Below are 55,955 nucleotides of genomic sequence, written 5' to 3'. Positions count from 1 at the left end.
GAATGGACACTCAAGAGTGAATTGTGGCCTGAATTCGATGGCAGATGCCTGTTGAGGATCGTAAAAGCGAAAAAAGCGAGTTATTCAGACCTTCCATAGAGCAATCTTCTCGCCGGCGAGATACGTACAGAACGCCTCAACATCATCGTTGGCGTAGGCATTGGAAATCAGCTCACCAGGAATCAGGCCCTCATCCCATCGGGTCGCGATCATTCTGTGGATCTTGTCTTCCTCATCGCCGGGATAAATGTTCACCTCGGCGGTTGTCTGATGAATGTAAAGATCCCGAAGCGCTCTGGAACAACGAAATTGGCCAGCGTCGACATCAGTACTGCACGCATAGCCCGCTTCGGAGAAAAATGTGTTCGCAACAAAAAACAGGCGCTCTGTGCTTAAAGATTCTCCGGTCTGTGGGGAAATCGCTCTTGGAGTATCACCTGTCACATTGGTACAACCGGATAGCACCGATAAATAGAGGAGGAATAGGACTGTTCTTGTCATGTCAGAGAATTCTCTTTACTCGCCGGCATATTGGTCTGACCACTGGCGGTGGCGACTCACATTTCTTACTGGCCAGTTTCTCGTGATGCCAACCGATGGATAAGTTTGCCACGACAGATAAGGTAATAAGATGCCATGGAGAAAAGTATAAGCTGGGATATTGCCGTTATCCCCTTGGACAGTGCCGCTTTACGTAATGAGTCAGCGAAGGAGGCAATTTCAGCTGATTGGCTGGCTGCATCGGCAACATTAAGGTGGGCATAGATAGCACCAATCGCTTCAGGAATCGAAATGATGGCCAGCACCAGAAGATAGATACCAAATATTCTTATAGCAACCCAAATCCATTCGTCTTTGTTCATTTTTCGTCCTTATTGCGTAGCGCCTGCCATCATTCGCTTGTTGCATACATGGCATTGCTAAAGGATCACTAACGCGCCACATCATTAATTTTCCCGGCAACCGTCCTCGCTTTCAGCACAAGAAAAGCCCCACTTATGACCTCAAAGGCCGTAGCGAGCATGTTGGCTTTTATCTCAATAGACATCCGAGCAACACCCAACTCCTGCCCCATAATAATTACCGAAATGTAGTACAGAGCATCAACCATACCGTACCAGAAAACAAACAACCCAATCGCAGCAACAAACACAGACAACAAGGAGACAGGAGGCATCTTTTCAGGCTTAGCATCTATACCGCCCGACGCCATCAAACGACCAATACCCTGAGCGGAGAACCAAAGGATGAACACAAAAGCCCAGCTTGTTAAAGCCACGACCAAAACAGGCCATACCGAGGTATCATTGCCATAGGGACTACCCTGATAGAAAAACTGAAATACCCCAACAAACTCTCTAACGGCTTTAAAGAAAAATAAAATAGCTACAAGCCTAACCCCAATCGCCACATAGGAACTGAGCATCCTCCCCCCTTTAACGCCGTTATAACCGGTGCAGATTTTCTGCGTCCGGCGCCGCAGGCGCGTACTTTACAACCTTGTTAGTAACCATGCTTTGCATAGGACTCAATCCAAATTTTCTCAATATAGTCCTGGTTTCCGTTTTCGGTAACTTGGCGAGCCGCCTCATCAGGGGTGAGTGAATTTAGCCAATCAATGCCGTGACTAGAAATTTGATCGTATATTTCTTCTAACGTAGCCGATGGATTCACTTCACCATAATCAATATCAACGGTGTCATATTGCCCAAGATTGCAACTATGATAATGGTAATTTATTGACTTTCTGAAAATGCCAACCTTTAATTTCGATAACTTTAAGGGATTTATCTTAAATGGATACAAGGCAGGGTCCTCAACAAACCCCTGCACATCACGCCCGTCCAAATCAGGCAGGAAATTGTGCCTTACAACTGCAAGATACTTCGCCTGCTGCGTCAAATTTGACCATTTATCCTTAACTCTAAGAAGGGCTAGGCAAGCCTCATTTTGATTTATGAACAGATGATCGCCATGAGCCTTAAACCCAATAAGCTCAAGTCTGTCTAATAATTTTTCTTTAACCAGGCTACGGTATTCTTCGATTTTCATAGGCTACTAACGCCGGCGTAACGGGCCGATTTGTGGAGCGCAGCGGAACAAAGCGGTCCCGTTGACGCACTTGTTAAACGATCCCGAGTTCACGCCTCATCTCTCTGAAAATTTTCTCTTGAAGCTCCATTAATTCTTTTGCTTCGCCAGAAGCTTCCCCTTGCATGAACTCTTGAACTTTTTGTTGCGCAGCTTCTGGCTGAGCTAGAAAAGTTGTCGCGTTTTCATTCATCCAGCCCAAGAACGAAACCGTTCTCTCCTGTACCTTTTCTAGAGATGATACGTAGCGTTCAATTAGCTCAAGCAAAGGCTCTCCGGCCTCTAAACGTAGGCCATTCATCTCGTTTTTGAACATCAAGAATTTATCGGAGATGTCATTTTGGAGGCTGAGAGTCTTTTTAATGTATTCGATTGTGTTCTCTGTTGAAGGATTTTCTATGATTTTGAAGATTCCCTCCTGGAATCCTTCTGCCAACGCACGGCGCTGGTCCAATGAATACGAATCCATTAGGGCGAAGTATTTTTTATACTGGGCCAGTTTTCCTTCATACAGTCGTTTTTTCTTATCGAGTTCGAAATCTAGCTCGCTTTTCAGTTTGGCCAGATCTTGATCATATTCATGTTTAATGGACTGGCGAAGCCTCTCCTTGAGCCAAAATGCTCCGATCACATTAATCAGTACTGCTAGTAGACCGGAAGCCGTGACCGTAGCTAGATCCATTTCTCTCCCTTACGTTTAACGCCGCATTCAGCGGCTTGTCCGCTGCAATGCCTTGTTAGAAGCACTCTGGGCATCCAGTTCACCGGGGTCTTTTAAATACATTTTCATTAACTGGTGCTTTTCCAGCCCTTTATTACTCAGCCCAATATCCTCTCTGATCGCTTGGTATAGCTCATCAACCGCGAAGAGCACATTTCCGCCCGAGTTGGAAACTTTTTCAAAGTTTAGGTGGGCATTAATGACTTTTGGCGATCCCCATAGAATCACATCCGTTTTGAATCCAACGAGGAAGTTAATGAGCTCCTGCTCTTTCGGTGCTTTTAGAGAAACATGGGGATTATCTTTGGCCATGAGCCTTGCAACCATATCCAGAAAACCTTTATATATTTCCACCTTTCTTGATCGGTGCGCCTCTTCTATTTCTCTATTTTTTATTTGAGACTGCGTATACAAAACACCACTCATACCTACCAAAACCGTAGCCATTGCACCGACAACTGCAGCTGCCACAGATGGGTTTGCGCTTTCAAGAAAAACCAGCAATCTTGCTGCTACAACCCAAACAAGATAGCCAACAAAAACCATAAACCCGATAGCCAAGATAATGCTGATTGCCTGAGCAATCCTTCCCCTTTTTCTCATGGTTTCCCCTAGCTTCTAACGCCCGGCGCAACAGGCAAATTGGAGCGACGCAGGAGCGGAAATTTGATCTGACTGCCGCCGCTTGTTATGTGACTGCATACACCCCACCCAGAACGGCCAATGAAAAAGCCACAACCACTATTACCACCAACCATAATGGAACATGTGTAAATGACCCACCTTCCAGCCACAATTTACGGTAGTGATAATTAACTGTGGCTTTGAACTTATCACGCTCCTTTGGGGAGAGCGTTTTAATCCGCCCATGTTCTGACCGAGATTTCCTCACGACACAAATCAGAAAAACACCAGCAGCTACCACAGCAACAGTCTCAATCATGACTCACACATAACAGCGTATTAAGACGAACGAATCGACTTAACTCAATTCGACATAATTATTTTTGGGTTATCACATTGTTCACAAATAATTTGATATTGGTTAGTGACTTACCACCAAATTGAGAATATATCCCAACTGACAAATCGCGAACGTTCGACATAATGCCAGTACGAGCGTGCTTTTTGGCAAAGCACTTCCCCTCTGCAAACCCACTTTATATCAACCAGTTAGCATTTTCTGTAAGCCATATCCTACAAGCCAGGAAGGTCCATCTGTTGAGCACGGTTTTTTGAAGGAGGGAGCCCTGTGGATTGAGGTTCGCCATGCGAGCATAGCTCCTACGGGGCGAAGATCAGGGGCATAAAAAGCGCGGCCGTAGCCGCGTTTTTTTGGTGCTGAAATCCTGAGGATTTATCGCCCGATAATTTCCCGGGAGATGATTTCTTTCATGATTTCGCTGGTGCCGCCATAGATACGCTGGATGCGGGCATCCACGTAATCGCGGGAGATGGGGTATTCCTGCATGTAGCCGTAGCCACCGAACAGCTGCAGACATTTGTCAGCGACCACGCCTTGCAGCTCGGTGGTGGTGAGCTTGGCAATGGAAGCGTTGGTGGCGGTGAGTTCGCCACGGTCATACTGGTCGATGCACTGCTCGCCGTAGGCGCGGTTAACCACCACCTGGGCGTGCAGGTCTGCCAGCACGAAGCGAGTGTTTTGCAGGCTGGAGATCGGCTTGCCGAAAGCCTGACGCTCTTTGGTGTATTCGATGGTGCGCTCGATCATGCCTTCGCAGGCAGCGATGGCGCCCAGGGCCAGGATCAGGCGTTCGCGGGGCAGTTCGTTCATCAGGTTGGCGAAGCCTTTGCCTTCACCGCCGAGAATCTGGTCGGCGCCCACTTTCACGTCTTCGAAGAACAGCTCGGAGGTGTCCGCAGCGTGATGGCCCATTTTTTCCAGGTTACGGCCGCGGGCGAAGCCCGGCAGGGAGCAGTCCACGGTGAACAGGGTCATGCCCTTGGAGCCGGCGTTGGGGTCGGTCTTGGTGGCGAGCACGATCACATCGCAGTGCTGGCCGTTGGTGATGAAGGTTTTCTGGCCGTTGATGCTGTAGCCGTCACCGTCCTTGTCGGCGCGGGTCTTCATGCCCTGCAGGTCTGAGCCGGCACCGGGTTCGGTCATGCCGATGGCACCTACGGCTTCGCCGGTGACCATTTTCGGCAACCAGGCCTGCTTCTGCTCTTCGGTGCCCAGGTGCAGGATGTAGGGAGCAACGATATCGGAATGCACGGAGATGTTGGAGGCCAGGGCGCCGTAGCCGGCACGGGAGGCTTCTTCCACGATCACCGCAGACAGGCGGAAATTGGCGCCGAAACCGCCGTATTCTTCCGGCACGTCCACGCACAGCAGGCCATTTTCGCCCAGCTTGTTCCACAGTTCACGGGGGAACATTTCGGCTTTTTCCCACTGTTCGTAGTGGGGGGCCACTTCGTTTTCCAGGAATTTTTTGACGTTGTCGCGGAACAGTTCGATTTCGTTTTGATCAAGCATTTCACACAGTCCTGTTGGTCCAAGGCGCCACCCCCAGACGGAAGGTGACAAAACAATGGGCCACATTCTAGCGGCCCAGGGTGAAGGCAACATCATCCCAGGGTGACTGTCCGGTCCGCTGTATACCGCAGTATCAGGGCGCGAGGCAGGAGGCACGTGCACCGAAAGGCGGAACCCGGGGCGTCGAAGCTCACTTCTCGCCCCTGGAATCTGATGGCTTCAGGACTATGGGCAGAGGCAGATTCAGAGAGCCCCGTTTCGAGTAGCGAAAAGCGCCAGGGTTCCTGACTTGGTTTTCGCGACTCGAAACTCGTCCCTCGCTCCTGCCTTACTGCGGCTCGATGCGAATCTCCGCCTTGAGGGAATTGGCCACGAAACAGTTGCGGTGGGCCGTGGCATGGAGCTTGTCCAGGGCGGCGGCCTCCGGTTCCTGACCATCATCGAACACCACCCGCGGGCGCAGCACGATGCGGGTGATGGCCATGTGCCCATCCGCGGTCTTCTCCACGGTGCCAACAGGTTGATCGATGTAGCTGAGCACCTTGAGGCCCTGTTTGGCGGCAACCGACAGGAAGGTGAGCATATGACAACTGGAGGTGGCGGCAATGACCGCCTCGTCCGGGCTTACCCGGTTACCGCTGCCGAAGTAATCCGGTGAGGCCGAGGCCTGCACCACTTCACCGCCGGCGAAGGTCCATTCGTGTTCCCGGTTGAAGTGTTCGTAATCGAACGACGCGCCCGGCTTGAGATGCCAGGCAACCGTTGCACCGTATTCACTCATGATTTCGCTCCCTCTGTTGCATCACGGTTTTCTGTTCTCCTGCTTTAACCATGATCCTCGTCGACGGGAATCGCAATACTGTTTCAGATCAATGTTCTGGTCGCGGTGCCAGGAGGCAGCGCTCCACCTGATCCAGCACGCGGTTGCTGTACAACAGGGCGCAGTGACCCAGATAGGGCACATTGATGTTGGCTTCGGCGCCGTCGAGCACGGCGGTGGACACCGGCAATACAAAGTTATCCAGGTTCGAATAGATGGAGAAGAAGCGGGCACCACCGGGGCAGCTGCCGCCTTCCGCCAGCTCCTGCACAAAGGGACTCTGGTAGCGCATCTGCGCGGCAGAGCCCTGGGCCGGGAACAGGCCGGCAATCCGCGAACCATAGTGGGGGCTGCCCAGGGTGATCACCCGATCTACCTTGCCGGCCAGGCCCAGGTTTTTCAGGGCGTAGCGAGTCAGCGGCCCGCCCATGGAATGGCAGATAATATGGGCTTTTTCCGCCCCGGTGGACGCCAGGATCCGCTCCACATGGTCGTTGACCTGCTGGGCCAATTTACGCGCGTTGATGTGCGGCGGGGTATAGCTCACCGAGTAGACATTGCCCCAGCCGCGCCATTTCAACCGCCATTGCATGAACAGGAAGTTGGCGCTGTTGCCGCCGTAGCCATGCACCAGAATCAGCGGGGTCTCCCCGTGGTGGCGGCTGCGCACCGGCGATGCATCGTGAATCAACCGCAGCGGATAACTGAACACCAGCACGGTGAGGCTGGCGGCTTCCTTGATGATGCCCACCACCGTCGGTATCAGACGCAGCGGCGGCTCATCGGGAAGCTGGGCCTGTTCGGGAAAGCTGCGTCGGTCGTAGAACCAGCACAGGTAGAACAACAGGGTGATGGACACTGTGCTGAGCACCGCCAGTGCCAGAAGAAAAATGATCAAACCCATCCTGTGATTACTCCGTTGTTGTTTTTACCGACGCTAGGCCAGTGCCGGGGCGGATGAAGCGCCGCTGGTATGACTGTCGGACAAGGCGTGAAGAGAATTCACAATTGGCCGCTATCTCACCCGTTGGAGCTTTGCTCGCAAAGCGAAGGTTTGAGATCCCTCCCAGCTTTCGCTTTGCGAGCAAAGCTCCAACGGCGGCACTCTTCAGCTAGGCAAGCAGGCCCTGCTCTTGCAGCCAGGTGGTGCAGTGCGCCACCGCTTCGGCCAGTTTGTCGTTCTGGCCGAAGTAATAGTGATTGGCCCCGGCCACCTCACACAGGGTGGCCTGCCCTGATTGGAACCCGTCGAACAGCCGGCGGGTATGGCTGGGGGTACAGGCATTGTCTGCGGTGTTACCAATCACCAGGGCGGGCACACGGATGCGACCGGCACAGGCCGGCCCGTTGGCGCGGGAATCGTCGTAGCTCCACTGGCTCAGCCAGCCACGCAGGGTGTTGAAACGGGCCAGGGCCACCGGACCGTTGTTTACGGTTCGCGGGTCGCCCAGATAACAGGTCCCTGGGGGGCGCTCATTGGGGTCCTGCTGCGGGTCCAGCCAACGGACGTCGCACATGGTGCGGTGGACGATAAAGCCGTATTCCTCGTTGGGCAGGCCGCGGTTCCGAAAATCCGCCAGTTTCTCTTTCACCCAGCCGGTAATGCGCCGGTTGCGGTCGATCTGGGCCTGGCGGAACCGGGCCACGAACGCCTCGCTGTAGGGCGGCTGGTTGGGGCAGTCCGGATGATAAATATCCAGCTCCTGGTCCCGCTGCTCCGGATCGCTTTCATCCAGCACGGACGGGTCCAACCATTCAGTCATGGTAATAGCCCGGGACACATGGGCGGCGAGCAGCATGATGCCGTCTGCGGGGATCAGCTTCCGGGCCGTCAGGTCGTAGGGGTCTCCCGCCGGGGTGTCGGTGATCTGCGGATCTTCCGCTTCCGCCTGGTAAAGCAGACTCAGGGAGCCGCCGCCGGACCAGCCCGCCAATACCACTGTTTCAAAACCCAACCGCTCTTTGGCATCACGCACGCAGGCGCCAAGATCGGCCACCACTTTCTCCATCAGCAAGGCGCTATCGGCGCCCCGATAGCGGCTGTTGCAATAGATCACCGACACCCCGGCTTTCGCCAGCGCCGACACCATGGGCAGGTAGGCGCCACCGCCCACCGGGTGCATGAAAATCACCACCGTCTTGCCGGGTCCGCTTTTGGGTGTCAGCAGGTGGGACTCCAGGGCCACCAGATCCATGGGGCCCGCATAGGTGTCCTTGAAACGGGATTGTTCACTGAAGGTGACCAGATAGGGGGTACGGTCATAGTGCTTGCTCATTGCTGCGCATCCTTGTCGCTGGGGTTCTTGATCTTTGAGAAATCCGTTTTGCTCATGTCGATGCCGCGCAGGTCCAGGGCGGCAGCACCGAAATTGCGCTCTTTCAGGGCCCGGGTTTTTTCGGTCCATTCCTTGAGCACGCGGTGAGCGTTGGCGGCATCCTTGGCCACCACCGCCTCGTAGTCCGGATCCTTGATGGTGATTTCCAGGGGAATGCCGTTGGGGTCAAAGAAATAAATGGAGTGAATGAACTCGTGGTCGATGGGCCCAAAGCAGGGGCGACCGGCCTGATTGATGCGACGACGCCAGGCTTTAAGCTCTTCCCGGGTGTCCACTTCAAAAGCCAGGTGCAGGTCGAAGGCGCTGCGTGCGCGGAACAGTTTTTCATCGGCCCCTTCCGGGGCGTCGAAAAAGGCGATGAAGTTGTCGTCACCCATCTTGAAGAACAGGTGCATGTAGTCGATCTTGCGCCCGGTACCCGGCTCCTCGTCGAAGACCATGGCCAGGGTCAGCGGCAAACCCAGCACGTCCTCGTAAAACCAGCGGGTCTGCTCCGCATCGCGGCAACGGTAGGCACTGTGGTGCACATGCTTGAGCATGGCACACTCCGGCAGGCTGCTCATGGTTGGCTCCTGATTGTTGTTAGAATTCGGATGCCATTGTTGCCACAGGCTGGCCGGGAACTGAAAACCAAAACCACCAAGAACCTGTCAGTTCTGGACATTCGCGCTGGACCGGTGACAGTGGCAAACTGTCTGCCCCTTTTATCGGCAGCATGGCAACGCAAATGGCAGACACGGCAATCATCAACGAAGTTGGCCTTCGTGACGGCCTGCAGAATCAACCGGTTACCGTGGACACGGACACCAAGGCCCGACTGGCCCGGCTGCTGGTGGATGCGGGCATGCGCTACCTGGAACCGGTGAGCTTTGTCAGCCCCAAGGCCATTCCGCAAATGGCCGACGCCGCGGCCCTGACGCCCTTGCTGCCGCAGGGAGAGCATCTGCACTACACCGCCCTGGTCCCCAACCTGAAGGGCTATCAGCTGGCCAGGGAGGCGGGCTACCCCACGGTGGCGCTGGTGCTGTCCACCACGGATTCCTTCAACGAGCGCAACCTGCGCATGAGCCTGGAGCAGGCGGCGCAGAGCTGCGAGACGATCATCCAGGCCGCCAGGGAAGACGGCATTGCCACGCGCACTTATATCTCCGGCGCCTTCGCCTGCCCCTACGACGGCCCGGTGCCGGAGAGCCTGCCCCGGCAGCTGGCCGAGCGCATGTTCACCGCCGGCAGTGACGAGGTGGCCATTGCCGACACCATCGGCGCCGGCAACCCGCAACAGATGAAAGCCATCATGGCGCCACTGATTCGCGACATCGGTGCAGAGCGCTTTTATGTGCACCTGCACGACACCCGCGGCCTGGCCGCTGCCATGGCCTGGGAAGCGGCCGATCTGGGGGTGAGGAAATTTGACGCCTCCGTGGGCGGGCTGGGCGGTTGCCCCTTTGCGCCGGGCGCCACCGGCAATATGGCCACCGAAGACCTGGTCTACCTGCTGGAAAGCTGTGGGCTGAATACCGGTATCAATATTGAAGGGCTGCGTGAAGCAGTGGCGCTGGCCGCCGAAGCCACCCAGCGTCCCCTGGGTGGGCGCATTCTCGACTGGATGGCCTCCCAGGAAAAACAGGGCAAGACGCCCTGCCTGTGGTAATCAAAAAATTCGCACCGAACCCTTTGTAAAAAACGCCGGGCAGTATGAATGCCCGGCATTTTTTGAGTCCTTACCTTGCTTTTCAGGGGGTGTAGGGATAGCGAAACTCGCCTGACAACGAGATTGAATTATCGTTACCCGGCAAAACGGGTGCTATATTCCTGGCTACCAGCGTGGCGATATAGCTCCCCTCTACCATTCCGTCACTGACACTGGTGACATTGATAGTGCAAGACGCCCCTTCAGACAGATTCTGTGTGCCTGATTGAGTATAGGTGGCACCGTACGGAATATCCGCGGGGGTAGAGATCGTCATGGTCGGTTTCAGACCGCCCACATCCGTGTTGCAGGTAAAGCTGCCGACCTGCATGGGAATATTGGACCACACCATCCGCATCTGGTTGTTTGGGGATTCCAGATCATCAAACAGGCGGAAGAAGAAGCCATTGGTGCCGTTGGAAGAGACCTCCGATGCCAATAGGAACCGCTCACCGGCCACAAAATGGGTGCTGCCCTCATCGATGGTCATGCTGATGCCCTGCGCCTCACTGCCCAGCGCACCATCGTCACCGTTATTGGCGGCATGGAAGGTCTGGGTAGTGAAGTTGCGGAACTTGCCGTGTACAACCAGGGTCCGCTCCGCTTCCGGCAGTTCGATATCGCCTGTTCCCAGGCCGGAGCCAAAGGCAGCACCACTTCCGTTGCTGGGCCCCATCAGGGTAGCGGTGTACGAACCGATATACTTGCGCCCGGCATTTTGTTCGATGGTAACGGTGCAATTACCCCCGTTGGCACTCTGGAACTTGAACAGGGGATCGCTGACGGTGATCCAGCCCATCTTCAGGGTCACTTCGGTGTCACCATCGTCGCAGCTGTATTGGCCCGCCGCCGGGTTGTTGTTGCTGCCGGCCTGCAGTTGGAATTTCAGCGCATGGTCCGGATGGGAGCCATCCAGCAGGGGCCGGCCACCCAGGAAATGCCCGGAGCGCATCTCACGGGTACCACTATCAATCGTCATGTCCCAACGAATCTCGTCCGCCAGGGCCGGCGCTTCGCCTTCGGTACCGGTGTGAATAAAGATTCGGAACTGGCCACCGCCCAGAGTGATCTGCTCATCATCCTTGTCGTTGCCCAGGGTGGCACTGATGATGTGTCCTTCCGTGGCGCCGTTGCTAAAGTGGTAATCCACATCCAGTTCGCATTCGGTCGCAGTCCAGATTTTCTGAAGCGGCGGCGTGGCGGCATAGTCAACCGTCAGCAAGGACACTCCCGTGCTGGCGCTGCACAACTGGGTCCCCAAGGCGCCATGGGCCACGTTCACCTGGACCCAGATCAGATCATCACCATTAAACGGTTTGCTATCAATGGTGTTGAAATCACTGTCATAGTTGTGAGCGCGGATCTGACGCTTGGCGGTGGTTGCCATGAACGATTCAATAAAGGGTTGCTCCATGGCCCAGATCTTTCCGTCATGCATAATGGCAACCCCGTTACGCATATCGAGCAACTCTGCGCCTGGCTCTGGCACCGGATCGGTGTTCTCTTCCTGAATCAAGGCACGCGTGGTGGCGCCGGCACCGTCATCATGGATGATTTCGATGACTTCAAGATCCGCATTGAGATATAGCCGGACCCGCTCATCGCTATCTGACTGACCATAGTTCACAGCCACCCGACGATCCGCCTCGACGCTCTTGCGATCGTAAATGGCAACAATGTCGGCAACGACAAAGCTGGTTCCGGTATCAAAATCAATATCGCCCTGGGCTGAAATCGTGACGGTGCCACGCTCATGATCACGGGTGGCGGTGCCACAGCTTGCGCAGTAGCCGGGGTTGCCCTCGCCGGTGCCGATTACCGTATAGGTACCGGCATAATCCGTCAGCACATCCAGGTTCACTGGCAGTTCAGGGTCTACCGGTTCTTCCTTTTTCGGGGCGTCCGGGAACTGGTTCAGGTTACCGTCTTTCACCAGGTTCAACAGGGCGCTGTAATCGGCAATGGAGGGGTCATCATCAATGGCCTCCTGGATTGCATCCAGAACCTGGTCCCAGGCATCGCCAATCACCAGTTCTGTGCTGAACGGATCCCCACCAGGCAGCACAAAACCGGCATTGGTCATGGCGGTGAGCAGCTCGGTTTTCTTGCTGGCAATGGTGCTGGCATCTGGCCAGTTGGCCGGTTTGGCGATCCAGCTACCGTCCGCCAGGCCGGTAGTAAGTGCCAGCACCATATCGGTGATCGGGGTGATATTAATAGTGCCCGGTTGACTGGCATAGCTGCGCAAGGTCACCGATGGCGTCCCGCCAGTAACAGTTAATACACAAGGCAGCGCTGTGCTGGCAATGTTGCCCGTCCATGATCCATCAGCATTGGTGATGACGGTGGAGGCAAATCCACTACCGTCGACACATTCAGCGTTTACGGTTCCGGCCTGAATAGCGGCACCTATTGCCGCGGTACCGGTGAGGCTGGAAGAGGAGGGTATGGGGGGATTTTCGCCCCCCGAGCCACTGCGATTACTGCTGCTGTCACCACCACAGCCAGTGACCGCCAGGACAATACCCAGCAGCACCGCATGAAAAATGAACGTCCCTATTCCTGTCTTCATACCCGATACCCACGCTGATTGATGAAACGATTTCAACATCATAGGGCTGACAGGAAATTTTCAGCACCCCTCAAACACGGGGGTATAGAACCAATAACAACAACGGATCAGGAAGGATTCACCAAACCCATATGAATCGCCTTGAGAGTGGCTTCTGCCCGGGTATTCACCTGCAACTTGGCATACACATTCTTCATGTAACCTGCAGCCGTGTAATGGGAAATGCCCAATTTTTCTGCAGCATATTTGACACTTAATCCCTTGGCTATCAGGGTCAGAATATCCCTCTCTCTTCGGGTGAGCGTCGCCTCTCTTTCACTGAAATCCGGATGAAACTGCTCAAGTAATCGGCGTGCTATAGAGGCAGAAAGAGGCGGCCGCCCCGCCAGAATGCCTGCTAGCTGCTCGCCAAATTCCGGCTCGGCATCATCTTTCAACAGGTAACCGTCAGCGCCAGCGCGCAAAGAGCCGAACAAATGCTCGGCATCATCAAAAATGGTCGTTACCACGCATAGTGAATGACGATTCATTTCCTTAAAAGGGCGCACCAGGGCTACGCCATCACCATCCGGCAATCCCAAGTCAACCAGTGCAAGGTCGTAGGGTCCTGCTGCTATTTTTAGCCTGGCATCCGCCAGAGTAGCCACCTGATCAACCGTTTCCGGAGTCAATAAATTCGATACCTGTGTATGCAGCCAATCCGCCACATCAGGCAGATCTTCCACAATCAAAACCTGCCTGATTGCATTCATTCTTGAGCTCCAAAAACCAGGGAAATAAAACTGTGATTCAACACACAGAAATCATATATTCTTCAGCATTGTAAAAACAATTTACTCGAAGAAACGTAGTAGTAGTCGCTAGAGGCCCCATGAATCAACCCCCCAAAAAAGGGGCCGGCGCCACTTTACATATAGGTAACATGCATGCTTTCGCTCAAAACGCGCATTATTGCCGGACTAGCCCTGGTTTCCTTTTATGGCTTTATGATCATCACTCTGGCGCTGGCGCTGCCCGGTAGCGACACGACGTTTCAGATAAATGGTGATCGCATTCAGGCACAGCTGCCGGATGGACAATCTGTGATTGTTACAGCTTTCACTAACGGTGAGTCAATACAGACTGCGGATGTATCACTGCTCATCGAAGAACCGGATGTCCTTCCTCACTATGCCGATTTGAACACTTTTTTTGACAGCCATCAGACTCTTTACAAATGGCTATCTGCAGGCACCCTGAAAATCGTCAGCGACACCGGGAAAGAATATTCCATGGAACGCCGGTCACGATCACTTACCCAGTTATCCGGCCTGTTCTGGTTACAACTCTTATGCGGACTGGCCGGCATGGTTATCTGCCTGCTTGTCTGGATTCCAGCAAAGCGAGAAATCGCCATACACTCCTTTGCCCTAACCGGGTTGAGTTATGTGCTTTTTTCATCCGCGGCCGCTATCTATAGCACCCGTGATTTTTTCATTCCAGGAACGATGTTTGCCTGGTTATCCGGTATCAATCATTTTGGCGCTCTTCTGTTTTCTGCTTCCCTGGGCGCCTTTTTGTGGAATTACCCCCGAAAGGCCCCCGGCCATTGGCTCACCACGGGCTTTTATCTCGCCTTTACCGTTGCCATTCTCATTGACCAGTTGCAGTTGGTGAACAGCCCCGTTGAAGGCTTCCACTCCTGGGTCATGGGTATTTTCCTGATCGGACTGTCCGGGTCGGTCTGGCAATGGACAAAAACAAAAGAAAAGCCCCATCATCGTTCTGCATTGGGATGGGTAGTGATTTCAATTGTGACCGGCACGGCTTTTTTTGCAGGTGGCATGATCCTTCCTGCTATCTTTCAGGTCGCCCAACCCGCTTCACAGGGCCTGCTGTTTACCACCTTCCTACTGATGTATCTGGGTATGGCTCTTGGTGTTGTTCGACATCGGCTCTTCGATCTGGAGCAATGGTGGTTTTCTTTATGGTCCTGGTTACTGGGCGGTCTCTTGATCATGTTGACCGACTTGGTTCTGGCGATGCTCCTCAGCTTGTCTGGCCCGATCACACTGACATTGTCAGTCGCCCTTATCGGCTGGCTATATTTTCCGTTACGTCAGCTACTCTGGAAAAAGCTATTTCTGCGTAATCATCAGGAACTGGACGAATGGCTCGCACAGGCACTACCCGCGATGCTGGATGCTCAAAACGTATCCGATTCGCGGTCCGGTGTAGAAGAAGCGCTTCAGGCGGTATTTGATCCCCTTTTCATGGAACCCGCTCCTCTGGCAAGTTCCCAGATAACCATTATCAATAAAGGCCAAAGCCTCAGCGTTCCCGAACCCCTTGAACAGCGATCCTGGTTACTGCATCACCCAAAGCATGGCGAACGCCTTTTCAACCGCCAAGACACACGAATAGCAAGCCTTGTGCTATCTCTACATCAACTGGTCAGCCAGGCTAAGCTTGCGCACGCTAAAGGTGCCAGAGAGGAACGGCTTCGCATTCGACGAGACATGCACGACGATCTGGGAGCAAAACTCTTACAGCTTTTACATCGTTCAACAGACACCACTAAGCCGCTGGTTCGTGAAGCCATCCATGATTTGCGAGATCTTCTTAAAGATATGGAAGGCGAGTCCTTGTCACTTGAGGCAGCCATAATCCAGTGGCATGAGGAAACCGCTCAGCGCTGCAAAGATCATGGCACTACGCTGGAATGGCATGGCAAACCTAACTCGATGGTACTGGCCGCAAGCCAGTTCAGCGAGCTAACCCGAATTTTACGGGAAGCTGTTACCAACGCATTGAAACATTCATCAACGTCTGTTCTCACCGTCTCGATAGACAGCCGAGAAAACATACTGACGCTGGTAATCGAAAATGACGGCGCGCTTACATCAAGCCAATCAACAGCTATTCGCGGCCTTGATATCATGGCCGGTCGAGCACGCAAGTTAAGTGGTCGCTTTGAGCATCACAATGTTGATGGCCAGTGGAAGGTAGTGCTGGAAGTCCCGCTGGCCAGTTCTTCTAACTGACCCGATAAATACAAACGGGCCTTTTTCAGGGGCCCGTTTGTATGCACTGGAGGTTTAGCGAACTGCCGCTGCCTTGGCAGCAGCCATGCCCATGAAACCGCTAGAAAGGGTGAAAGCCTCCGCCTGGTAGACATCCGGAAGTACGTTTACCTGATAACGGGTGATATCCCGGGCCACACTGCTGGATACGCCGCCAAGGGCACTGAGCATGCCAAGCGTTTTGGTCACGCCAGAAGTCACCTTGTCGCTCGTAGTGGTCACGTTATCAATGCTGCTGTAAAACTTTGCAGGGCTAGCAATTGCCTGCTTGGCAGCGAAAACCGGCTGATGGTGGGGCAAAATCGAACATACATCTGCCGGATTCATCAGCGATGCGCGCGCGCACTTTATGTTTCCGACAGGCTGGAAACGCAAATCGCCGGTAACCGCCAACTCTACCTTGCTGCTTACTTTAGCATTGTCCTTATTGCTAAGACCCGCCCAGCTCTTATGACCATCGCCCTGCAATTCCGCGAAATCCACCAGAAGGTTAATATTTACACCACTTATATTAAGCTCTTTCATCATCTGCGCTTCGAGCTGTGCGGTTGACTCTCCCGATACAGACTTGAATGATTGCGCCAATCCTTTACTCGCTCCAATATATCGTGAGTCAGTTACCGCCTCACCACTACGCGCCAATACCAGATAGCGTGTACCGCCATCGCCCTTATACTCAAATGGACTGGCTCGCCCACCCGCCTGAATGTTCTTGTAATGCGAGTTGGCTTTTATGATGTCATGGGAAACCAACTGGAAACCGGCATTGCTCAGCTGCTTCTCCGCATCGTCACAAGCGCGATCAGCAATACGCTGAAGATCCCGCTCTTCGATACCCTGGGCCGTATAGGTCACAGAGACTTTTACGTCCGAACGACTAACAGTACCAATGGCGCGAGTATTGCCCGCCCTAAAGCCACCACTGGTGGAAGCAGATGCTGAAGTAGTCATGCCGAACATCACATTGCAGGACAATACACCTACTTTTTTAACATCCTTCATGTGCTTTTCGCTATCGGCACCGATGAAGGTATCCGCCTGGCTGACTGCGCTTCCATTAGCGTCATAGGTTGCCGCCATATCTGTGGATGCACACCCTGCCATGAATGCGCAAAAAAATAATGATGATGCTTTATTTATCTTCTTTGATGATAGATTTTTCATTTTTTAATTCCGTGATATTTTAATATTTATTGCAAATAAACGCCGGAAAAATCCGGCGTTTTGAATGATCAAAAACTATTGTTTTACCGCATCTCTCAACTCAAAAAGTTCACCACTCACCCATGCACTCAGGCTTTTCACTGTCATATCTTCGTTGAAACGAACCTGAATTTTGCCGGCGCTGACATTGACAAAATCCTGGGCATCGATATGCATCAGGAAGGCACCATCGCTTTCCTCCACTCCCGGAATCAGAAAATCATTATTCCCGCCCCACTCCAGCTCCTGGGGAAAGGTGCCGCCGCACAGCTGGGTCTCCCCATCCAGGGTAAAGTGCCCTCCTGCGGTAATGACCATGGTGTTTGTCACTGTACTGAAAGGGCCAAAGGGTCCATTGCATGAGACCTGTGCCGAGCCGCTCCAGGTACCTGCCAGATCTACAAAAATATCTGGTACGCCTGATCCGTAAGCCTCCATGCTGTTGCGAAACTTAACTTCACCATTGCCCCCTGCACTGCCCTCAATCAAGCCACTATCCCACTCCGCAAAGATATTCAGAAACTCTGTAATTCCTGTTCCTTGATTGATGAAAAGCTGGCCAGGCATGTAGATAGGACCAAAGCCATAATCCTCTTCAGAGAAAGGGGTAAGCGCACCCGTCAAGGCGCCGCTCGACTGCAAACTGGAAATAACGCTGCCGTCCGCACCCTTTAACTCCATCATCCAGTCAGCCGTCGATCCGCTGATGGTTATCGAGCCTTCGCCATACCATTGCGGATTGGATTCCGGTGTTTCATAAATGGCAACCGGCCAGGTCGCCGTCATCAATGCCAGAAATTCGGCTTGTGTAGGGTTGGCATTAGCACCGAAATCGGCACTATCGATACTGGCTTGCACCTCGGGGGAAACAGTCTCTTCCTGAATCAATGCACGGGTCGTTGTGCCTTGGCCGTCATCATGAATGATTTCCACGACGTCCAGATCACTATTCAGGTAAAGACGAACCCGCTCGTCACTATCAGACTCGCCAAAGTTCACCGCTATCCGTCGGTCAAAGTCGATATTTTTTCGGTCATATATGGCAACAATATCCGTAGCAGTAAGGTTAATTCCATCGTCAAAGTCGATATCACCCTGAGCCGTGATGATGACCGTGCCACGACTGTGATCGCGATTGGCGATACCGCAACTGCCACAGTAACCAGGATCACCCGTACCCGAACCAATCACAGTATAGGTCCCTGCATATCCGGTAAGCACATCTAGGTTGGCCGGCAATTCCGGGTTATTCTGTTCTTCGTGATCCGGCAGGGTATTGAGATTACCTTCGGCCAAAAGCTGGGCCAGCGCGTCATAACCATCAATAGCACCCGCAGGATCTTCCACCAGTTCCCGAATCGCATCGAGTAACGCATCCCAACCCGTACCATCGGCATCAAACTCTGTACCGAAAGGATTGCCCTGCAGACTGTCAGGGGCATATCCCTTTTCTTTTAGTGCGTTGACAAGTTCGGTAGCGGCAGAATTGACCTCTGCTTCGCTGGGCCAGTTCGCAACAGTAGGCTTCCAATCCAGTTCTGCATCTGTTTTGGCCATAACCAGAGCAAGTTGGGTGAGCGGACTGATATTGGTCGTCCCCGCCGTGAAAGCCATACTTGTCAGTTCAATCGCAGGCGTGCCACCACTCAATTCCAGCAGGCAAGGCAACTGGTCGTTTTCGACCTTGCCACTCCATTTGCCATTGCTGTCAGTGGTAACAGGGGAAAGGGTGAAACCGGAGCCATCCTGGCAGGAGGCCGTGATAGTCGCATTGGCTATCGCCTGACCGATGGCTGCAGTACCTTGCAGCGTTGCTTGAACGGGCGGCGTACCGCCTCCAACCGACGGAGGTGTTCCTTCTTTGCGGTTGCTGCTATCACCACCACAAGCGGTAAGTAGCAGCCCCAGACCGATACACCCGATAACCGGCAGCCATTTGCCACCTCGATCTTGAGCGATACCCCTCATGACCAATCCCCTAGTGTTTTGAGTAATTGGTCACAATCCTAGGCCGCCGCTTGTCTGCTGTACCCCCCCAAAAAGGGGGGGGGGGGGGGGGCGCATTCTCGACTGGATGGCCTCCCAGGAAAAACAGGGCAAGACGCCCTGCCTGTGGTAATCCGTCACACCCGGAAGTCCATTTCCCCGTTTGATCCGTTGGCGCTTTGCTCGCGGACTGAGAGCCAGACGCATCCCCCGCAGACCGGCTCCCGGGGCGAGAGCCTCAGGCGCCGGTGCCGGCCCGCTGCTCGCGAATCAGGTGATTCAGCAGGGCTTTGTCCTGCTGTGACACCCGCCAGTGGATATCGGCCTGCTCCATCAGGGCAACCAGATCATCCAGGCTGAAGGCACCAATCTTCCCAGCCAGCAGCGCATCCACCCGAGCCGCGGACAAATCCAGCCACCGACAGGCATGATCCCGGTTCCAGCCCTTATCGGTGATGCCCTGTTGCAAATTCATCAGCAGGCGACTGCGCAACTCCATTTCCCGGGCCTGCCGACCATCGTCTTCCAGGTGGCCCCAGCCCCGGTCAAACCACTGTGTCTCCATAGCGCCTCCTTCCGGTACCGGCCCGGCAGGATCGCCGGACCCTGCCCTCAGGCTACACCGCAGAGCGGCAGAGACAACCCGGCGGCGGGCCTCAGCCTTGGCGTATCACCATGCAAGTGGCGGTGGCATGGGCATAGAGTTTGCCGTCCTCGTCTTCGATGCGTCCTTCGCTGATCACCAGGTTACGACCCGCGTTGATCACCCGGCCTTCCGCGCGCAGGGTCTTGTTGAATGGCAACGGCCGGCACATCTTGATGTTCAGATCCGTGGTGCCGTAACTCTCGCCCGCCGCCAGTACGGTATGGGTGGCACAGCCGGTGACCGAGTCCAGCACGGTGGCGGCAAAGCCCCCATGGACGCCACCCAGGGGGTTGGTATGGCGTTCATCCGCAGTGGCCAGGAAGACCACCCGTCCCTCCTCTACCTGATCCGGCGTCATGGGCATGGTGTCCGAGATGGGCGGGCGCGGCAGGTTGCCGGCGGCGAAGGCCTGCATGATTTCCAGGCCGGTCAGCGTTGCAATATTCATGGCATGTCCTGTTGGTCATAAGGAATGCCCGTTATTGTAGGTTCCTTTTTGGAACTTACAATACGATACAGGCCGTATCCCGGCAAACGGCAGGGGCGAAACACAACAGCGTTTCAGGAAAGGGGCGGCCCGGAGCGAGAAGCGAGTGACGAGGAGCGAAAGGCCAAACCGGTTTCTTCTCGCTTCTCGCTTCTCGCTTCTCGCTTCTCGCTTCTCGTAACTCGTAACGGATTTTTCCCTTACAACGTCACCGTCCGGCAACAGTTCCTGCCCGCCTCCCGGGCGGCAACCAGGGCGGCTTCCACCGCCTGCAGGGCGGTGTCCGTGGAGCCGTAGTCGTCTTTCTCCGCATCACAGGGCATCAGGGTTGCCACCCCCAGACTCACTGTCAGAGGGGTGGGCAGGCCAGGCAGAGACAGCACCGCCTGGCGGCAATCCTCCGCCACATCCTCGGCCTGGTTGAGGCCGGCTTCCGGCAGCACCATCAGGAACTGCTTGCCGGTGAAGCGCCCCAGGCAACCACTGTCCCCTCCCAGTCCGGCCAGGGCCTCGGCCACCGCTACCAGGGCATCATCGCCGGCAGCATGCCCGTGCTGCTGGTTGAGCTTATCCAGGTTGCCCACTTCCACCAGCAACAGCGAGAGGGGCTCACGGGTTCGCAAACCCAAGGTCAGATTCTGACGCAACTGCTCCAGAATCACCGGCCGATTGCTGAGACCGGTGAGCGCATCCTGGCGGGCCAGTCCGGCCAGTTCGCGATTGAGCTGTTCCAGCTCATCCCGTTGTTCGCGCAGGGCGATTTCCCCGTTCACCTGGGCGGTAATGTCTTCCAGCTGCGACAGGAAATAGCGCGGGCTACCGTCACTGTTGCGCACCAGCGACACCGCCAACAGCACCCACACTTCATGACCGTCTTTGTGGGTATAACGTTTTTTCATGCGGTAGGAGGTCGCTTCACCGCGCAGCAGGCTCTCCACGTACTCCAGATCCCGGTCCAGATCATCCGGGTGCGTGATGGCCTGGAAATCAATCTCGAGAAGCTCGGTGTCGCTGTAGCCGACAATCTGACTCACCGCCTCATTCACCCGCAGCCAGCGGCCATTGGGAGCCACAATCGCCATGCCGATGGCAGCGTGACGAAACGCCCCCTCGAACAGGGCGACACTGGCTTCCATGTCTTCCGCCGCCTGCACCCGCTGGGCGTCCTGCCAGCTTCGCTCAAGACCATGGCCCAATGATTGGGCCATGAGCTCCAGCAACTCCACTTCCTCGACACTGAACGGCTCCGGGCGGGGTCGGGTGTCGCTGAAATTCAGGGTACCCACGATCTCACCCTGCACCCGGACAGGGGTCGCGATGTAGGCCTGCAGCTGCAGCCCCGTATAGGCCGGATGGGAGCGCATGGATTCGAGGGCTCCCACGTCGTGCAGTGCCACTGAACCCTGTTTGGCCATGACCCCTGCGCAGTAGGTATCTCCCAGGGCGAATTGATCACCCGTGCGGACGGCATCGTTAGCGGACTGCACGGCCAATACCCGGTACTGGTCACCGTGAATACGGCTGATGATTCCCACGGACAGCCCCAGCAGGCGGCAACCCACCTCCAGATACTGTCGGTATAGCTCGCTGCTGTCCGCACCACTCAGCAACGACAACCGATGCAGTTCCTTCAGCCCTGCCAGACGCAGGTCTACCCCCTCATCCATGATACTGATCCTGTTCAGGTAACATTTCCGCAGTCGTTATTTGTATACGGCTACGGCCCGCAAGTAAAAAGCTTGCGCAGAGTTTGTTGTCGCCACACAAAAAAGGCGCCCCGGGGCGCCTCCTGGAAACGCACTGCTCAGCGTAGCTGAAACAGAATCTGCAGCAGCTGGATACCCAGCAGCACAAACAACGGACTCAGGTCGAAGCCCCCCATGGGCGGTAGCAGTTTGCGCACCGGGGCCATGATCGGTTCGGTGATCTGCACGATTACCCGAACCACCGGGCTGTAGGGGTCCGGCGCCACCCAGCTGAGCAACACCCGAATCAGTACCGTCCAGAACACATAATTGAGGATCAGGTTGGCCAGTTCACGCAGCGCATGGATGACCAGTGCCCCACCGATGCCGCTGGGCAGCCCACCCACCTGGATGCTCAGCAAAATCACCGTCTTGAGGATGATCAGCACCACCACCAGAACCAGGGAAGCGATATCCAGCCCACCGTAACCGGGAATCACCCGGCGCAGGGGCTTGAGCAGCGGATTGGTGGCCTTGAGCACGAACTGGGAGATGGGATTATAGAAATCCGCCCGGGCCAGCTGCAGCACAAAGCGGGTCAGTACGATGAAGATGTAGGCGCTGAAAACAAAGTCCAGCAGGAAAAACAGGGCGCCCTGGGGGTTCATGGATGACTCCGTGGTTCGCGACAGGGGAAGAGTTTGGGGCACGCAGGGAAAAATTCAAAGGGGGAGATGTATGTAGGAGCGTCGCTGGCGGCGCGATTTTGGCGTGGGTTATCGCGCCGCCAGCGACGCTCCTACAAAAGTTGTTCAGCCCGCCAGCTCTTCCGAGCGCTCCCGGGCGGCTGCCACGGCGGCCTGAACCTGCTCGCGGAAACCCGCTTCCTCGAAGACATTCAGGGCCGCGGCGGTGGTGCCACCGGGGCTGGTGACCTGCTGGCGCAGCACATCCGGGCCCGCTTCACTGGCCACAGCCAGTTGCGCTGCCCCCCAGGCGGTCTGCAATACCATCTGGCGAGCGGTGGCCGGGTCCAGGCCCTGGGCCTTGGCGGCTTCGATCAGGGATTCCATCAGCAGGAAGAAGTAGGCCGGGCCGGAGCCGGACACCGCAGTGACCGCATCCAGTTCCTTTTCCTGGGCAAACCAGAAGGTCAGCCCCACGGAACCCAGGATTTCCTTGGCCATGGTTTTCTGTTCATCGCTCACCCCCTCGGCGGCATACAACCCGGTGGCACCCGCCTGTACCAGCGACGGGGTGTTGGGCATGCAACGCACGATCGGGGTCTCCCCCAGCCAGCTCCGCAGGTTGGCCACGGTCACGCCGGCGGCAATGGAGATCACCAGCGGCTGGCGATCGGCAATCAGGTCGCGCAGATCCTCGCACACGGCCTGCATCATTTGCGGCTTGACCGCCAGCACCAGCACGTCCACCCGCCCGGCCACATCCCGGTTTTCGTTGGTCACATGGACCCGGTGCAGCTGGGAGACTTCCTCCAGACGGTCACGGGAGGGGTCGCTCATCCAGATACGGGCGGGGCGAATTCCTTTCGCCACCATGCCGCCGGCCAGGCTGGTGGCCATGTTGCCAGCGCCAATAAATCCGATGCTTTGTTGTGCCATAACTGCGCAATCCTTGTCGTGTGTTGTAACGCGTACGCTTGTCGTTGGGCCAACGGCGGGGGGTTCAGCCGTCAGGGAGTGCGCGGACCAAACAGGGCGGTGCCCACACGGACGATGGTGGCGCCTTCTTCGATGGCTACGCCGAAATCCGCACTCATACCCATGGAGAGCGTATCGAGGGACGGCATTGTATTGCGCAATTGTGACAGTGTCATGGCGAGCTGTCGGAAAGCTCCCCGGCTGTTGTCCTCGCTGTTTGCCCGGGGAATGGCCATCAGCCCGCGCAGGCGCAGGTTGGGCAAGGCTGCAATCTGCTCTGCCAGGGCAGGCACCGCATCCAGCGGAATGCCGCTTTTGCTGTCTTCATCGTCCACATTCACCTGGATACAGACATTCAGCGGCGCCAACCCCGTCGGCCGCTGGTCACTGAGCCGGCGGGCCACTTTTAGCCGGTCCACGGAGTGCACCCAGTCAAAATGGGCCGCGATATCGCGCGTCTTGTTGGACTGGATCGGGCCGATGAAATGCCACACCAGCTCCTTGCCCTGCAGCGCCGCTATCTTGTCCAGACCCTCTTGCAGATAGTTCTCGCCGAAGTGCCGCTGCCCCTGGTCAGCCAGACGGGCCACTTCATCCGCTGTGCGGGTCTTGCTCACCGCCAACAGCTGCACACTGTCGCTGGCGCGACCGGACTGCTCACAAAATGCATTTATTTGCGTATTAACTTGCGCCAGTGGGCTTTTGGAGTCTGTCATTATTGAACGGCTCAAGAGGTCGGGTTACTTTAGGCATGCGACGAATTTCTGAGGAAGCCGGTTTCAGGCTGCCGACATAATAACAAAAGGGGGCATCGGGCTCCCTTTCAATACCAGACAACCCAAGTAGACACCCATGGATATTACCGAGCTGCTCGCCTTCAGCGCCAAAAACGGCGCTTCCGACCTTCACTTGTCCGCCGGCCTGCCACCGATGATCCGCGTAGACGGGGACGTGCGCCGCATCAATCTGCCGGCCATGGAGCACAAGGAAGTCCACGCGCTGATCTACGACATCATGAACGACAAGCAGCGCAAGGACTTCGAGGAATTCTTCGAAACCGATTTCTCCTTCGAGGTGCCCGGCGTGGCCCGTTTCCGGGTCAACGCCTTCAACCACAACCGGGGCGCCGGTGCGGTATTCCGGACCATTCCCTCGAAAGTGCTGACCATGGAAGACCTGGGCATGGGCAAGGTGTTCCAGAAGATTTCCGAGATGCCACGGGGCATTGTGCTGGTTACCGGGCCCACCGGTTCCGGTAAGTCCACCACCCTGGCGGCGATGATCGACTACATCAACGATTCCCGCTACGAGCATATCCTCACCATCGAGGACCCCATCGAATTCGTGCACGAATCCAAGAAGTGTCTGGTCAACCAGCGGGAAGTGCACCGTGACACCCTGGGCTTCGCCGAAGCACTGCGCTCGGCCCTGCGGGAAGATCCGGACATCATTCTGGTGGGGGAAATGCGGGATCTGGAAACCATCCGTCTGGCACTGACCGCGGCAGAAACCGGTCACCTGGTGTTCGGCACCCTGCACACCACCTCCGCCGCCAAGACCATTGACCGGGTGGTGGACGTGTTCCCCGCCGAAGAAAAATCCATGGTCCGTTCCATGCTGTCGGAATCACTGCAAGCGGTGATTTCCCAGACCCTGATGAAAAAGAACGGCGGCGGCCGGGTGGCGGCCCATGAAATCATGATTGGTACCCCGGCGATCCGGAACCTGATCCGCGAAGATAAAGTGGCGCAGATGTATTCCGCCATCCAGACCGGTGGCGCCCTGGGCATGCAGACCCTGGATCAGTGCCTGCAGGGCCTGGTGCAGAAAGGGCTGGTATCCCGTGAAGTGGCGCGGGAAAAAGCCAAGAGCCCGGACTCAATCTAACGAGGAGAATGACAGATGGAATTCGAAGAGCTCCTCAAACTGATGGTGCAGAAAGGCGGGTCCGACCTGTTCATTACCGCCGGCGTGCCCCCCAGCATGAAAGTGAACGGCAAGATTTTGCCGGTCACCAAGAGCGCGCTGACCCCGGACATGACCCGGGATATCGTGTTCGGCGTGATGACCGAGCAGCAGCGCAAGGAATTCGTGGCGCACCACGAGTGCAACTTCGCCATCTCTGCCCGGGGCGTCGGCCGTTTTCGGGTGTCCGCTTTCTATCAGCGGAATCTGGTGGCCATGGTCCTGCGTCGCATCGAGACCAAGATTCCCAATGTGGATGATCTGCGACTGCCGCCAGTGATCAAGGAACTGGCCATGACCAAGCGGGGCCTGGTGATCTTTGTGGGCGCCACCGGTACCGGTAAGTCCACCTCGCTGGCCTCCATGATCGGCCACCGCAACAAGAACTCGAAGGGTCACATCATTACCATTGAGGACCCCATCGAATTCATCCATCAGCATCAGGGCTGTATCGTCACCCAGCGCGAGGTGGGCATCGATACCGAGTCCTTCGATGTGGCGCTGAAGAACACCCTGCGTCAGGCACCGGACGTGATTCTGATCGGTGAGATCCGGACCCCGGAAACCATGGACAAGGCCATCGCCTTCGCGGAAACCGGCCACCTCTGTCTGGCCACCCTGCACGCCAACAACGCCAACCAGGCGCTGGACCGGATCATCCACTTCTTCCCGGCAGACCGTCACGGCCAGCTGTGGATGGATCTGTCCCTGAACCTGAAGGGCATCGTTGCCCAGCAACTGATTCCCACCCCGGACGGCAAGGGTCGCCGTGCGGCCATTGAGGTCTTGCTGGGTACGCCGCTGGTTCAGGATCATATCCGCAAGGGCGAAGTGCACATGCTCAAGCAGCTGATGAGCAAGTCCCGGGAACAGGGCATGCAGACCTTCGACCAGGCACTCTATGATCTCTACTCCGCCGGGGAAATCACCTACGAAGACGCTATGCTCCACGCGGATTCGCCCAACGATCTGCGCCTGATGATCAAACTGGGCAACGAGACCGACGCCTCCAGCCTGGATGTGGCCACGCGGGGATTGAGCATTGAGGACACGGAATAGAGGTAATAACCCGGCCTACGAATAGGCTGTAGGAGCTATGCTTGCATGGCGAACCACCCGCAGGCAGGTTCGCCATGCAAGCATAGCTCCTACACATACCCGTTATCTGTGACGGGATGATCCGGTAACCGCAGGGACGCTTTTTACTTTACCAATGGAGGGGAAAACCCATGCAACAACAAAAAGAAACGCACCTGACACCCATCGGCTATCTGCTATGGTTTTTCGGCGGGATCTTCGGTTACCACCGGTTTTACTATGGCCGCCAGCTCACCGGCCTGCTGTGGATGTTGACCGCCGGGCTGTTACTGATCGGCTGGATCGTGGATGCCTTCCTGATTCCGGGCATGAACCGGGACGCCAATAACCAGTTCAAGAGCGGCGAGACCGACTACAGCGTGGCCTGGGTACTGATGCTGTTTCTCGGTATCTTCGGCGCCCACCGCTTCTACATGGGCAAGATCGGCACCGGGGTGCTCTACCTGCTGACGCTGGGCCTGCTCGGCTTCGGCGTACTGTATGACCTGTTCACCCTGAATGGCCAGGTCTCCGAGCGTAACGGTGAAATCGCCCAGGGCGAGCCGGTTCCTGCCTGAAGAGAATCAAGCCGCAAGCTACAAGCTGCAACACGAGCAAGTCCATTGCGGACCAGAACTGATGAGGCCGCGCCCAAAAAATTGGGCGCGGCCTCTTTGCTTGCAGATCCAAAAACGAGCCAGTTCGCGTTGCAGCTTGCGGCTTGAAGCTGTCTTTTAATAATGCGGCGGCGGTGCATCCTCGATGCGTGACGCGGCCATTTCCTCGGACAGGTCCAGCACCCGGTCCACCAGTTTGCGGCACACCTTTTCCAGCTCGTCGATTTTTCCCTGCTGGTCGCTGATCACCTTGTTCAGGTGCTGAACCAGGTCTTCCTGGTAGGCCAGTTTGGTTTCGATATCGACCAGGCGTTCTTCACTCATGATCTGCTCTCGATGGCGTTGGAGCCTTGCTTGCAAGGCGAAGACCCGAAATTACCTCTTCGCCTTGCGAGCAAGACTCCAACGGCGAAGGGGGATGCAGCCCCATTGTACTTGCCCGCACCCAATATTGCCGCTAAGGTTTGCCCCGTCTTGGGGGAGTAGTCGCTAGAGCGCTTGAGCCTCCTGGTGGCCGTCAACATAGTTGCGCCTCATGCGCATGGCGTCCACGCCCGCACCCTCGCGGATTGCGGATTGACGAGACCTGAGACATCGCTGGTATTCCGCAGGGGCGGGATTGACCGGTGGTGTCTCTGTGTCGCAATCCCGCCCCTCTGGAAACGTTCATGGAAGCTCTACTCAGCTCTTTCCTGCTGGTTGGCCTCGGCGAAATCGGCGACAAGACCCAGCTGTTATCCCTGGCACTGATTCTCAAGTTCCGCAAACCCTGGCCGATCCTGGCAGGCGTACTGGTTGCTACCCTGCTCAACCATGGCGTGTCCGTGTGGTTCGGCGACTGGCTGGCCGGGGCCATTCCCGGAGACTGGCTACGCTGGATTCTCGGCATCAGCTTTATGGGCCTGGGTCTGTGGATGCTGATACCCGACGATGACGAAAAAGTGGATGATGATCCCCGCTTCGGCCCCTTCCTGACCGCGCTGGTACTGTTCTTCATTGCCGAGATCGGTGACAAGACCCAGCTCGCCACCATTGCTCTGGCGGTGCAGTTCAAGGATCAATTCTGGCCGGTGCTGGGCGGCTCCACCCTGGGCATGATCGCCGCCAACCTGCCGGTGATCTGGCTGGCGCACCAGTTTGGCGGCGACAAACTGGAAACCTGGGCGCATCGTCTAAGTGCCGTGCTGTTTATCGGCTTTGGGATAATTGCATTACTGTAAGGGTCGGACGTCTGACGTCAAAAGTCGGACGCCTGGCAGACATCTCGCCGACAATGTTTTAGCGTCAGACATCCGACGTCCGACTTCAGACCAGGAAATACCATGGCCCTGACCGCCACCATTTATAAAGCCGAATTGACCGTGTCCGACATGGACCGGGACTACTACGCCACCCATAATCTGACCGTGGCGCTGCACCCGTCGGAAACCGAATCGCGGATGATGTTGCGGCTGCTGGCCTTTGCCCTGAATGCCCACGAAGACCTGGCCTTTACCCGCGGCCTGTCCAGCACCGACGAGCCGGACCTGTGGCAGCGCAACCCGGACGACACCCTGGAGCACTGGATTGAACTGGGCATGCCCGACGAGAAACGCCTCCGCAAGGCGTGCGGCCTGGCCCGGCAGGTGACGATTTACACCTATGGCGCCCGCGCACCCCAGGTGTGGTGGGACACCATGAAGAACAAGGTGACCCGCTTCAGCAACCTGCATATTGTTCACGTAGACCCGGACAGCGAAGCGACGCTGGCCCCGTTGATGCAACGCACCATGCAACTGCAATGCATGATCCAGGATGGCCAAATCTGGTTTGGCAGCACCGAACAATCCATGGAGATGGGCCTGACAACCTGGTTTGGCGTCAGCCCCCATCACTAAATCTTCACGCTGCGTCCAATGCCTTCGTGTTACTAGTGCAACCGCCATTTCATTGACAACGGAGACCCCATGTCAGACCTGATTCTGCACCACTACGCCCTGTCCCCCTTTTCCGAAAAGGTGCGGGCCATGCTCGGCTACGCCGGTCTGGACTGGCAATCGGTCACCGTGAGCGAAATGCCGCCGCGGCCACAACTGGCCCCCCTTGCCGGGGGTTACCGGAAAATCCCGGTGGCACAGAGCGGCGCCGATGTATTCTGTGATACCCGCATCATCAGCCAGGAAATTGCCCGCTTGGCCAACAAGCCGGAACTGGTCGCCGACAACTGTGACGCCCAGGTGCAGGAATTTGTCGCCCGGGTGGATCTGGACATCTTTCTCGCCTGCATTATTTCCGCCGGCAACCTGACCCTGCTGCGCAAGGTGCTCAAGGAATCCTCGCTGCTGGATCTCGGTCGCCTGTTGTGGGACCGCATCGCCATGGGCAGCAAGGCCAAGGTGAAAACCAACAGCCCGAAACAGATGAAGCGGATGGTCGAAGCCCACCTGACCGACCTGGAGGGGAAGCTGGAATCCCAGTCCTTCCTGTTTGGCGACAGCCCCAACGCCGGCGATTTTTCCGCCTACCATAGCCTGTGGTTCCAGCGTGATCTGGCGGAACAGCCCCGCTTCAAACGCTACCCGAAAGTGAATGCCTGGCTGGATCGCCTGCAGGCCTATGGGCAGGGCAACAGCACCCCGATCAGCGCCGACCAGGCCCTGGAACAGGCCCGTGCCGCCAGCCCCCGTGACCTGCCCGACTCCACCCAGGACCAGGCACTGCTCGGCAAGACCGTGAGCGTGGCGCCGAACGACTACGGCCGCATTCCGGTGGAAGGCACTCTGGTGGCCAGCACCGATGAGCGCTGGATCGTGGCGCGGGACGAAGACGTCGTGGGCCGGGTGCATGTACACCTGCCGCGTCAGGGATTTGTGATCCGGGCGGTCTGACGGATCACTCATTCAACCGTTGGAGCCTTGCTTGCAAGGCGAAAGGCTTTATTTTGACGCCGTGCCAACGGCTGATCTTTCGCTTTGCGAGCAAAGCTCCAACGGGAACTTCCTGCCATCAGGATCCCCTTACAGGCTGCGCTGATTCACCCGTTTCATTAATTCTTCAGCGCTTTCCTTGCGCTCGGAATAGCGATCGGTGAGGTAGTCGCTGCGGTCGCGGGTAAGCAGGGTGAACTTCACCAGCTCTTCCATCACATCGACAATACGATCATAGAAACCGGATGGTTTCATGCGGTCGTTTTCATCGAACTCAAGAAACGCTTTCGGCACCGACGACTGATTGGGGATGGTGAGCATGCGCATCCAGCGGCCCAGCACGCGGAGCTGGTTGACCGCATTGAACGATTGCGAGCCGCCACACACCTGCATCACCGCCAGGGTCTTGCCCTGGGTAGGACGCACCGCCCCCAGCGACAGGGGAATCCAGTCGATCTGCGCTTTCATGATGCCGGTCATGGCGCCATGGCGCTCCGGCGAACACCACACCATCCCTTCACTCCAGGTCACCAGATCACGCAGCTCCTTCACCTTGGGGTGGCTGGCATCCTCACTGTCCGGCAGCGGCAGGCCGTCGGCATGAAAAATCCGCGGTTCGGCTCCCATGGCCTCCAGCAGACGGGCAGCTTCCTCCACCGCCAGACGGCTGAAGGACCGCTGGCGCAATGAACCGTACAACAACAGGATGCGCGGCTTGTGAGTGGACGGCTGATCCCGGAATACCTTTTCTGTGGTGGGGACCTGGAAACAATCGTTATCGAGATTGGGTAGATCTTTCATCGACGCTCTCATTGTTTGTAGGAGCCAATGCCTCGGGCAAGACCGTAGCGAGGAGCGAGTTTCGAGTTGCGAAAACCGGGGTTCAAACCGCGTTACTCGATCCTCGCAACTTGATCGCCATGCAAGCATGGGCTCCTACAGGGTTACGCAGGATTTTCTTCGAACCAGTGGGGGGTGCGATTCACGATCGCCACCAGCGTCAGCATCACCGGCACTTCCACCAGCACGCCCACCACCGTGGCCAGAGCGGCGCCGGAGTGCAGGCCGAACAGGCTGATGGCCACGGCCACTGCCAACTCGAAGAAGTTACTGGTGCCGATCAGGCAGGCAGGGCCGGCCACATTATGCTTCAGTCGAAGACGGCGGGCCGCCCAGAAGGCGATCACAAAAATGCCGTAGGTCTGGATCAGCAGCGGGATGGCGATCAGCACGATGGCCAGGGGCTTGGCGAGAATGGTTTCCGCCTGGAAGCCGAACAGCAACACCACCGTGGCCAGCAACCCCATGACGCTGATCGGTTTGAGGGTGTGGACAAAACGCGCCACTTTTTCCTCACCGCCTTTTGCCACCAGTATCTGGCGGGTGAGGAAACCGGCGATCAAGGGCAGCACCACATAGAGCACCACGGACAACAACAGCGTATCCCAGGGAACGGTGATATCGCTGACGCCCAGCAACAGAGCGGCAATGGGCGCGAAGGCAAACACCATGATGATGTCGTTCACCGACACCTGTACCAGGGTGTAGTTGGCGTCGCCCTTGGTCAGGTGACTCCACACAAACACCATGGCGGTACAGGGCGCCACGCCCAGCAGGATCATGCCGGCGATGTACTCAGTGGCGGTCTGCGGGTCCACCCAGCCGGCGAACAGCACCTTGAAGAACACCCAGCCCAGCGCCGCCATGGTGAACGGCTTGATCAGCCAGTTGATCACCAGAGTGAGCAGCAACCCCCGTGGGTTCTGACCCACTTTCCTGATGGCGGTGAAGTCGATCTGGATCATCATCGGGTAGACCATCACCCAGATAAACACCGCCACCGCCAGGTTCACATGGGCGTACTCAAACGCCGCCACCGCTTGAAAAAGCGGCGGCACCGCCAGCCCCAGGCCAACCCCGGCGATAATCGCCAGCCCCACCCAGACGCTCAGGTAACGTTCGAAAAACGGCATCAGTGGCCACCCAGTTCCCGGTGGATTTTTTCGCCGCAGGCCACCAAGCCGTTCTCATTGAGTTCATCCAGGGACACGGCAAACAGCGCCTGAAGACGTTGCTCCAGCTGCTGGTAGGTCGCCTCGAAGGCCGCGGCAATCTCCTCGTCTGTGCCTTGCGCATGAGCCGGGTCCGGCAGCCCCCAATGCAGTTTCGGCACATCGCCCAGCCACACCGGGCAGGCTTCCCCGGCAGCGCTGTCGCAGACGGTAATAATCAGATCAATCTCTTCATCGGCCAGATCGTCCATGGACTTGGAGGCCGGGTTTGCCGCGGTAATGCCGTGACGGGCCAGCACTGCCAGCGCACCCGGATTGACCTGACCGGTAGGATGACTACCGGCACTGAGACCCCGAAAGCGGCCTTGGCCCAGCGCATTGATCAATGCTTCGCCGATGATCGAACGACAGGAGTTGCCGGTGCACAGCACCAGAATCGTCATGGGTTGTAGTGTCATGTCAGTTCTCACAGCAGGCAGAAACGGGAAGGGTCAGGGACAACGCCTGGCAGGCCGGCGGGACCAGGCTTGCCAGGGTCTGTTGGGCCCAGTCAGGCAACTCCGGATTGATGCGGTAATGCATCCAGGTACCCTGCCGCCGCGCCACCACCAGCTGGCACTGGCGCAGCTGCGCCAGGTGACGGGACACGGTGGACTGTGGTGCCTCGAGGGCATCCACCAGATCACAGACACACACCTCTTCCTGGCCGTGTAACAGACAAACCAGACTCAGGCGCAGATCATCGCCGAGGCATTTGCAAAGCTGGGTGGGAGTGAGCATTGACCGCCCTGTATTCGTATATTCGGAAATACGGATATTAAAGCTGCAAGCGACAAGCTTCAAGCTGCAACGCGGGAAAGTTTTGTGACGATGCCGGAAAGGCAAAAGGCCGCGCCCGAAACGGGCACGGCCTTTATAAGGGTCCTGTAGGAGCGTCGCTGGCGGCGCGATGATGCAAAGTTCCGAGTTGCGAGAAGCGAGTTTCGAAGATCAAAACCGGTTTTGCTTTTCGTTACTCGAAACTCGTCACTCGCTTCTGCGGCTTCAGCGGGCGATTTCCGCGCTACGCGAGGTTCGCGCCTCGAGAGGCGCTCCTACAGTCGCTACGTAGTGAGGTTTTGCTCGGAGCTGCCTGTTATTTCTTCAGCTTGGCTTCGATCTCATCCACGGTGATGTGGCGTACATCCTTGCCTTCCACCAGGTAGATAACCTGCTCGCCGATGTTGCGGGCATGGTCACCGATTCGCTCGAGTGCACGCAGGGACCAGATGATGTTAAGCACCCGGGTAATGGAGCGCGGGTCTTCCATCATGAAGGTGACCAGCGAACGCATGGCGCTGCGATACTCCAGGTCCACCTCGTTATCCTCGGCGGCCACGGAGAGGGCTTTCTTGGCATCGAAGCGGGCAAAGGCATCCAGGGTGTCGCGCAGCATGTTGCGCACATGGTTGCCGATGTGGCGCACTTCCACGTAACCGCGCGGAGACTCGCCCTCTTCCGCCAGCTGCTGGCCCATGCGGGCAATCTTGGCGGATTCATCACCGATCCGTTCCAGATCGGAGACCGCCTTGGTGACGGCAATGATCAGACGCAGGTCCGACGCGGCGGGCTGACGCAGGGCCAGCACCCGGGTGCATTCCTCGTCGATCAGCATTTCCAGCTTGTCGACCTTGTCTTCCGTATCCAGCACCTTCTGGGCCAGGTCGGAATCCGCATGCAGCAATGCCTGCAAGGCATCCACCACCTGCTTTTCCACCAGGCCGCCCATCTCCATCAGATTGTTGCGGATGGATTCCAGCGCCTCATTGAACTGGGTTGAGCTGTGCTCACCAAAATGCATGCGATCCATTGTGTCTTGCTCCCCTTAACCGAAGCGGCCGGTGATATAGGCTTCCGTCAGATCGTGTTCCGGCTTGGTGAACACGGTGTCGGTGTCATTCATTTCGATCAACCGCCCCAGGTGGAAGTAGGCGGTACGGTGGGATACCCGCGCGGCCTGCTGCATGGAGTGGGTGACGATGGCAATGGTGTAGGACTCGCTCAGCTCGGAGATCAGCTCCTCGATCTTGGCGGTGGCGATGGGGTCCAGCGCGGAGCAGGGCTCATCCATCAGCACCACTTCCGGGCTCACCGCGATGGTGCGGGCAATACACAGACGCTGCTGCTGACCGCCGGACAGGCCGGTACCCGGCGAGTGCAGCCGGTCCTTCACTTCGTTCCACAGGCCGGCTTTCTGCAGGCTGTTTTCCACGATCTCGTCCAGGTCGTATTTCTTGTTGGCCAGACCATGGATACGCGGCCCATAGGCTACGTTGTCGTAGATCGACTTGGGGAAGGGGTTGGGCTTCTGGAACACCATGCCCACCCGGGCGCGCAGCTCCACCACATCCAGCTTGGGATCGTAGAGATCCTGATCTTCCAGACGCAGATCCCCTTTCACCCGGCAGATATCGATGGTGTCGTTCATGCGGTTCAGGCAGCGCAGGAAGGTGGACTTGCCGCAGCCGGACGGGCCGATCAGGGACACCACCTCGTTCTTGCCGATATCCAGGCTGACGCCGTGGATCGCCTGGTTGTCGGCGTAAAACACCTCCACATCGCGCAGGCGCATTTTCGGATCATCCACATAGGGGCTGCCGACAGTCTGTTCGGGATAGGGGGTGTCTTGTGTCATTGTGTCCTGCTCTTTAATGGCCTTGTCTTTGGCCGCATCATTGTTGCCCAGAGAACGTTTGTCCAGTTGCTGTGCGGTTTCCATAACTCGATTCCTCGTTGCCGGTCCGTTACCAGCGCCGCTCAAGGCGCTTGCGCAGTACCACCGCCAGGGTGTTCATGGTGATCAGGAAAGCCAGCAACACCATGATGGCGGCCGACGCCAACGCTTCGAATGATTGTTCCGGGCTGTCCGCCCACAGGTAGATCTGTACCGGCAGTACCGTGGCGGCATCCAGCGGCCCGGCGGGCAGATCCACGATAAAGGCCACCATGCCGATCATCAGCAGCGGTGCGGTTTCACCCAGGGCCTGGGCCATGCCGATAATGGCGCCGGTGAGCATGCCGGGCAGGGCCAGCGGCAGCACATGGTGCAGCACAACCTGCATCTTGGAGGCGCCCAGACCCAACGCAGCCTGACGAATGCTCGGCGGCACCGCCTTGATGGCGGCACGGCTGGAAATAATGATGGTCGGCAGAGTCATCAGCGTCAGCACGATACCGCCTACCAGCGGCACCGAGCGGGGCAGACCAAACAGGCCAATGATCACCGCCAGGCCCAGCAAACCGAAGATGATGGACGGCACCGCCGCCAGGTTGTTGATGTTCACTTCAATAAAGTCGGTGAACTTGTTCTTGGGCGCGAATTCTTCCAGATAGACCGCCGCCGCCACCCCGATGGGGAAGCTGAGCACCAGGGTAACGATCATGGTGAACAGGGAGCCAAGGATGGCCCCAAGAATGCCGGCCTGCTCCGGCTCGCGTGAATCCCCGTAGCTGAACAGGGACTGGTTGAACACCACGCGGGTTTCGCCGGACGCTTCCAGCTCGGCCACCCACTCACGCTGTTTGGCATTCAGGCGGCTGTCCTCACGCTGTTTTTCATTGGCCTTGAGAAACAGATCCACATCGTCATCGGCCAGCAGCCAGAGGGTACGGGTCTCACCCAGCAGGGAAGGATCCTCGCGCAGCATATCACGCAGGGCATAACCGGCACCGGTGCTCACCAGCTGGTTGAGGGCGCGGGTATCCTGACGACCTTCCACACTGGGAAAGCGCTCGGCCAGGGCGTCGCGAATCACACCCTGATAATTCCCGTAGTTCAGTTCGTCCTCGTCGCGGGGGTTGCTGATATCCAGCACCTCGGCGTCGAAGGTGATCGGCAGCTGAATTTCATGCTCGACAAACGCACTGTGGCCCTTGCCGATGATGTCGGTGAACAGCAGCACCAGCGCCATCAGGCCGATGGCAATGGAACCGATACCGAAGGCCTTGAAGCGTTTCTCTGCCCGGTAACGGCGGGCCAGCGTCTTGCGGACTTTTTCCGTGGTTTCGCTCATCTCTCAATCTCTCCCGACGCTAGTCGTACTGCTCACGGTATTTCTTCACGATATGCAGCGCGAAGATATTCATGACCAGGGTGGTGATAAACAGCATCAACCCCAGGGCAAAGGCGGCCAGCGTCTTGGCGCTGTCGAATTCCTGGTCACCGGTCAGCAGGGTGACGATCTGCACAGTGATGGTGGTCACCGCTTCCAGCGGATTGGCGGTGAGGTTGGCGGCCAGACCGGCGGCCATCACCACGATCATGGTTTCACCAATGGCCCGGGATGCGGCCAGCAGGATGCCCCCCATGATCCCCGGCAGGGCCGCCGGGAAAATCACCTTCTTGATGGTTTCGCTCTTGGTGGCACCCAGGCCCAGGGAACCGTCACGCATGGCCTGGGGCACCGCAGTAATCACGTCATCGGCCAGGGAGGACACGAAGGGGATAATCATGATGCCCATCACCAGGCCGGCGGCCAGGGCCGACTCGGATGCCACATTCAGACCGATGGACTCCCCCAGCCCGCGAATGAACGGTGCCACGGTCAATGCCGCAAAGAAGCCGTAGACCACGGTGGGCACCCCGGCCAACACTTCCAGCGCCGGCTTGGCCACCGTGCGCACCCGGTTGCTGGCGTATTCCGCCAGGTAGATAGCTGACATCAAGCCCACCGGCACCGCCACCAGCAGGGCAATGGCGGAAATCAGCAGGGTCCCCATGAACAGGGGCACCGCACCGAAGGCACCGCCGGAGGCCACCTGGTCCGCGCGCAGGGCGGTCTGCGGACTCCACTGCAACCCGAACAGGAAATCCGTGACCGGCACCCTGCCGAAGAAGCGAATCGATTCGAACAGTACCGACAGCACAATGCCCACGGTGGTGAGAATCGCCACCGTGGCACACAACATGAAGATGGTCTGCAGCACCCGCTCCACCTGCTGGCGGGCGCGCAGCTGCGGTGACACCTTGAGCCAGGCCCAGGCGCCACCGAGCATACACAGCACAATCACCACTACGGTCAGCGCCATGGCGCTGGTCTGCTTGAGAGACTGCAACCGCTGCGCCGCTTCGGCGATTGGTGGCTCCACAAAGCTGGTAGGCAGCGCGCCGCTGGCCACGTTCTGGATCTTGCTCAGGGTCAGGTTGTAGCTGGAAGCATCCGTGGGCTGCAGCTGCTGCGGCAGACTGGCCAGTACCTGCTGACGAATGATGCTGTCATCGAACGCCAGCCACAGTGCCAGTACCACCATGGCCGGAATCGCGCACCACATGGCTGAGCGCATGGCAAAGTAGAACGGCAGCGAGTGCAGGTGGCGAATGCCCCCCAACGGTCTGGCCAGCGCGTAGGAGCGGCGATGCCCCAGGTAGTAGGCGCCGGCCACCATCACCACCAGCAGCAACAGCAGGTTTCCGGTTTGCATGTAGTACTCCGATCGGATTTGCTCAAGCAAAATCACCGCAATGATCTTGGTGGAACAAACGCGGGTTTCTCAGGGGCGAAAAAGCCCGGTGGCAAACACCACCGGGCCGAAAGCATCCATGCTTTTTTTCTTTCCTTACAACTCTTCGCCAGTCATGGACTTCAGGCTGCGAGCCTGTTTGGCCATGCTCTTGCGCAGGTCATCACCCAGCGGGATCAGGCCTTTCTCGGACAGGTAACCGTTGTTACCCCAGGCTTTCTCGCTGGTGAACTCTTTCACGTAACCTTCGATGCCCGGTACCACACCCACGTGGGCTTTCTTCACGTAGAAGAACAGGGAACGGGATACCGGGTAGTCGCCGGAACCGATGGCGTCGAAAGTGGGCTCAACACCGTCCACGTTGGCAGCCTGTACCACACCGCGGTTCTGGTCCAGGAAGGAGTAACCGAACACACCGTAGGCAGCCGGGTTCTTTTCCAGTTTCTGCACGATCAGGTTGTCGTTCTCGCCAGCTTCCACGTAGGCGCCGTCTTCACGTACGCTGCGGCAGATCGCCTTGTACTTGGATTTGTCTTCGTCCTTGATGGCCTTCAGCCAGGGGAAGGTTTTGCAGCCGCCTTCGATGGCCAGTTCGTTGAAGGCATCACGGGTGCCGGAAGTCGGCGGCGGGCCCAGTACTTCGATCTTGGTGTTGGGCAGAGCCGGGTTCACTTCTTTCCAGGTCTTGTAGGGGTTGGCTACCAGCTCTTCGCTGCCATCCGGGTTCGGCACGTCCTTGGCCAGGGCCAGGAAGATGTCACGCAGGGACAGGTCGATTTGCTCGCCCTTCACGGAGTTGGCAATCACGATACCGTCGTAACCGACCTTCACTTCGGTGATGTCTTTCACACCGTTGCTCTGGCACAGCTCGAACTCGGACTTCTTCATGCGACGGGACGCGTTGGTGATGTCCGGGTGCTGGGTGCCCACGCCCTGACAGAACAGCTTCATGCCGCCGCCGGAACCGGTGGATTCGATTTTCGGGGTGGCGTTACCGGTACGACCGAAACGCTCAGCCACCACGGTGGCGAACGGATATACCGTGGAGGAACCCACGATAGAGATAGTGTCACGGGCCATAGCGGTGCCCGGTACGCTGGCCATGGCCAGTGCTGCAGCGGCACCTGCCAAAGTTGCTTTCATCTTGAAGTTCACGGTTAAGCCTCCTAGTTACATGGCACCGGCGCTTGTCAGGTAACGACCCCACCCCGGTTTTGTTCTTGCAATCGTTGCAAACCAGTTCATGTTTCAGCACCGCGCATGCTAGAGAGGGTTTGTGACAACAACATTACAGGAAGATGGCCCCACTGTGATCCGGGAAATCTTCCCGGTCACCGCCACGGGCTGGCCCTGCCCCACAGGCCCCGTATAATGCCCGCTTTCTCGGTATTCCCCGGCCTGCAACCGGGCCCGGGGGGTCACATAGGCTATTTATGACACAACAACTATTTCGCTGGCAGCAACGCTTGACCGGGTTTACTACCCGGGTGGGCCGCGGCAGCGCCTGGCTCGCCCTGTTATTGGTACTGGGCATGGTGCTGGTGGTGGTGCTCCGTTACGGCTTCGGGATCGGCAATATCGCCCTGCAGGAATCGCTCACCTACCTGCATGGCAGTCTGTTTATGCTGGGAATTGCCTATACTCTTGCCGAGGACGAGCATGTACGGGTGGATGTGCTCTACCAGCGTTTCAGCCCCCGGGGGCGTGCCTGGGTGAATGTGCTGGGCACCCTGTTTCTGTTGTTGCCGGTTTGCGGGGCCCTTTTCTGGCTGTCGCTGGACTATGTGGCCAGTAGCTGGCGCGAGCAGGAAGCCTCCGCCAATGGCGGCCTGCCCTTTGTGTATCTGCTGAAAACCCTGCTGCTGATCCTGCCCGCCCTGCTCACCGTGCAGGCCCTGGCGGAGCTGTTGCGTCACAGCCTGACCCTGCTGGGGGCCGCCCTGCCCGCTCCCCAGGATCACCCCGGGGAGGGCCTGTGATGGAATGGATTCCCCTGCTGATGTTTGTGGTGGTGTGCCTGGTGCTGCTCAGCGGCTACCCGGTGGCCTTTGTGTTGGGCGGCACCGCCCTGCTGTTCGCTGCGGCCGGCATGGTGACCGGCACCTTCAGCCCGGCGGACCTGACCTTTGTTCCCAACCGGCTGTTCGGCATCATTGATAACACCACCCTGATGGCGGTGCCCCTGTTCGTGTTCATGGGGGTGATGCTGGAGAAATCCCGGGTGGCGGAAAAACTGCTGGCCAGCATGGGGCAGCTGTTCGGCGGCCTTCCCGGTGGCATGGGCGTGGCCATCATTCTGGTGGGCGCCTTGCTGGCCGCCAGCACCGGCATCGTCGGCGCCACCGTGGTCACCATGGGACTGCTGTCGCTGCCCACCATGCTCCGTCAGGGCTATCAACCCCAACTCTCCACCGGCCTGATCTGTGCCACCGGCACCCTGGGCCAGATCATCCCGCCCTCCATCGCGCTGGTGCTGCTGGGCGATGTGCTGGCCAATGCCTATCAGGAAGCCCAGCTCAAACAGGGGCTGTGGTCCCTGGATACGGTCTCGGTGGGCGATCTGTTTGTCGGCGCGCTGATCCCCGGCCTGATTCTGGTGGGGCTGTATCTGTTGTATGTGGTCACCATCAGCCTGTTGAAACCCCAGTGGGCGCCGGCATTTCAGGCCGATGACGGGGCGCCCCGCGGCTGGCGCCCGCTGCTGGCAGGCCTGATTCCGCCGCTGCTGTTGATTGCCGCTGTATTGGGCTCCATCCTCACCGGCAAGGCCACACCCACCGAGGCCGCCGGCGTTGGGGCCTTCGGCGCCCTGTTGCTGGCCGCCGGCAACCGGCACCTGAACCGGCAGATTCTCGGTCAGGTGGTACGCGCCACCAGCCGGGTCACCGCCATGGTATTCATGATCCTGATCGGTGCCAGCCTGTTTTCTCTGGTGTTTCGCGGTTTCGGCGGTGAAGAGGCGGTCCAGGCCCTGTTCGAGAGCCTGCCCGGCGGCGTGATCGGCGCCACCCTGCTGGTGATGCTGCTGATCTTCCTGCTCGGCTTTATCCTCGACTTTATCGAGATTACCTTTGTGGTGGTGCCCATTGTCGGTCCGGTATTGCTGGCCATGGGGCTGGACCCGGTGTGGCTGGGGGTAATGATCGCCCTGAACTTGCAAACCAGCTTTCTGACCCCACCCTTCGGGTTCGCCCTGTTCTACCTGCGCGGCGTGGCGCCGCCAGAGGTGAAAACCGCGCAGATTTACCAGGGCGTGATACCGTTTATCATTATCCAGTTGCTGATGCTGGGTATACTGGCGCTGTTCCCGGAACTGGCCACCTGGCTCCCTGATCAACTGTACGGGTAAATGCACTACCGCACGGCGGTGTAAAGCCTCTCCTTTAACACCGGCTCAAAATATTACGGATAACAAACATGACCGATAACACCGACGACATACCCCAGCCCATCGGCACACTGGCCATCCAGACCATTGCCATGCCGCAAAGCGCCAACTGGAATGGCGATATCTTTGGTGGCTGGCTGGTTTCTCAGATGGATCTGGCCGGTGCTGTCACCGCCCGCAAGAAAGCCCGTGGCCGCGTGGCCACCGTGGCCATCGACTCCATGGCCTTCCTGCGCCCGGTTCCCATTGGGGCGGTGGTGAGCTGCTACACCCAGCTGCAAGACGTGGGGCGCAGCTCCATGCAGATTCTGGTGGAAGTGTGGATTCGGGAAGACACCGGCACCCTGTCGAAAGTGACCGAAGGGCACTTCACCTTCGTGGCCATTGATGACACCGGCCGGACCCGGGCGGTGCCAAGGGATTAGTTGACAGTTGATAGTGGACAATTGACAGCTCGCGGGAACCCGTAGCAGGTTTCACAAGCAATGAGGCCGCGCCCAAACTTTGGGCGCGGCCTCATTGCACTGCAGACAAACCAAGCTCTGACCGCGAGCTGTCAACTATCAACTGTCCACTGTCAACTGACTACGCACGTTCATATACGACTGCTCCGCCACCGCCATGTATTCCACCGATTCGTCACGGAATTTGCGGTAGGACTCGTACACCTTGCGGGCTTCGCTGTTGTCGGCCACCAGGGCTTCGATCACCTCGTCGCTGGCCTCCTTCAGGGCCTTGAGGACATCGTCCGGCAACCGGCGCAGTTTCACCCCGTGCTTGTTGACCAGCTCCTGGAGGGCCGCATTGTTCTGGGCGGTGTACTCGTCGAGCATGTCCTGGTTTTCCGACTGGGCGGCGTAGCGGATGATCGCCTGCAGGTCCGCGGGCAGGCTGTCCCAGACTTGCTTGTTGATGGTCAGCTCCAGGGTCGGACCCGGTTCCTGCCAGCCCGGATAGTAGTAGTACTCGGCGACCCGTTGCAGACCGAAGGAGCGGTCGTTGTACGGCCCCACCCAGTCCGCCGCATCGATGGCGCCGGTTTGCATGGAGGTGAATACCTCGGCGCCAGGCAGCTGTACCGGCGTGGCGCCCACCTTGCCCAGCACCTCACCGGCCAGCCCCGGCATACGCATCTTCAGACCTTGCAGGTCCTCCACGCTGTTGATTTCCTTGTTGAACCAGCCGGCCATCTGGGTGCCGGTGTTGCCACAGGCAAACGGCTTCAGGTTGAACTGGGCATACAGATCATCCCACAGCTTTTGCCCGCCGCCATGGTGCAACCAGCCATTCATTTCCTGGGCGGTGAGCCCGAAGGGCACGGCAGTGAAGAACGGCGTGGCCGGGTGCTTGCCTTTCCAGTAATAGGCGGCGCCGTGTCCCATCTCGGCGCTTCCCTGGCGGACCGCATCGAACACCTCGAAAGCCGGCACCAGCTCCTTGGCACCGTACACCTTGATCTTGATGCGCCCGGCGGACATCTCTTCCACGCGCTTAGCAAACCGGTTGGCACCGACACCCAGGCCCGGATAGTTCTTCGGCCAGGTGGTCACCATCGTCCATTCATAGGTCTGCTGTACCGGTGCTTTTTTTTCCGCTTCCGGCGCAGCCGCCACGCCACTCTCGGTGGGCGGACAGTCTTTCTTTTCACAACCGGCCAATGCCAGGCCACCCAGCCCCAGACCGAGGGCGGACACGAATTTGCGACGATCCAAGGGTTATCCTCCATCATTTGGCAGCCGGGAACAGCCGCCCGATTGTTCTTGTCGACGGGCCGGACGGGGTCCGACGTCAGTCTGTCTTCAAATCACTTCCAGCCGCGCGTACTGGCTGACCAACCACTTGGTGCCGGCACCGTCGAAGTTGATCTGCAGGCGCGCATTGGGCCCCTGCCCTTCGAAATGCAATACGGTGCCCTCGCCGAATTTCGGGTGCAACACCCGCGCGCCCAGATCGATACCATTGGACTCGGTTTCCCGAATCGGCCGTGCCGCCCCGCCAACGGGCCGGCTGAATCCGGCACGGGCGCGGATCTCTTCCAGGGATTCGGCAGGGATCTCGCGCAGGAAGCGGCTGGGCGGGTTGTAGTTTTCGTTGCCGTAAAGGCGCCGGCTTTCCGCATGGGTCAGATACAGTTCGCGCATGGCACGGGTCAGGCCCACGTAACAGAGGCGGCGTTCCTCGGCCAGCCGCCCGGGCTCCTCACTGGACATCTGATGGGGGAACAGGCCCTCCTCCATGCCAGTGATGAATACCACCGGGAATTCCAGCCCCTTGGCGGAATGCAGGGTCATCATCTGCACCGCGTCCTCGTGGGCATCGGCCTGGCCTTCGCCGGATTCCAGAGCGGCGTGGTCCAGAAAGGCGGTGAGGCTGTCCAGTTCGGAGTCTTCGTCCTCGTCACCGAACTCGCGCGTGGCAGAGACCAGCTCGCGCAGGTTTTCCAGCCGTTGCTGGCCCTTTTCGCCCTTCTCTTTACCGTGGAATGCCACCAGACCGCTGGCCTCGATCACGTGTTCGGTGGTTTCCGCCAGCGACAGACCGTCACACTGCTGCTCCAGCTGCACCACCAGATTCAGGAATACCGCCAGCGCATTGGTGGCCCGGGCGGTAAGTAACTGCTCACTGATCAGTGCCTGGGCCGCAGCCCACAGGGACACGCCGCGCTGGCGCGCCAGCTCGCGCAGGCTTTCCAGGGTCTTGTTGCCGATGCCCCGGGTGGGGGTGTTCACCACCCGCTCGAAAGCGGCATCCGCATCCCGATGGCTGATCAGGCGCAGGTAGGCCAGGGCGTTCTTGATCTCCGCCCGTTCGAAGAAGCGCTGGCCGCCATAGATGCGGTAGGGAATACCCGCCTGCAGGAAGGCTTCTTCCAGTACCCGGGACTGGGCATTGGAGCGATACAGCACCGCCATTTCCCGCCGCGCGGTCCCTTCCTGGAACAGCTTTTCCACCCGCCCGGCGATAAAACGGGCTTCGTCCACTTCGTTGAAGCCGGCATAGAGACGGATCGGGTCGCCATCGCTGCCTTCGGTCCACAGTTCCTTGCCGAGCCGGTCACTGTTGTGACTGATCACCGCGTTGGCGGCTTTCAGGATAGTGCCGGTGGAGCGGTAGTTCTGCTCCAGGCGGATGGTGCGGGTATCCGGGAAATCGCGGCTGAATTTGTGGATGTTCTCGATCTTGGCGCCGCGCCAGCCATAGATGGACTGGTCATCATCGCCGACGATGGTGACGGCGTTATCGTCGTTGGCCAGCAACCGCAGCCAGGCGTACTGGATGCTGTTGGTATCCTGGAACTCGTCCACCAGGATGTGGCGGAAGCGACGCTGATAGTGACCGCGCAGGTCGTCGTTGTCGCGGAACAGTTCGAGCACCCGCAACAGCATTTCGTTGAAGTCCACCAGGCCACTACGCTCGCAGGCCTCTTCATAGCTGAAGTAGATCTTCTGCATGGTCTGCACGAACAGATCGCCATTGGCGTCCATGTGTTTGGCGCGCAGGCCTTCGTCCTTCTGGCCGTTGATAAACCAGGTGGCCTGGCGGGCCGGCCAGCGCTGTTCATCCAGCCCCAGCTCCTTGATCACACGCTTGATCAGACGAATCTGGTCGTCGGCATCAATGATCTGGAAACCCTGGGGAAGGTTCGCCTCCTGCCAGTGGGCCCGCAGCAGACGGTGGGCAATGCTGTGGAAGGTCCCCACCCACATGCCATCGGCGGACATGTCCAGCAACTGCTCGATACGGCCCCGCATCTCGGCAGCGGCCTTGTTGGTAAAGGTCACCGCCAGAATCCCGAACGGCGAGGCCTGCTCGGTGGCAATCTGCCAGGCGATGCGATGCACCAGCACCCGGGTCTTGCCCGAGCCGGCACCGGCCAGCACCAGTAAATGTCGGTCATCGGCAGCCACCGCATCGCGCTGGGCCGGGTTCAGGCCATCAATAAGGGAAGTTACGTCATCCATGGCGCGGGAGTTTAGCAGAATGTCCGCTGGCGCGATGCCTGCCTGGCGCATCCGTGGCCCCTGACAGCATGGCAATACGCCACTATGGATAGCGAGATCGCGGTTTCCCTTGTCTGCGCCGATAGGTAAACTGGAAAACAAAAACACTCGGCTACACGCCAGAGGATAATAATCAAGGTGTCTTCGCAGTCTCCGCAAACCCGAACCGCTCCGCCGTTCAATGGCGTGGTCACTGAACAGTGCCAATTGTTACTGAGTGGCATTGCGGTACTGATTTTGCTGGAAGTCGCCAGCGCCATTACCCTGGTGTGGGCCTACTGGGACACGCCGGTTTCCCGGCAAAACCTGCTGACCTGGCTGGGAATCCTGGCGACCGTGCAAACCGCCAAGATGATCGCCCTGCCTCTGTGCCATCGTCGTCTGCGCAACGATCTCGCCACCCCCCACTGCCGCCATATTCTCTCTGTAATTGCCCTGAGCACCCCGCTGATACTGGGTGCCGCCGGTTACCTGTTCAATCCGCTGGACACCCTGTTCGCCGACAACATGCTGGCCGCCCAGCTCACCATTGCCTGCCTGGGCCTGGGCCTGAGCACCATGGCCCTGGCCGCCTACAGCAGCCATTTCCCCACCGTCTTCCTGTACCTGTTAATGCTGCTCGGGCCCGGCATGCTGCGGTTGTCGGAAACCCAGGAGCACGGCCAGCTATCGCTGATGCTGCTGATGTCATTGCTGGGGCTGTTCTTCCTGTTCGCCGCCCGGCGCATCAACCAGACCGGCCACCAGGCAATGATGCTGCAGGCCAGCAACCGCTCGCTGATCGACTACCTGAACCGGGCCCGCAGCGACGCGGAAGCACTCAACGAGAAACTGGCCCAGGAAATCTACGAGCGCAAGGAAGCCCGTCAGCGCCTGCAGGAAACCAACGAGCGACTGGAATCCATGGTGCAGGAACGCACCCGGGCGCTCGGGGAAACCAACCAGGCCCTGGCCGCCACCAGTGAGCGCCTGGAGCTGGCCCTGGAAGCCAGCAATATCGGTCTGTGGGACTGGATGCTGGATACCGGGCGCAACTACCACACCAATTTCGACCGGTTGCTGGGCTATGACGGCGCCTACTTCAAGAACTTCTTCGGGGACCTGGAAACCCTGGTCCACCCGGAGGATCTGACCCGCATTCGCCGCGCCATGGTGTCTCATTTCAAGGGGCAGAATGACCGTTATCATGCGGTATACCGCCTGCGCCATGCGGATGGCAGCTGGCGCTGGATCGAAGACGAGGGTCGGGTGGTGAAGTGGTCAGACCAGGGCCGCGCCCTGCGCATGATCGGCACCCGCCGTGACATCACCGAAGACCGCCAGAGCCAGGAGCAGCTGCGACTGTCCGCCACCGTTTTCGACAATGCCCCGGAAGGCATCTTCATTCTCGACCACAAGTTCCGCTTCCTGGCGGTGAATGCCCGCTTCGAACAGATTACCGGCTACAGCGAATCCATGGTGCTGGGCAAACAGGTGCTGGATCACCATGAAACCGCCGCCAACAGCGACACCTACAAGATGATTACCGCTGCGCTGAATGAAAGCGGCTTCTGGGAAGGCGAGATCAACGAAACCCGCCGCAATGGCGAGCCCTTCCCGGAGTGGCTGCAAGTCAGCGCCGTGCGCGATGAACAGAAACGGGTGATCCGTTATGTGGGTATGATGTCCGACCTGACCGCCCGCAAGGAAACCGAACAACAGCTGCAGTTCCTTTCCAACTACGACCGACTCACCGGCCTGGCCAACCGCACCCAGTTCCGCGAACACCTGCACAAGTCCCTGACCCTGGCACGCCTGAACCGGGAAAAGGTGGCGCTGCTGATGATCGACCTGGACCGTTTCAAACCGATCAACGAATCCCTGGGGCATGAAATCGGCGACCGCCTGCTCAAGGCCGCCGCAGAGCGCATCGGCCAACATGCCGGCGGTGAAGAAAATCTTGCCCGGGTGGGCGGCGACGAATTTACCCTGCTGCTGGAAAATCACGGTGGTGAAGGCGCCATCAGCCAGCACTGCCAGAAACTGATCAACGCCATGAAGAAGCCCTTCATGATCGACGGCCACGAACTGCTGCTGGGCGCCAGCATCGGCATCAGCGTGTTCCCGGACACCGCCAAGGAAGCCCAGAGCATGATCAACCAGGCGGATATGGCGGTGTACCAGGCCAAGCGCAGTGGCGGCAATAATTTCCAGTTCTATCGCAGCAACATGCGGGTGGCCTCGGTGGAACAGCTGGCCCTGGAAACCAGCCTGCGCAAGGCCATTTTCAAGAACGAATTCGTGGTCTATTACCAACCGAAAATGGACCTGGCCAGTAACCGCATCAACTCCGTGGAAGCCCTGGTACGCTGGCAGCATCCCACCATGGGCCTGCTGCCACCGGCGGATTTCATTCCGCTGGCCGAGGAGACCGGGCTGATCTCCGCCATCGGCGAACTGGTACTGGAACGCTCCTGCCGTCAGGCCCACCAGTGGCACAAACAGGGGCTGGGCGATATCTGCGTATCGGTGAACCTGTCCGCCCATCAATTCCGCAAGGGTAATGTGGCGGAAATCGTCGACCGGGTACTGGAAAGCACTGAACTGCCGGCCCATCTGCTGGAACTGGAACTCACCGAAAGCCTGATCATGGAAGACATGGAGCAGAACATCGAACTGCTCCAGCAGTTGCGGACCCGCGGCATCGAACTGGCCCTGGACGACTTCGGCACCGGCTACTCGTCACTGAGCTACCTGAAGCGTTTCCCGGTGGACACCCTGAAGATCGACCGCTCCTTCATCATGGATCTGGACAAGAGCCCGGACGACGCCGCCATCACCCGCGCCATCATCGACATGGCCCACAGCCTGCAGATGAACGTAGTCGCCGAAGGCGTGGAAACCGACGCCCACCTGAGCATCCTCCGCGACATGCATTGCGACAGCATCCAGGGCTACCTGATCAGCCGCCCGGTGCCGGAGAAGGAGCTGGTGGAGTTGCTGCATACGCAGGCGTATAGAAAGGCAATTGATAATTAATAGTTAATAATGAATAACGCGCGCGTTTGCGTTGCGGGCTTCTCAAACGCAAGAGGCCGCGCCCAAAGTCTGGGCGCGGCCTCTTGCGTTACAGGACCAACCAATGTTGCCCCGCGAGTTATTAATTATTCATTATTAACTATTAATTAAGCAGCTCCAACGTCTCCGGCCGCTGAAAATACCCCTCCAAATGCCTGCGCAGCCACGCCTCAAGCAGGCCTTCGGCGCGCAGTTTCTCCATCACCGGGGGCAGGAAGCGGCGGGCGTCATCGAGCATCAGGGCGCGGGTCACGCCCAACTCGTCGAGTAGCCCCATCAGGGTGGTGTCGCCATATTTGTCGAAGAAGGCGTTGACCCCGGAATCCAGCATGGCAATGAAATAATCCGTGTGGCGCAGCTCACGCCAGTACTCGAAGCCGATCACGAACAGCTCCTGGATATCTTCGCTGCTGATCAGTTCGCGCAACTCGGCCACCGGGCGCTGGGAGAATTCCTGCCAGGCGACCAGTACCAGTTCACGCAGCTCGTCCAGGTTTTCATCCCGGTATAGCCAGGGATCACTGAGCAATTGCTCCATGCGCTTGAGCAGCCATTCCTGCAGACGCACTTCCAGGCTGCCCAGCCAGCGGGCCGGCAGGCGCTTGCGCAGCTGGTCATGCAGTGCCGGCGGCAGACCCTGGTGCAACAGGGTCTTCAACCCCAGCTGCGCACCGCCGGCCAGCAATGCCAGCAACACCGGGTTACGGCCCAGCCAGGCCATACTCTGACGGGACAGGGGAATCTCCAGCACCTTGTCCAGCAGGGCCATCACCACGTCCTCGTCGACCACATCGCCGATCAGGCGGTCACTCTGGATACCGTGGTCGTAGAACTGCTCCACCATGTCGCCGACCAGCTCGGGGATGGCGCCACTGATGTCCATTTCCGCCGCATATTTCTGGGCGGTAATACGAATCTGCTCGGCACTGACCCAATCGTTCAGGGTGTAGCGTGTGGCCACATCCAGGGCGTAATCCAGCTCCTGCTCGATCAGCCCGTCCAGCTGTGCCGGCGACAATTTGGCCAGCAGATGCTCGACCAGGCCATCAAGTAAACGATTAGCAACTTCCTGTTTATTATCCGCCATTTTTTTCATTTCCCGGTGGAAAACCCTTGCTGTGTGACACAGCAATTGTATCATCGAATGATGTAACAGTTACGGAGGTACGCACCATGGCGATCTCGATTCTTCCCATCCGTCGCAATCTGAAATTCAACCTGAACCCGGCCAAGGCCCTGACCTGGCACCGGGACGGCCTGAATGTCAGCCAGTTCATGAACACCATGAGCCTGTTTTTCCCGGTGGGGGAACGCTTTTTCATCGACAGCGTACGCAATTACCGTGACCAGATCACGGATCCCGAGCTGAAAAAGGCCGTGACCGCCTTTATCGGCCAGGAAGCCATGCACGGTCGTGAGCACGAAGAATACAACGATTTCGTGGCCCAGGCCGGTATTCCCCTGCATGCCCAGGAAGCGTTCGTGGCCCGTTTGCTGAAAGCGGTGCAGGACTATTCCCCGCAATCCTTCCAGCTGGCCGCCACCGTGGCCCTGGAGCACCTGACCGCCATCCTCGGCGGCGGCCTGCTGGATCTGCCGGAGATTCTGGAAGGTGCCGACGATGGCTACAAGGCCATCTGGAACTGGCATGCCCTGGAAGAAACCGAACACAAGGCGGTGGCCTTCGATGTCTACCAGGTAGCCATCGGTGACGACAGCAACCTGGGCGCCTATGCCCTGCGCAGCAGCACCCTGGTCGCCGCCACCGGCGTCTTCTTCGCCCTGATGATCCCCTTCTATCTGCACAACGTGCGCATCAAGGGCGGCCTGACCGACCTGAAAGGCTGGCGCGCCGTGGCCAAGCACACCTGGGGCAAGAAGGGCATTTTCCGCAATATCACCAAGCCCTGGTTCGACTGGTTCAAGCCCGGTTTCCATCCCTGGGACCACGACAACAGTGAACAGTTGAAAAACTTTGACGCCTTGCTGGGCGACCTCCTCAAGGAGGAGGCCGCCTGACTCTTTCCATCACCGAGCTCTCCCTTTTCCGGTGACTCTCAGGGTCGGCATTCATGCCGGCCCTTTTTTTTGGCGCAAAAACCCCGCAACGTTGCAAACGTAGGGTGCACTGAGCCTAAGGCGAACTGCACCGATCCGGCGTTTGATGGTGCAGTTCGCCTTAGGCTCAGTGCACCCTACGCAATCCCTGGCGGCGCTCCAGAATTCAGCAGCATCATCAAAAAAGGCACAGAGCAAACAGAGAAAAGTTTTCCCCGTGAGCTCTGTGCCCTCTGTGGTGAAACATTGATGTTCAACAACGCCTGCCGTGGCAGGCACCGGCCTTACCCGTCGTTGCCTCCCTGGGTGGACACCACCCGGTCGTCGGTGAGGCGGATGTTGCCTGCCGGCGCCTTGCCGTCCCGGTCCTCCCCGAAATACAGGGTGGTATGGGGGAACGGGATTTCGATGCCGGCCTTGTCGAAGTAGATCTTCACCAGACGGTTGAAGGCACGACCCACCGCCCACTGGTTGCCCGGCGTGGTCTTGATCACCACGCGGATGTTCACCGAGCTGTCCGCCAGGGCGGTGACCCCGGCCACGGTCATGGGTGCCAGGATATTATCCTTGTGATCGCCTTCCTTCAGTTCTTCAAAGGCCGCTTCCAGCTGAACGATGGCATCATCGATGCTTTCGCGGTAAGCAATCCCGTATTCACCCACGTGGTTACCGAATTCACGGGTAAAGTTGGACACCGCATCCACCGAGGAGAACGGCACGATGTGGTAGGTACCATACAGATCCCGCAGGGCCACGGAGCGGATACCCACCCGGTCCACGGTCCCGGAGTTGCCGCCGACGCTGACAAAATCGCCGGTGTTCATGGCATTTTCCAGCTGGATGAACACCCCGGTGATCACGTCCTGGACCAGCTTCTGAGCACCGAAACCAATGGCCAGACCCAGCACACCGGCACCGGCAATCAGCGGGCCGATATCAATACCGATCTCGGACAGAACGATCATGGTGGTCATGATGATGATGGTGATGGCCAAGGTGGTATGGAACAGTCCGAGCAGGGTTTCCCCGCGGGCAGCCTGGGCTGCGGTGCTGTTTTCTCCCGGGCTGAACTTGTGCTCCACCAGGCTTGCCAGCGCAATCCACAGGGCCGCCGCCAGCCCCAGGATGATCAGGATATCGATCAGCGCAGACACCGTCTGGGCACCGGCCGTGGTGGCATACCAGGCGGCCAGATCATAAAGCTCCCAGGCATCCAGCGACAGCACTACCACCAGCGCCAGAATCAGCGCGCGGATCAGTTTCAAGGCCGTGGGAACATAGGTATTCACCCGCGCCTGCAGCCGCGGCATGCTGGCATTGAGGCGCTCGGAAAACTGGATTTCCTTGCCGATCAGTTGCCCAAGCGCCACTGACACCAGCAGCCCCACGCCCACATAGATCAGGGTTTCCAGGGTCGCCATGGCCACATAGGGCAAGGCGGTCTCCGGATTCAGTACGGTGACGGCAAACACCAGCAACGCATAGGCCAGCGCCAGCCAGTGCCAGGTGCGCGCCAACAGCAACAACGACAGACGGATCGGCCCATAGCTGGCATTGGCTCGTTGGGTCAGTGCCTCACGCAACACCGGACGCTTGCGCAAAATCACCCCGGCGGCATAGATCAGCGCCACCAGCATGATCAGGGTGCCGGCACCACTGCCCACCGCAGGGGACACGTTGAAGTTCAGCACCGGCACCAGCACCAGCATGCCGTAGCCGATCAGCCCGGCCTCACGGGCCAGGAAGCGGTTGCAGTAACTGGCCTGGTCCGCCGCCACTGGAAGCAGCCGCAGGCCCTCGTAGCGGGACGAAAAGAACATCCGCAGCCCGGCCTTGGCCAGTTCCACGATCAGGAAGGCATTCAGGAACAGGGCCAGTCGTGTGGCATCCGCGCCCAACTGCTCGGTGAGCACAGGCGCCACAAAGGTCCCGGCCAGATAGGCCAGCGCCACCACAATGACATCCAGCAGGGCACCGACTGCCACCGCCACCGTGGTGCGCAGAATCGCCAACTTCTCCGACCCGGCCCGGGCCCAGTGGCTGAGGCGGCCAAAGGCCGAACCCGCCAGGGTACGCAACACCCAGAACACCACAAAGGTGACCACTACCAGAATGGCCAGATTCAGTAACGCGGCGGTGACCGCTTTCATGTTGACCGTGGTGCTGACAGCCGCCTCACCGGCGCTGTCATCGCTGACAAACCAGCCAGTGACCAGGCCGCTCAAGGCCGCGAACTGCCGCCCCATATCCCCGGCCAGGTTGCCGGTGGCCGAAGCCATACGGCGAGCCAGGGACACCTGGTCGGCGGTCTGCCCGCTGGGAGCCTGGGCGGCAATTTCCGAGGGGGGCACTTCCCCGGCCACGCCCAGCGGCGCCGGGTTGGCGGCCGCCTGTAAACCCCGTAGCTGGTCAATCAGCTGCTGGCGCGTGGTCTCGTTCTCCAGCAATTCCGCCAGCTCCCCGTACTCCTGGGTTCCAGAAGGGGCTTCCTGGGCGGGCAATGCCGTCGTCAACATCACTAACAACAGGGCAAAAAGGGCTGTCAGGCCCCGTAAATGACGGGCTTGATGGCGCACTCTCATCTCCTTAGTGCCGGCTTTTTGCCGGATCAACCGCTATGTTTGAAGCATATTCAGACGCATACCCTAACAATTGGCGTCAGGAAAAATGTGAAGATCGCGCGAAAATCCTGTACCGGAATTGTCACGCGGCATTGACCCAAATGAAGCCGGGCCGCTGCAGGAATGCCAATCACACCGGTTGACCGTGACATTGCCCACTGTAATGATCAGTCTCCATTTCATAACAATATTCGGCGGAGGTGCTCATGAGCGCATTCTGGACCCCGGACTCCCAGGCTCTGGCTCCCTATCTCCATAGCCAGGCGCTGGCCAACAAGTGCCTGCAGATTATTGCTGCGTCCCTGCAACCGGGGATGAGCGAACAGGACTGCGAACTGCTGATCCGCGATTGGCTGCGCGCCCATCAGGTGTTTGATCCGGCCCGCCCGCCGAAGGTGCGCTTTGCCGGCCAGCCGACCCGCCGTCGCTTTGGCCTGAACAGACCGGGAAAGCGCCGCTATCGGATCGGGATGCGCTATATACTGCGTTGCGATGCGGTGCAGAACGGCCATGCCGCCAAGGCCAGCCTGAGCGGCCCCGCCAGTGCCGAGCTGGCCCCCCTGCATAGCCGCCTGCGCCAGTTCCGCGAGCAACTGCCGACGGCCCTGCGTGAGGGTGTCACCCCGCAGCAACTGGCCAGCCGCTTCCCCGGCCTGCGCCAGCATTACCGGCTGGCACCGCTCACCGGCACCCTGCCGGAGGGCAACCGCATCGATGACGCACCTCTGATCCAGGGGCTGTGGCAGTGGCAACTGACCCTCAGCGATGGCCCGTACAGCGTTGCGTGCAGTGAATTTTTGCTGATGGATGACCAGGGCCCGCGCTGGCTGACCGCCACCCCGGCCCACCTGCTCGACACCAGCCATAACGACAATCAAGAGGAAGCAGCCTGATGGTGCAGTGGCGCGATACAACCGTAAGCCGTGATGGCGTGAACCTGGCTGTGCGTACCTGGAGTGCGGACAAGAGCCCCACCGTAATCCTGGTGCACGGTTATCCGGACGCCAACCACGTCTGGGAAAAGGTGGCCGAACGGCTCAGCCGGCATTTCAAGGTGGTCGCCTACGACGTGCGCGGTGCCGGCAATTCTTCCGTGCCAAAAGGCCGGGCAGCCTACAAGCTGCGCGAGCTGCGTGACGATCTGCATGCGGTCATGGATGCGGTCAGCCCGAATGAAAAGGTCCATCTGGTGGGCCACGACTGGGGCTCCATCCAGACCTGGGAATCGGTCACCGACCCGGGGGCCGAGCAGCGCATTGCCTCCTACACCACCCTGTCCGGCCCCTGTCTGGACCATGTGGGCCAGTGGATGAAGGCCCGGCTGCGCGAACAGAAAATCGGCGTTGTGCTCAACCAGCTTTCCCATTCCTGGTACATCGGCGCCTTCCAGCTACCGGTCCTGGCCCCGGCCCTGTGGAAAGCCGGGCTGGCCAAGGCCTGGCCACAGGTGCTGCGTCGCACCGAGAACCTGGACAGCGAACCCAGTGCCACCCAACTGCAGGACGGCACCCATGGCATCGAACTGTATCGGGCCAACATGCTGCCCTGCCTGCTCAAGCCCCGTGAGCGGTACACCAAAGTGCCGGTGCAACTGATCGTCGCCCGTGACGACAACTACGTGCGCCCGGCCATGCTGGAAGACCTGTCCCAGTGGACCGACCGGCTGTGGCGCCGGGAGCTGGATTGCGGCCACTGGGGCCCATTACTGCAACACCCGGACGTGACCGCCGACTGGATCCGTGACTTTATTCAGCACATTGACGGGGCCCCCGCGTCCGGCCCGCTGCAACGCAGTGAGGTCACCGGCAAGCAGCTGAAAGGCCCGGACAGCGGCAAGCGAGTGGTGATCACCGGTGCCGGCTCCGGCATCGGCCGGGAAACCGCCCTGGCCTTTGCCCGCCGTGGCGCCCTGGTGGTATGCACCGATATCAACACCGAAGCTGCCGCCGCTACGGCCCGCGTCATTACCGCCGAAGGGGGCAGTGCCCTCAGCCGCAAGTGCGACGTGAGCAGTACCCGCTCCATGGAAGCCTTGGCCAACTGGGTGGAAAAGGAACTGGGCGCACCGGATATCGTGGTCAACAACGCCGGCATCGGCCTGTCCGGCTCGCTGCTGGATACCAGCGTGAAGGATTGGCAACAGGTGCTGGGCGTGAATCTGTGGGGCGTTATTCATGGCTCTCGCCTGTTCGCTCGCCAGATGGTTGATCAGGGCCGCGCCGGCCACATCGTCAACGTGGCCTCCGCCGCCGCCTTCATGCCCTCGCGCATGCTGCCCGCCTACGCCACCAGCAAAAGTGCCGTGCTGATGTTCAGCGAATGTCTGCGCGCCGAACTGGGCGACCATAACATCGGCGTCAGCGCCATCTGCCCGGGCATCATCGATACCCCCATCACCCGCAACACCCGTTTTGTGGGCGTGGACAACGACGAGCAGGACCGCCGTCGCCAGCACGCCCACAAGCTCTACCAGCGCCGTGCCTTCACCCCGGACCGGGTGGCCCAGGCCATTGTCGAGGCGGTGGAGAAAAACCGCGCGGTGGTCCCCGTCAGTCCGGAAGCCCGTGGCATGCAATGGCTGGGGCGCTTCACCCCGTCCCTGGCCCGCAATCTGGCCCAGGTGGAAATCAGCCCCTGACACCGGCCACCCGTTTGCAGGCGGTGATACGGACATCGCTTCCTGCAAACGCGCCGCCTTCCCCGCGATCTGCACACCGTTGAGTGAAAGCAGTCACATTTGTGGCGCGAAATGCCATCCTGTGAACGCCGCAAGCTGTGGCGCCTGTGCAAAAAGCGGGCTATCATCGCGGGCATGAAAACCAGTGACCGCAATCCCGCCGCTATCCTGCGCAGCCTGAAGAAATACACCCAGCCTGTGACCGGAGCGCTTCAGGCTGAAGCCGGCAACCACAAGGAATTTACCATCGACGAACTGGCCCGTGAGGCCAGCTCCACGGTGCGTAACGTACGGGCTTATCAGGATCGGGGCATTCTGCCGCCCCCGGAAAAACGCGGACGTACCGGTATCTATACCGATGTGCATCTGGCGCGCCTGAAGATCATTGGTGCTCTGCTGGAGCGCGGCTACACCCTGAACAATATCCGCGACCTGCTCAGCGCCTGGGAACAGGGCCGCGAGCTCAACGATATTCTCGGCCTGGAAGTGGCGGTCACCTCCTGGCAGACCCCCAGCGTGCCCTCCTACCTGGATTACCAGGACCTGCTGGATGACTTCGGCGAAGAAATCACCCCGGAAGTAATGACCAAGGCGGTGAAGCTGGGTTACATCATCCCCGA

The 55,955-nt window shown here is 58.5% G+C and carries 51 protein-coding genes (1 of these 51 only partly in view); 16 read left to right on the top strand and 35 right to left on the bottom strand.

The genetic code is table 11. The features are described from left to right. Positions 1 to 84: 84 nt before the first annotated feature. From C4S63_RS15180 to C4S63_RS15130, 11 genes are all read right to left on the bottom strand, one after another. Entirely contained in the window at positions 85 to 501 is a 417-nt protein-coding gene (locus tag C4S63_RS15180; RefSeq protein ID WP_103918101.1) for a hypothetical protein, read from the bottom strand. A gap of 65 nt (positions 502 to 566) precedes the next feature. Continuing rightward, on the bottom strand, positions 567 to 863 hold the full coding sequence (locus C4S63_RS15175) for a hypothetical protein (protein ID WP_103918100.1): 297 nt from the start codon (positions 861 to 863) through the stop codon (positions 567 to 569). A 68-nt stretch (positions 864 to 931) separates the two neighbouring features. Further along, entirely contained in the window at positions 932 to 1,426 is a 495-nt protein-coding gene (locus tag C4S63_RS15170) for a hypothetical protein (RefSeq protein WP_103918099.1), read from the bottom strand. 77 nt (positions 1,427 to 1,503) lie between these two features. Next, a complete protein-coding gene (locus C4S63_RS15165; protein WP_103918098.1) occupies positions 1,504 to 2,052 on the bottom strand; it encodes a hypothetical protein in 549 nt (182 codons plus the stop codon). 73 nt (positions 2,053 to 2,125) lie between these two features. Beyond that, entirely contained in the window at positions 2,126 to 2,773 is a 648-nt protein-coding gene (locus C4S63_RS17460) for a hypothetical protein (RefSeq protein ID WP_200819552.1), read from the bottom strand. A 27-nt stretch (positions 2,774 to 2,800) separates the two neighbouring features. After that, a complete protein-coding gene (locus C4S63_RS15155; protein WP_200819551.1) occupies positions 2,801 to 3,415 on the bottom strand; it encodes a hypothetical protein in 615 nt (204 codons plus the stop codon). 754 nt (positions 3,416 to 4,169) lie between these two features. Next, positions 4,170 to 5,309 carry an acyl-CoA dehydrogenase family protein gene (locus tag C4S63_RS15150; protein WP_103918097.1) on the bottom strand — a complete coding sequence of 380 codons (1,140 nt, stop codon included), beginning with the start codon at positions 5,307 to 5,309 and terminating at the stop codon, positions 4,170 to 4,172. A gap of 328 nt (positions 5,310 to 5,637) precedes the next feature. After that, complete coding sequence (locus tag C4S63_RS15145) at positions 5,638 to 6,090, bottom strand: OsmC family protein (RefSeq protein WP_103918096.1); 453 nt, start codon at positions 6,088 to 6,090, stop codon at positions 5,638 to 5,640. Positions 6,091 to 6,178: 88 nt separating this feature from the next. After that, the gene (locus C4S63_RS15140; protein WP_103918095.1) at positions 6,179 to 7,033 is read right to left on the bottom strand and encodes a triacylglycerol lipase; all 855 of its coding nucleotides are present in this window, start codon (positions 7,031 to 7,033) and stop codon (positions 6,179 to 6,181) included. Between the two features lie 208 nt (positions 7,034 to 7,241). Next, positions 7,242 to 8,405 carry an alpha/beta hydrolase gene (locus C4S63_RS15135; protein ID WP_103918094.1) on the bottom strand — a complete coding sequence of 388 codons (1,164 nt, stop codon included), beginning with the start codon at positions 8,403 to 8,405 and terminating at the stop codon, positions 7,242 to 7,244. Continuing rightward, positions 8,402 to 9,028, bottom strand: a complete 627-nt coding sequence (locus C4S63_RS15130; protein WP_103918093.1) for a VOC family protein — start codon at positions 9,026 to 9,028, stop codon at positions 8,402 to 8,404. Before C4S63_RS15130 ends, C4S63_RS15135 begins: the two co-directional genes overlap by 4 nt. 164 nt (positions 9,029 to 9,192) lie before the next feature. Between C4S63_RS15130 and C4S63_RS15125 the strand changes: the two genes are divergently transcribed. After that, complete coding sequence (locus tag C4S63_RS15125) at positions 9,193 to 10,116, top strand: hydroxymethylglutaryl-CoA lyase (RefSeq protein ID WP_063510074.1); 924 nt, start codon at positions 9,193 to 9,195, stop codon at positions 10,114 to 10,116. Positions 10,117 to 10,198: 82 nt separating this feature from the next. Here C4S63_RS15125 and C4S63_RS15120 read toward each other — a convergent pair whose 3' ends face one another. Next, entirely contained in the window at positions 10,199 to 12,727 is a 2,529-nt protein-coding gene (locus tag C4S63_RS15120; RefSeq protein WP_146063397.1) for a hypothetical protein, read from the bottom strand. Between the two features lie 107 nt (positions 12,728 to 12,834). Further along, positions 12,835 to 13,479: a response regulator transcription factor gene (locus C4S63_RS15115; RefSeq protein ID WP_103918091.1), complete on the bottom strand. Its 645-nt coding sequence runs from the start codon at positions 13,477 to 13,479 to the stop codon at positions 12,835 to 12,837. 174 nt (positions 13,480 to 13,653) lie between these two features. On the opposite strand from C4S63_RS15115, the gene C4S63_RS15110 reads away from it, so the two are divergent. After that, positions 13,654 to 15,750, top strand: a complete 2,097-nt coding sequence (locus C4S63_RS15110; protein WP_103918090.1) for a sensor histidine kinase — start codon at positions 13,654 to 13,656, stop codon at positions 15,748 to 15,750. 54 nt (positions 15,751 to 15,804) lie between these two features. Here the strand turns inward: C4S63_RS15110 and C4S63_RS15105 are convergent, their stop codons facing one another. The 8 genes from C4S63_RS15105 to C4S63_RS15070 all read right to left on the bottom strand — a co-directional run bounded on the left by C4S63_RS15105 (position 15,805) and on the right by C4S63_RS15070 (position 24,173). Further along, positions 15,805 to 16,953, bottom strand: a complete 1,149-nt coding sequence (locus C4S63_RS15105) for a hypothetical protein (RefSeq protein WP_103918089.1) — start codon at positions 16,951 to 16,953, stop codon at positions 15,805 to 15,807. A 75-nt stretch (positions 16,954 to 17,028) separates the two neighbouring features. Next, a complete protein-coding gene (locus C4S63_RS15100) occupies positions 17,029 to 18,960 on the bottom strand; it encodes a hypothetical protein (RefSeq protein WP_146063396.1) in 1,932 nt (643 codons plus the stop codon). Between the two features lie 256 nt (positions 18,961 to 19,216). Continuing rightward, positions 19,217 to 19,543, bottom strand: a complete 327-nt coding sequence (locus C4S63_RS15095) for an XRE family transcriptional regulator (protein ID WP_103918087.1) — start codon at positions 19,541 to 19,543, stop codon at positions 19,217 to 19,219. Positions 19,544 to 19,634: 91 nt separating this feature from the next. Next, a complete protein-coding gene (locus tag C4S63_RS15090) occupies positions 19,635 to 20,072 on the bottom strand; it encodes a PaaI family thioesterase (protein ID WP_103918086.1) in 438 nt (145 codons plus the stop codon). Between the two features lie 239 nt (positions 20,073 to 20,311). Beyond that, positions 20,312 to 21,778 carry a PAS domain S-box protein gene (locus C4S63_RS15085; RefSeq protein ID WP_103918085.1) on the bottom strand — a complete coding sequence of 489 codons (1,467 nt, stop codon included), beginning with the start codon at positions 21,776 to 21,778 and terminating at the stop codon, positions 20,312 to 20,314. A gap of 137 nt (positions 21,779 to 21,915) precedes the next feature. Beyond that, positions 21,916 to 22,464 carry a YggT family protein gene (locus C4S63_RS15080; RefSeq protein ID WP_063508867.1) on the bottom strand — a complete coding sequence of 183 codons (549 nt, stop codon included), beginning with the start codon at positions 22,462 to 22,464 and terminating at the stop codon, positions 21,916 to 21,918. Positions 22,465 to 22,608: 144 nt separating this feature from the next. Next, positions 22,609 to 23,418, bottom strand: coding sequence for a pyrroline-5-carboxylate reductase (gene proC, locus C4S63_RS15075; RefSeq protein ID WP_063508868.1), 810 nt, complete (start codon positions 23,416 to 23,418; stop codon positions 22,609 to 22,611). 71 nt (positions 23,419 to 23,489) lie between these two features. Next, complete coding sequence (locus C4S63_RS15070) at positions 23,490 to 24,173, bottom strand: YggS family pyridoxal phosphate-dependent enzyme (RefSeq protein WP_103918084.1); 684 nt, start codon at positions 24,171 to 24,173, stop codon at positions 23,490 to 23,492. A gap of 136 nt (positions 24,174 to 24,309) precedes the next feature. Between C4S63_RS15070 and C4S63_RS15065 the strand changes: the two genes are divergently transcribed. The 3 genes from C4S63_RS15065 (at position 24,310) to C4S63_RS15055 (ending at position 27,077) form a co-directional block, all read left to right on the top strand. Beyond that, positions 24,310 to 25,344: a type IV pilus twitching motility protein PilT gene (locus tag C4S63_RS15065; protein WP_063508870.1), complete on the top strand. Its 1,035-nt coding sequence runs from the start codon at positions 24,310 to 24,312 to the stop codon at positions 25,342 to 25,344. A gap of 15 nt (positions 25,345 to 25,359) precedes the next feature. Next, complete coding sequence (locus C4S63_RS15060; protein ID WP_062815017.1) at positions 25,360 to 26,481, top strand: PilT/PilU family type 4a pilus ATPase; 1,122 nt, start codon at positions 25,360 to 25,362, stop codon at positions 26,479 to 26,481. Positions 26,482 to 26,651: 170 nt separating this feature from the next. Further along, complete coding sequence (locus C4S63_RS15055) at positions 26,652 to 27,077, top strand: TM2 domain-containing protein (protein WP_103918083.1); 426 nt, start codon at positions 26,652 to 26,654, stop codon at positions 27,075 to 27,077. Positions 27,078 to 27,233: 156 nt separating this feature from the next. Here C4S63_RS15055 and C4S63_RS15050 read toward each other — a convergent pair whose 3' ends face one another. After that, positions 27,234 to 27,440 (bottom strand): SlyX family protein, encoded by a 207-nt coding sequence (locus C4S63_RS15050; protein ID WP_063508873.1) that lies wholly within the window; start codon positions 27,438 to 27,440, stop codon positions 27,234 to 27,236. Positions 27,441 to 27,784: 344 nt separating this feature from the next. On the opposite strand from C4S63_RS15050, the gene C4S63_RS15045 reads away from it, so the two are divergent. The 3 genes from C4S63_RS15045 to C4S63_RS15035 all read left to right on the top strand — a co-directional run bounded on the left by C4S63_RS15045 (position 27,785) and on the right by C4S63_RS15035 (position 29,983). After that, on the top strand, positions 27,785 to 28,336 hold the full coding sequence (locus C4S63_RS15045) for a TMEM165/GDT1 family protein (protein ID WP_103918082.1): 552 nt from the start codon (positions 27,785 to 27,787) through the stop codon (positions 28,334 to 28,336). A 102-nt stretch (positions 28,337 to 28,438) separates the two neighbouring features. Next, positions 28,439 to 28,993, top strand: coding sequence for a YaeQ family protein (locus tag C4S63_RS15040; RefSeq protein ID WP_063508450.1), 555 nt, complete (start codon positions 28,439 to 28,441; stop codon positions 28,991 to 28,993). A 69-nt stretch (positions 28,994 to 29,062) separates the two neighbouring features. Continuing rightward, on the top strand, positions 29,063 to 29,983 hold the full coding sequence (locus tag C4S63_RS15035; protein WP_103918081.1) for a glutathione S-transferase family protein: 921 nt from the start codon (positions 29,063 to 29,065) through the stop codon (positions 29,981 to 29,983). Positions 29,984 to 30,112: 129 nt separating this feature from the next. On the opposite strand, the gene arsH is transcribed toward C4S63_RS15035, so the two are convergent. The 9 genes from arsH to C4S63_RS14990 form a co-directional block, all read right to left on the bottom strand. Next, entirely contained in the window at positions 30,113 to 30,823 is a 711-nt protein-coding gene (gene arsH, locus C4S63_RS15030; RefSeq protein ID WP_063508448.1) for an arsenical resistance protein ArsH, read from the bottom strand. Between the two features lie 143 nt (positions 30,824 to 30,966). Next, positions 30,967 to 31,995: an ACR3 family arsenite efflux transporter gene (gene arsB, locus C4S63_RS15025; RefSeq protein WP_103918080.1), complete on the bottom strand. Its 1,029-nt coding sequence runs from the start codon at positions 31,993 to 31,995 to the stop codon at positions 30,967 to 30,969. Further along, a complete protein-coding gene (locus C4S63_RS15020) occupies positions 31,995 to 32,492 on the bottom strand; it encodes an arsenate reductase ArsC (RefSeq protein WP_103918079.1) in 498 nt (165 codons plus the stop codon). Before C4S63_RS15020 ends, arsB begins: the two co-directional genes overlap by 1 nt. A 1-nt stretch (position 32,493) precedes the next feature. Then, complete coding sequence (locus C4S63_RS15015; protein ID WP_063508445.1) at positions 32,494 to 32,814, bottom strand: metalloregulator ArsR/SmtB family transcription factor; 321 nt, start codon at positions 32,812 to 32,814, stop codon at positions 32,494 to 32,496. Positions 32,815 to 33,169: 355 nt separating this feature from the next. Then, positions 33,170 to 33,883, bottom strand: a complete 714-nt coding sequence (gene phoU, locus C4S63_RS15010) for a phosphate signaling complex protein PhoU (RefSeq protein WP_103918078.1) — start codon at positions 33,881 to 33,883, stop codon at positions 33,170 to 33,172. 15 nt (positions 33,884 to 33,898) lie between these two features. Next, a complete protein-coding gene (gene pstB / locus C4S63_RS15005) occupies positions 33,899 to 34,792 on the bottom strand; it encodes a phosphate ABC transporter ATP-binding protein PstB (RefSeq protein WP_103918077.1) in 894 nt (297 codons plus the stop codon). 25 nt (positions 34,793 to 34,817) lie between these two features. Further along, complete coding sequence (gene pstA / locus C4S63_RS15000; protein WP_103918076.1) at positions 34,818 to 36,086, bottom strand: phosphate ABC transporter permease PstA; 1,269 nt, start codon at positions 36,084 to 36,086, stop codon at positions 34,818 to 34,820. Positions 36,087 to 36,105: 19 nt separating this feature from the next. Next, positions 36,106 to 37,494 (bottom strand): phosphate ABC transporter permease subunit PstC, encoded by a 1,389-nt coding sequence (gene pstC, locus C4S63_RS14995; RefSeq protein WP_062815033.1) that lies wholly within the window; start codon positions 37,492 to 37,494, stop codon positions 36,106 to 36,108. A gap of 135 nt (positions 37,495 to 37,629) precedes the next feature. Then, a complete protein-coding gene (locus C4S63_RS14990) occupies positions 37,630 to 38,676 on the bottom strand; it encodes a substrate-binding domain-containing protein (protein ID WP_062815470.1) in 1,047 nt (348 codons plus the stop codon). 290 nt (positions 38,677 to 38,966) lie between these two features. Between C4S63_RS14990 and C4S63_RS14985 the strand changes: the two genes are divergently transcribed. The 3 genes from C4S63_RS14985 to C4S63_RS14975 all read left to right on the top strand — a co-directional run bounded on the left by C4S63_RS14985 (position 38,967) and on the right by C4S63_RS14975 (position 41,346). Then, positions 38,967 to 39,512 (top strand): TRAP transporter small permease subunit, encoded by a 546-nt coding sequence (locus C4S63_RS14985; RefSeq protein WP_062815034.1) that lies wholly within the window; start codon positions 38,967 to 38,969, stop codon positions 39,510 to 39,512. Further along, complete coding sequence (locus C4S63_RS14980; RefSeq protein WP_103918075.1) at positions 39,512 to 40,882, top strand: TRAP transporter large permease subunit; 1,371 nt, start codon at positions 39,512 to 39,514, stop codon at positions 40,880 to 40,882. Before C4S63_RS14985 ends, C4S63_RS14980 begins: the two co-directional genes overlap by 1 nt. Positions 40,883 to 40,950: 68 nt before the next feature. Continuing rightward, positions 40,951 to 41,346, top strand: coding sequence for an acyl-CoA thioesterase (locus C4S63_RS14975; protein ID WP_062815036.1), 396 nt, complete (start codon positions 40,951 to 40,953; stop codon positions 41,344 to 41,346). A gap of 138 nt (positions 41,347 to 41,484) precedes the next feature. Here the strand turns inward: C4S63_RS14975 and C4S63_RS14970 are convergent, their stop codons facing one another. Together C4S63_RS14970 and uvrD are read right to left on the bottom strand one after the other, a co-directional pair. Beyond that, on the bottom strand, positions 41,485 to 42,633 hold the full coding sequence (locus tag C4S63_RS14970) for a TRAP transporter substrate-binding protein (protein ID WP_103918074.1): 1,149 nt from the start codon (positions 42,631 to 42,633) through the stop codon (positions 41,485 to 41,487). 87 nt (positions 42,634 to 42,720) lie between these two features. Further along, positions 42,721 to 44,883 carry a DNA helicase II gene (uvrD, locus tag C4S63_RS14965; RefSeq protein ID WP_062815471.1) on the bottom strand — a complete coding sequence of 721 codons (2,163 nt, stop codon included), beginning with the start codon at positions 44,881 to 44,883 and terminating at the stop codon, positions 42,721 to 42,723. A gap of 177 nt (positions 44,884 to 45,060) precedes the next feature. On the opposite strand from uvrD, the gene C4S63_RS14960 reads away from it, so the two are divergent. Continuing rightward, positions 45,061 to 47,940, top strand: a complete 2,880-nt coding sequence (locus C4S63_RS14960) for a GGDEF domain-containing phosphodiesterase (RefSeq protein WP_082844659.1) — start codon at positions 45,061 to 45,063, stop codon at positions 47,938 to 47,940. Positions 47,941 to 48,082: 142 nt separating this feature from the next. On the opposite strand, the gene C4S63_RS14955 is transcribed toward C4S63_RS14960, so the two are convergent. Beyond that, complete coding sequence (locus C4S63_RS14955; RefSeq protein WP_062815038.1) at positions 48,083 to 49,066, bottom strand: hypothetical protein; 984 nt, start codon at positions 49,064 to 49,066, stop codon at positions 48,083 to 48,085. An 86-nt stretch (positions 49,067 to 49,152) separates the two neighbouring features. Between C4S63_RS14955 and C4S63_RS14950 the strand changes: the two genes are divergently transcribed. Next, positions 49,153 to 49,998, top strand: a complete 846-nt coding sequence (locus C4S63_RS14950; RefSeq protein ID WP_103918073.1) for a metal-dependent hydrolase — start codon at positions 49,153 to 49,155, stop codon at positions 49,996 to 49,998. A 323-nt stretch (positions 49,999 to 50,321) separates the two neighbouring features. Here C4S63_RS14950 and C4S63_RS14945 read toward each other — a convergent pair whose 3' ends face one another. Then, a complete protein-coding gene (locus C4S63_RS14945) occupies positions 50,322 to 52,613 on the bottom strand; it encodes a mechanosensitive ion channel domain-containing protein (RefSeq protein ID WP_369826450.1) in 2,292 nt (763 codons plus the stop codon). Positions 52,614 to 52,864: 251 nt separating this feature from the next. Here C4S63_RS14945 and C4S63_RS14940 point away from each other — a divergent pair, with 251 nt between their 5' ends. The 3 genes from C4S63_RS14940 to C4S63_RS14930 form a co-directional block, all read left to right on the top strand. Continuing rightward, complete coding sequence (locus C4S63_RS14940) at positions 52,865 to 53,551, top strand: M24 family metallopeptidase (protein WP_103918071.1); 687 nt, start codon at positions 52,865 to 52,867, stop codon at positions 53,549 to 53,551. Beyond that, positions 53,551 to 55,296, top strand: coding sequence for an SDR family oxidoreductase (locus tag C4S63_RS14935; RefSeq protein WP_103918070.1), 1,746 nt, complete (start codon positions 53,551 to 53,553; stop codon positions 55,294 to 55,296). The genes C4S63_RS14940 and C4S63_RS14935 overlap by 1 nt, the downstream gene beginning before the upstream one ends. Positions 55,297 to 55,470: 174 nt before the next feature. Next, positions 55,471 to 55,955: the 5' portion of a MerR family transcriptional regulator gene (locus C4S63_RS14930; protein WP_103918102.1), read on the top strand. Its footprint extends 361 nt past the window's final position; only the first 485 of its 846 coding nucleotides appear in the window; it begins with the start codon at positions 55,471 to 55,473; its stop codon lies beyond the right edge, outside the window.

The sequence above is a fragment of the Alcanivorax sp. DSM 26293 genome (assembly GCF_900107995.1).
Lineage (GTDB): Bacteria > Pseudomonadota > Gammaproteobacteria > Pseudomonadales > Alcanivoracaceae > Alcanivorax.
This window is presented reverse-complemented; position numbering and strand designations above follow the sequence as displayed.

What these genes read in the sequence shown, in the direction of transcription:
- C4S63_RS15180 (WP_103918101.1), bottom strand. Translation starts at nt 501, where the DNA reads ATGACAAGAACAGTCCTATTCCTCCTCTATTTATCGGTGCTATCCGGT.
- C4S63_RS15175 (WP_103918100.1), bottom strand. Translation starts at nt 863, where the DNA reads ATGAACAAAGACGAATGGATTTGGGTTGCTATAAGAATATTTGGTATC.
- C4S63_RS15170 (WP_103918099.1), bottom strand. Translation starts at nt 1,426, where the DNA reads ATGCTCAGTTCCTATGTGGCGATTGGGGTTAGGCTTGTAGCTATTTTA.
- C4S63_RS15165 (WP_103918098.1), bottom strand. Translation starts at nt 2,052, where the DNA reads ATGAAAATCGAAGAATACCGTAGCCTGGTTAAAGAAAAATTATTAGAC.
- C4S63_RS17460 (WP_200819552.1), bottom strand. Translation starts at nt 2,773, where the DNA reads ATGGATCTAGCTACGGTCACGGCTTCCGGTCTACTAGCAGTACTGATT.
- C4S63_RS15155 (WP_200819551.1), bottom strand. Translation starts at nt 3,415, where the DNA reads ATGAGAAAAAGGGGAAGGATTGCTCAGGCAATCAGCATTATCTTGGCT.
- C4S63_RS15150 (WP_103918097.1), bottom strand. Translation starts at nt 5,309, where the DNA reads ATGCTTGATCAAAACGAAATCGAACTGTTCCGCGACAACGTCAAAAAA.
- C4S63_RS15145 (WP_103918096.1), bottom strand. Translation starts at nt 6,090, where the DNA reads ATGAGTGAATACGGTGCAACGGTTGCCTGGCATCTCAAGCCGGGCGCG.
- C4S63_RS15140 (WP_103918095.1), bottom strand. Translation starts at nt 7,033, where the DNA reads ATGGGTTTGATCATTTTTCTTCTGGCACTGGCGGTGCTCAGCACAGTG.
- C4S63_RS15135 (WP_103918094.1), bottom strand. Translation starts at nt 8,405, where the DNA reads ATGAGCAAGCACTATGACCGTACCCCCTATCTGGTCACCTTCAGTGAA.
- C4S63_RS15130 (WP_103918093.1), bottom strand. Translation starts at nt 9,028, where the DNA reads ATGAGCAGCCTGCCGGAGTGTGCCATGCTCAAGCATGTGCACCACAGT.
- C4S63_RS15125 (WP_063510074.1), top strand. Translation starts at nt 9,193, where the DNA reads ATGGCAGACACGGCAATCATCAACGAAGTTGGCCTTCGTGACGGCCTG.
- C4S63_RS15120 (WP_146063397.1), bottom strand. Translation starts at nt 12,727, where the DNA reads ATGAAGACAGGAATAGGGACGTTCATTTTTCATGCGGTGCTGCTGGGT.
- C4S63_RS15115 (WP_103918091.1), bottom strand. Translation starts at nt 13,479, where the DNA reads ATGAATGCAATCAGGCAGGTTTTGATTGTGGAAGATCTGCCTGATGTG.
- C4S63_RS15110 (WP_103918090.1), top strand. Translation starts at nt 13,654, where the DNA reads ATGCTTTCGCTCAAAACGCGCATTATTGCCGGACTAGCCCTGGTTTCC.
- C4S63_RS15105 (WP_103918089.1), bottom strand. Translation starts at nt 16,953, where the DNA reads ATGAAAAATCTATCATCAAAGAAGATAAATAAAGCATCATCATTATTT.
- C4S63_RS15100 (WP_146063396.1), bottom strand. Translation starts at nt 18,960, where the DNA reads ATGAGGGGTATCGCTCAAGATCGAGGTGGCAAATGGCTGCCGGTTATC.
- C4S63_RS15095 (WP_103918087.1), bottom strand. Translation starts at nt 19,543, where the DNA reads ATGGAGACACAGTGGTTTGACCGGGGCTGGGGCCACCTGGAAGACGAT.
- C4S63_RS15090 (WP_103918086.1), bottom strand. Translation starts at nt 20,072, where the DNA reads ATGAATATTGCAACGCTGACCGGCCTGGAAATCATGCAGGCCTTCGCC.
- C4S63_RS15085 (WP_103918085.1), bottom strand. Translation starts at nt 21,778, where the DNA reads ATGGATGAGGGGGTAGACCTGCGTCTGGCAGGGCTGAAGGAACTGCAT.
- C4S63_RS15080 (WP_063508867.1), bottom strand. Translation starts at nt 22,464, where the DNA reads ATGAACCCCCAGGGCGCCCTGTTTTTCCTGCTGGACTTTGTTTTCAGC.
- proC (WP_063508868.1), bottom strand. Translation starts at nt 23,418, where the DNA reads ATGGCACAACAAAGCATCGGATTTATTGGCGCTGGCAACATGGCCACC.
- C4S63_RS15070 (WP_103918084.1), bottom strand. Translation starts at nt 24,173, where the DNA reads ATGACAGACTCCAAAAGCCCACTGGCGCAAGTTAATACGCAAATAAAT.
- C4S63_RS15065 (WP_063508870.1), top strand. Translation starts at nt 24,310, where the DNA reads ATGGATATTACCGAGCTGCTCGCCTTCAGCGCCAAAAACGGCGCTTCC.
- C4S63_RS15060 (WP_062815017.1), top strand. Translation starts at nt 25,360, where the DNA reads ATGGAATTCGAAGAGCTCCTCAAACTGATGGTGCAGAAAGGCGGGTCC.
- C4S63_RS15055 (WP_103918083.1), top strand. Translation starts at nt 26,652, where the DNA reads ATGCAACAACAAAAAGAAACGCACCTGACACCCATCGGCTATCTGCTA.
- C4S63_RS15050 (WP_063508873.1), bottom strand. Translation starts at nt 27,440, where the DNA reads ATGAGTGAAGAACGCCTGGTCGATATCGAAACCAAACTGGCCTACCAG.
- C4S63_RS15045 (WP_103918082.1), top strand. Translation starts at nt 27,785, where the DNA reads ATGGAAGCTCTACTCAGCTCTTTCCTGCTGGTTGGCCTCGGCGAAATC.
- C4S63_RS15040 (WP_063508450.1), top strand. Translation starts at nt 28,439, where the DNA reads ATGGCCCTGACCGCCACCATTTATAAAGCCGAATTGACCGTGTCCGAC.
- C4S63_RS15035 (WP_103918081.1), top strand. Translation starts at nt 29,063, where the DNA reads ATGTCAGACCTGATTCTGCACCACTACGCCCTGTCCCCCTTTTCCGAA.
- arsH (WP_063508448.1), bottom strand. Translation starts at nt 30,823, where the DNA reads ATGAAAGATCTACCCAATCTCGATAACGATTGTTTCCAGGTCCCCACC.
- arsB (WP_103918080.1), bottom strand. Translation starts at nt 31,995, where the DNA reads ATGCCGTTTTTCGAACGTTACCTGAGCGTCTGGGTGGGGCTGGCGATT.
- C4S63_RS15020 (WP_103918079.1), bottom strand. Translation starts at nt 32,492, where the DNA reads ATGACACTACAACCCATGACGATTCTGGTGCTGTGCACCGGCAACTCC.
- C4S63_RS15015 (WP_063508445.1), bottom strand. Translation starts at nt 32,814, where the DNA reads ATGCTCACTCCCACCCAGCTTTGCAAATGCCTCGGCGATGATCTGCGC.
- phoU (WP_103918078.1), bottom strand. Translation starts at nt 33,883, where the DNA reads ATGGATCGCATGCATTTTGGTGAGCACAGCTCAACCCAGTTCAATGAG.
- pstB (WP_103918077.1), bottom strand. Translation starts at nt 34,792, where the DNA reads ATGGAAACCGCACAGCAACTGGACAAACGTTCTCTGGGCAACAATGAT.
- pstA (WP_103918076.1), bottom strand. Translation starts at nt 36,086, where the DNA reads ATGAGCGAAACCACGGAAAAAGTCCGCAAGACGCTGGCCCGCCGTTAC.
- pstC (WP_062815033.1), bottom strand. Translation starts at nt 37,494, where the DNA reads ATGCAAACCGGAAACCTGCTGTTGCTGCTGGTGGTGATGGTGGCCGGC.
- C4S63_RS14990 (WP_062815470.1), bottom strand. Translation starts at nt 38,676, where the DNA reads ATGAAAGCAACTTTGGCAGGTGCCGCTGCAGCACTGGCCATGGCCAGC.
- C4S63_RS14985 (WP_062815034.1), top strand. Translation starts at nt 38,967, where the DNA reads ATGACACAACAACTATTTCGCTGGCAGCAACGCTTGACCGGGTTTACT.
- C4S63_RS14980 (WP_103918075.1), top strand. Translation starts at nt 39,512, where the DNA reads ATGGAATGGATTCCCCTGCTGATGTTTGTGGTGGTGTGCCTGGTGCTG.
- C4S63_RS14975 (WP_062815036.1), top strand. Translation starts at nt 40,951, where the DNA reads ATGACCGATAACACCGACGACATACCCCAGCCCATCGGCACACTGGCC.
- uvrD (WP_062815471.1), bottom strand. Translation starts at nt 44,883, where the DNA reads ATGGATGACGTAACTTCCCTTATTGATGGCCTGAACCCGGCCCAGCGC.
- C4S63_RS14955 (WP_062815038.1), bottom strand. Translation starts at nt 49,066, where the DNA reads ATGGCGGATAATAAACAGGAAGTTGCTAATCGTTTACTTGATGGCCTG.
- C4S63_RS14950 (WP_103918073.1), top strand. Translation starts at nt 49,153, where the DNA reads ATGGCGATCTCGATTCTTCCCATCCGTCGCAATCTGAAATTCAACCTG.
- C4S63_RS14940 (WP_103918071.1), top strand. Translation starts at nt 52,865, where the DNA reads ATGAGCGCATTCTGGACCCCGGACTCCCAGGCTCTGGCTCCCTATCTC.
- C4S63_RS14935 (WP_103918070.1), top strand. Translation starts at nt 53,551, where the DNA reads ATGGTGCAGTGGCGCGATACAACCGTAAGCCGTGATGGCGTGAACCTG.